Origin of the sequence: Flavobacterium anseongense (assembly GCF_021608185.1) — a bacterium.
Taxonomy (GTDB): Bacteria; Bacteroidota; Bacteroidia; order Flavobacteriales; family Flavobacteriaceae; genus Flavobacterium; species Flavobacterium anseongense.
In genome coordinates this window covers 57672-115342 of the sequence record NZ_JAKIHN010000008.1, presented here as the reverse complement: position 1 = coordinate 115342, position 57671 = coordinate 57672, and the positions used below count along the sequence as shown (strand labels likewise).

46 protein-coding genes (2 of these 46 cut by a window edge) are annotated in these 57671 nt (G+C 36.2%); 26 read left to right on the top strand and 20 right to left on the bottom strand.

Going from position 1 to position 57671, the window contains the following annotated elements:
* Positions 1 to 3689: the final stretch of a CUB domain-containing protein gene (locus L1S35_RS11420; protein ID WP_236400784.1), read on the top strand. 6001 nt of this gene lie to the left of the window's left edge; only the last 3689 of its 9690 coding nucleotides appear in the window; its start codon lies beyond the left edge, outside the window; it ends in the stop codon at positions 3687 to 3689.
* Positions 3690 to 3729: 40 nt separating this feature from the next.
* Here L1S35_RS11420 and L1S35_RS11415 read toward each other — a convergent pair whose 3' ends face one another.
* Both L1S35_RS11415 and L1S35_RS11410 read right to left on the bottom strand, forming a co-directional pair.
* Positions 3730 to 4080, bottom strand: a complete 351-nt coding sequence (locus L1S35_RS11415; RefSeq protein ID WP_236400783.1) for a DUF1801 domain-containing protein — start codon at positions 4078 to 4080, stop codon at positions 3730 to 3732.
* A gap of 2 nt (positions 4081 to 4082) precedes the next feature.
* Positions 4083 to 5453 carry a M28 family peptidase gene (locus L1S35_RS11410; protein WP_236400781.1) on the bottom strand — a complete coding sequence of 457 codons (1371 nt, stop codon included), beginning with the start codon at positions 5451 to 5453 and terminating at the stop codon, positions 4083 to 4085.
* A gap of 85 nt (positions 5454 to 5538) precedes the next feature.
* Here L1S35_RS11410 and L1S35_RS11405 point away from each other — a divergent pair, with 85 nt between their 5' ends.
* Genes L1S35_RS11405 through L1S35_RS11380 form a run of 6 tightly spaced genes read left to right on the top strand, consistent with a single transcriptional unit; the run spans position 5539 to position 9356 of the window.
* A complete protein-coding gene (locus L1S35_RS11405; protein ID WP_236400779.1) occupies positions 5539 to 6147 on the top strand; it encodes a hypothetical protein in 609 nt (202 codons plus the stop codon).
* Positions 6148 to 6149: 2 nt separating this feature from the next.
* Positions 6150 to 6446, top strand: a complete 297-nt coding sequence (locus L1S35_RS11400) for a winged helix-turn-helix domain-containing protein (RefSeq protein WP_236400777.1) — start codon at positions 6150 to 6152, stop codon at positions 6444 to 6446.
* Between the two features lie 57 nt (positions 6447 to 6503).
* Positions 6504 to 6803, top strand: coding sequence for a hypothetical protein (locus tag L1S35_RS11395; protein ID WP_236400775.1), 300 nt, complete (start codon positions 6504 to 6506; stop codon positions 6801 to 6803).
* Between the two features lie 18 nt (positions 6804 to 6821).
* Entirely contained in the window at positions 6822 to 8177 is a 1356-nt protein-coding gene (gene creD, locus L1S35_RS11390; RefSeq protein WP_236400773.1) for a cell envelope integrity protein CreD, read from the top strand.
* A gap of 26 nt (positions 8178 to 8203) precedes the next feature.
* The gene (locus L1S35_RS11385; protein ID WP_236400771.1) at positions 8204 to 8569 is read left to right on the top strand and encodes a hypothetical protein; all 366 of its coding nucleotides are present in this window, start codon (positions 8204 to 8206) and stop codon (positions 8567 to 8569) included.
* Positions 8562 to 9356: an oxygenase MpaB family protein gene (locus tag L1S35_RS11380; protein ID WP_236400769.1), complete on the top strand. Its 795-nt coding sequence runs from the start codon at positions 8562 to 8564 to the stop codon at positions 9354 to 9356. The genes L1S35_RS11385 and L1S35_RS11380 overlap by 8 nt, the downstream gene beginning before the upstream one ends.
* Positions 9357 to 9396: 40 nt before the next feature.
* Here L1S35_RS11380 and L1S35_RS11375 read toward each other — a convergent pair whose 3' ends face one another.
* The 4 genes from L1S35_RS11375 to L1S35_RS11360 are packed head-to-tail and all read right to left on the bottom strand — an operon-like array spanning position 9397 to position 12940.
* On the bottom strand, positions 9397 to 10431 hold the full coding sequence (locus L1S35_RS11375; protein ID WP_236400767.1) for an o-succinylbenzoate synthase: 1035 nt from the start codon (positions 10429 to 10431) through the stop codon (positions 9397 to 9399).
* Position 10432: 1 nt separating this feature from the next.
* Positions 10433 to 11110: a metal-dependent hydrolase gene (locus L1S35_RS11370; RefSeq protein ID WP_236400764.1), complete on the bottom strand. Its 678-nt coding sequence runs from the start codon at positions 11108 to 11110 to the stop codon at positions 10433 to 10435.
* A gap of 7 nt (positions 11111 to 11117) precedes the next feature.
* Positions 11118 to 12041, bottom strand: a complete 924-nt coding sequence (gene menA, locus L1S35_RS11365; protein ID WP_236400762.1) for a 1,4-dihydroxy-2-naphthoate octaprenyltransferase — start codon at positions 12039 to 12041, stop codon at positions 11118 to 11120.
* Between the two features lie 59 nt (positions 12042 to 12100).
* Positions 12101 to 12940, bottom strand: a complete 840-nt coding sequence (locus tag L1S35_RS11360) for a 1,4-dihydroxy-2-naphthoyl-CoA synthase (protein WP_236400759.1) — start codon at positions 12938 to 12940, stop codon at positions 12101 to 12103.
* 109 nt (positions 12941 to 13049) lie between these two features.
* Between L1S35_RS11360 and L1S35_RS11355 the strand changes: the two genes are divergently transcribed.
* Together L1S35_RS11355 and L1S35_RS11350 are read left to right on the top strand one after the other, a co-directional pair.
* On the top strand, positions 13050 to 14198 hold the full coding sequence (locus tag L1S35_RS11355; RefSeq protein ID WP_236400757.1) for a C1 family peptidase: 1149 nt from the start codon (positions 13050 to 13052) through the stop codon (positions 14196 to 14198).
* An 87-nt stretch (positions 14199 to 14285) separates the two neighbouring features.
* Positions 14286 to 15530 carry an MFS transporter gene (locus tag L1S35_RS11350; protein ID WP_236400755.1) on the top strand — a complete coding sequence of 415 codons (1245 nt, stop codon included), beginning with the start codon at positions 14286 to 14288 and terminating at the stop codon, positions 15528 to 15530.
* A 5-nt stretch (positions 15531 to 15535) separates the two neighbouring features.
* On the opposite strand, the gene L1S35_RS11345 is transcribed toward L1S35_RS11350, so the two are convergent.
* The 3 genes from L1S35_RS11345 to L1S35_RS11335 form a co-directional block, all read right to left on the bottom strand.
* On the bottom strand, positions 15536 to 16294 hold the full coding sequence (locus L1S35_RS11345) for a LytR/AlgR family response regulator transcription factor (RefSeq protein WP_236400753.1): 759 nt from the start codon (positions 16292 to 16294) through the stop codon (positions 15536 to 15538).
* A gap of 11 nt (positions 16295 to 16305) precedes the next feature.
* On the bottom strand, positions 16306 to 17964 hold the full coding sequence (locus L1S35_RS11340) for a sensor histidine kinase (RefSeq protein WP_236400750.1): 1659 nt from the start codon (positions 17962 to 17964) through the stop codon (positions 16306 to 16308).
* A 183-nt stretch (positions 17965 to 18147) separates the two neighbouring features.
* The gene (locus tag L1S35_RS11335) at positions 18148 to 19341 is read right to left on the bottom strand and encodes a histidine kinase (RefSeq protein WP_236400748.1); all 1194 of its coding nucleotides are present in this window, start codon (positions 19339 to 19341) and stop codon (positions 18148 to 18150) included.
* A 298-nt stretch (positions 19342 to 19639) separates the two neighbouring features.
* Between L1S35_RS11335 and L1S35_RS11330 the strand changes: the two genes are divergently transcribed.
* The 6 genes from L1S35_RS11330 to L1S35_RS11300 all read left to right on the top strand — a co-directional run bounded on the left by L1S35_RS11330 (position 19640) and on the right by L1S35_RS11300 (position 27831).
* Positions 19640 to 20116 (top strand): T9SS type A sorting domain-containing protein, encoded by a 477-nt coding sequence (locus tag L1S35_RS11330; protein ID WP_236400747.1) that lies wholly within the window; start codon positions 19640 to 19642, stop codon positions 20114 to 20116.
* A gap of 4 nt (positions 20117 to 20120) precedes the next feature.
* Complete coding sequence (locus tag L1S35_RS13325) at positions 20121 to 22637, top strand: tail fiber domain-containing protein (RefSeq protein ID WP_305070387.1); 2517 nt, start codon at positions 20121 to 20123, stop codon at positions 22635 to 22637.
* Positions 22638 to 22849: 212 nt separating this feature from the next.
* Complete coding sequence (locus L1S35_RS11315; protein ID WP_236400745.1) at positions 22850 to 23689, top strand: L,D-transpeptidase; 840 nt, start codon at positions 22850 to 22852, stop codon at positions 23687 to 23689.
* A gap of 69 nt (positions 23690 to 23758) precedes the next feature.
* A complete protein-coding gene (lipA, locus tag L1S35_RS11310; protein WP_236400743.1) occupies positions 23759 to 24628 on the top strand; it encodes a lipoyl synthase in 870 nt (289 codons plus the stop codon).
* Between the two features lie 3 nt (positions 24629 to 24631).
* Positions 24632 to 25621 (top strand): type I glyceraldehyde-3-phosphate dehydrogenase, encoded by a 990-nt coding sequence (gene gap / locus L1S35_RS11305; RefSeq protein WP_236400741.1) that lies wholly within the window; start codon positions 24632 to 24634, stop codon positions 25619 to 25621.
* 95 nt (positions 25622 to 25716) lie between these two features.
* A complete protein-coding gene (locus L1S35_RS11300) occupies positions 25717 to 27831 on the top strand; it encodes an ATP-binding protein (RefSeq protein WP_236400738.1) in 2115 nt (704 codons plus the stop codon).
* Here L1S35_RS11300 and L1S35_RS11295 read toward each other — a convergent pair.
* On the bottom strand, positions 27828 to 28643 hold the full coding sequence (locus L1S35_RS11295) for a purine-nucleoside phosphorylase (protein WP_236400737.1): 816 nt from the start codon (positions 28641 to 28643) through the stop codon (positions 27828 to 27830). The genes L1S35_RS11300 and L1S35_RS11295 overlap by 4 nt on opposite strands.
* Positions 28615 to 29637, bottom strand: a complete 1023-nt coding sequence (lpxK, locus tag L1S35_RS11290) for a tetraacyldisaccharide 4'-kinase (RefSeq protein ID WP_236400734.1) — start codon at positions 29635 to 29637, stop codon at positions 28615 to 28617. The genes L1S35_RS11295 and lpxK overlap by 29 nt, the downstream gene beginning before the upstream one ends.
* 59 nt (positions 29638 to 29696) lie before the next feature.
* Between lpxK and L1S35_RS11285 the strand changes: the two genes are divergently transcribed.
* The 7 genes from L1S35_RS11285 to L1S35_RS11255 all read left to right on the top strand — a co-directional run bounded on the left by L1S35_RS11285 (position 29697) and on the right by L1S35_RS11255 (position 37250).
* Positions 29697 to 30266, top strand: a complete 570-nt coding sequence (locus L1S35_RS11285) for a hypothetical protein (protein ID WP_236400732.1) — start codon at positions 29697 to 29699, stop codon at positions 30264 to 30266.
* Positions 30267 to 30400: 134 nt separating this feature from the next.
* Positions 30401 to 31498, top strand: coding sequence for a Nif3-like dinuclear metal center hexameric protein (locus L1S35_RS11280; protein WP_236400730.1), 1098 nt, complete (start codon positions 30401 to 30403; stop codon positions 31496 to 31498).
* Positions 31499 to 31501: 3 nt separating this feature from the next.
* Positions 31502 to 32281, top strand: a complete 780-nt coding sequence (locus tag L1S35_RS11275; protein ID WP_236400728.1) for a zinc ribbon domain-containing protein — start codon at positions 31502 to 31504, stop codon at positions 32279 to 32281.
* Between the two features lie 33 nt (positions 32282 to 32314).
* Positions 32315 to 33151, top strand: a complete 837-nt coding sequence (locus tag L1S35_RS11270) for an alpha/beta hydrolase (protein WP_236400726.1) — start codon at positions 32315 to 32317, stop codon at positions 33149 to 33151.
* A gap of 296 nt (positions 33152 to 33447) precedes the next feature.
* A complete protein-coding gene (gene cphA / locus L1S35_RS11265) occupies positions 33448 to 36072 on the top strand; it encodes a cyanophycin synthetase (RefSeq protein ID WP_236400724.1) in 2625 nt (874 codons plus the stop codon).
* A gap of 176 nt (positions 36073 to 36248) precedes the next feature.
* Positions 36249 to 36674: a hypothetical protein gene (locus L1S35_RS11260; RefSeq protein ID WP_236400722.1), complete on the top strand. Its 426-nt coding sequence runs from the start codon at positions 36249 to 36251 to the stop codon at positions 36672 to 36674.
* A gap of 117 nt (positions 36675 to 36791) precedes the next feature.
* A complete protein-coding gene (locus L1S35_RS11255; protein WP_236400720.1) occupies positions 36792 to 37250 on the top strand; it encodes a DinB family protein in 459 nt (152 codons plus the stop codon).
* Here L1S35_RS11255 and L1S35_RS11250 read toward each other — a convergent pair.
* The 7 genes from L1S35_RS11250 to L1S35_RS11220 form a co-directional block, all read right to left on the bottom strand.
* On the bottom strand, positions 37247 to 38506 hold the full coding sequence (locus L1S35_RS11250) for an asparagine synthetase B (protein ID WP_236400717.1): 1260 nt from the start codon (positions 38504 to 38506) through the stop codon (positions 37247 to 37249). The genes L1S35_RS11255 and L1S35_RS11250 overlap by 4 nt on opposite strands.
* 87 nt (positions 38507 to 38593) lie before the next feature.
* Positions 38594 to 40141, bottom strand: coding sequence for a replicative DNA helicase (gene dnaB, locus L1S35_RS11245; protein ID WP_236400715.1), 1548 nt, complete (start codon positions 40139 to 40141; stop codon positions 38594 to 38596).
* 140 nt (positions 40142 to 40281) lie between these two features.
* Positions 40282 to 41235 (bottom strand): acetyl-CoA carboxylase carboxyltransferase subunit alpha, encoded by a 954-nt coding sequence (locus tag L1S35_RS11240; RefSeq protein WP_236400713.1) that lies wholly within the window; start codon positions 41233 to 41235, stop codon positions 40282 to 40284.
* A 112-nt stretch (positions 41236 to 41347) separates the two neighbouring features.
* Positions 41348 to 42229, bottom strand: coding sequence for a DMT family transporter (locus tag L1S35_RS11235; RefSeq protein WP_236400712.1), 882 nt, complete (start codon positions 42227 to 42229; stop codon positions 41348 to 41350).
* Positions 42216 to 43301 (bottom strand): LptF/LptG family permease, encoded by a 1086-nt coding sequence (locus L1S35_RS11230; RefSeq protein ID WP_236400710.1) that lies wholly within the window; start codon positions 43299 to 43301, stop codon positions 42216 to 42218. The genes L1S35_RS11235 and L1S35_RS11230 overlap by 14 nt, the downstream gene beginning before the upstream one ends.
* Positions 43302 to 43373: 72 nt before the next feature.
* Positions 43374 to 44504 carry a tRNA guanosine(34) transglycosylase Tgt gene (gene tgt, locus L1S35_RS11225; protein ID WP_236400708.1) on the bottom strand — a complete coding sequence of 377 codons (1131 nt, stop codon included), beginning with the start codon at positions 44502 to 44504 and terminating at the stop codon, positions 43374 to 43376.
* A gap of 138 nt (positions 44505 to 44642) precedes the next feature.
* The gene (locus L1S35_RS11220; protein WP_236400706.1) at positions 44643 to 45038 is read right to left on the bottom strand and encodes a response regulator; all 396 of its coding nucleotides are present in this window, start codon (positions 45036 to 45038) and stop codon (positions 44643 to 44645) included.
* Positions 45039 to 45228: 190 nt separating this feature from the next.
* Between L1S35_RS11220 and L1S35_RS11215 the strand changes: the two genes are divergently transcribed.
* The 3 genes from L1S35_RS11215 to L1S35_RS11205 are packed head-to-tail and all read left to right on the top strand — an operon-like array spanning position 45229 to position 47738.
* Positions 45229 to 46074: a transketolase gene (locus L1S35_RS11215; protein WP_236400704.1), complete on the top strand. Its 846-nt coding sequence runs from the start codon at positions 45229 to 45231 to the stop codon at positions 46072 to 46074.
* A 2-nt stretch (positions 46075 to 46076) separates the two neighbouring features.
* Positions 46077 to 46763, top strand: a complete 687-nt coding sequence (locus L1S35_RS11210) for a hypothetical protein (RefSeq protein ID WP_236400703.1) — start codon at positions 46077 to 46079, stop codon at positions 46761 to 46763.
* Positions 46764 to 46784: 21 nt separating this feature from the next.
* The gene (locus L1S35_RS11205) at positions 46785 to 47738 is read left to right on the top strand and encodes a transketolase family protein (protein ID WP_236400701.1); all 954 of its coding nucleotides are present in this window, start codon (positions 46785 to 46787) and stop codon (positions 47736 to 47738) included.
* A 54-nt stretch (positions 47739 to 47792) separates the two neighbouring features.
* Here the strand turns inward: L1S35_RS11205 and bamM are convergent, their stop codons facing one another.
* Positions 47793 to 48983 (bottom strand): BamM family beta-barrel-assembly machinery protein, encoded by a 1191-nt coding sequence (gene bamM, locus L1S35_RS11200; protein ID WP_236400699.1) that lies wholly within the window; start codon positions 48981 to 48983, stop codon positions 47793 to 47795.
* Positions 48984 to 49062: 79 nt separating this feature from the next.
* Between bamM and L1S35_RS11195 the strand changes: the two genes are divergently transcribed.
* A complete protein-coding gene (locus L1S35_RS11195) occupies positions 49063 to 49446 on the top strand; it encodes an RNA-binding S4 domain-containing protein (protein ID WP_236400697.1) in 384 nt (127 codons plus the stop codon).
* Positions 49447 to 49515: 69 nt separating this feature from the next.
* On the opposite strand, the gene L1S35_RS11190 is transcribed toward L1S35_RS11195, so the two are convergent.
* On the bottom strand, positions 49516 to 57671 hold the 3' portion of the coding sequence (locus L1S35_RS11190) for an NIDO-like domain-containing protein (RefSeq protein WP_236400695.1). The gene runs 4429 nt beyond the window's last position; only the last 8156 of its 12585 coding nucleotides appear in the window; the start codon falls outside the window, past its right edge; the stop codon is at positions 49516 to 49518.

Here is a 57671-nt window from a genome sequence, read left to right as displayed (position 1 = left end):
CAACTAATGTGGCGGGGGTATATAGTGTTATTATTACTGACACTACTACAGGAGCGACTAGTACTAGCGCTTCCGGAACGGTTACTATAAATACACCTACAGTTCCTACATTCATATCTCCAGCACCTATTTGTACAGGAACCACAGCACCAACCTTACCTACAACTTCGTTGAATGGCATAACAGGAACTTGGTCGCCGAGTGTTGTTGACAATACACTAACCGGAACATACACCTTTACTCCGAATACCGGTCAATGTGCTGATATAGTAACTTTAACGGTAACGGTTTTACAAGATTGTTCTTTTGGAAGTTTTGCCAGTGCAGTTTGGTTAACAAATTGTGAGGATAACAATTTCTTTAATACTGTTGGTTCTGGAACTTCAATAATTGGTCCGGCTGAAAATGTTTTCCCTGATACTGATTTTGGAACTTACATTTCTAACTCGGGTACATTCAAATTAAGAGGTGGCGAGGTAAAAACATTCAAATCTGCTACTGCAAACGTTTGTAGTGCTCGATTGAATTATAGAATTTACCCACAAGGAGGGACTCCGGGTACGTTTACGGTATTAAATTTACCATTCTTTGAAGACTGTACATCTGGTTCCTTCCCTAGTGGCGGACCTTGTAGTCCCGGTGATCAAAAATGGCAAGAAGTTTTGAGTGATGTAGAATTACCAGCAGATTTAACAGCTTTCCCGGCAGGTGATTATGTATTGGAAGTATTTTATGATATAACCGGAGATGTAAATTCTACAACACAATGTGATGATACTATTCATATAAATAATGCCGGAAATAATTTTATAGCGACTTATACATTACAGGAAAATCCAACTTACACCTCAACAAATCCTACGATTTGTAATGGAAATGATGGATCTATTACTATTGATAATTTGGCTCCGGATACAACCTACACTATGACTTATACTCATAATAGTGCTGTTGTTGGCCCATTAACAATCACCTCTAATAGCGCAGGTCAGTACCTCTTGAGTGGATTAACAGTTGGAGTCTATGCTAACTTTAATTATGCTGTAAACAGTTGCACTTTTGCTTCAACTGACGTTATAACACTTACTGTTGAGTCGATAGTACCAATTACGAGTACTGATCCTTTGAATTGTAATGGTAATAACGGAACAATTACTATTAGTAATTTAGTTCCAAACCAATCTTATGCCGTAACATATACAGATGATACAGTTGTAGTTGGCCCAATTACTATAATAGCTGACACTAGTGGTCAAATTGTATTGACGGGATTGAATGCGGGAACATATACTAATTTCAGCCTAACAACTACATATTGTACTGCAACATCAACTCAAGTGGTGACTTTGGTTAATCCGGCACCTCCGGTTGTGACTGTTAACAGTTCAACTATCTGTTCCGGTCAATCAGCAACTATTACCGCCACACCTGCAGTGGCAGGCAGCTACAATTATGTTTGGACAGTTCCAGCTGGATTTACAAACCCAGGTAATGTGGCTAGCTTTAACACATCTGTTGCCGGAACTTATACTGTGGTAATTACACCAACCGGAACTTCTTTCTGCAATGGCAGTTTTGAAAGTCCGACAACAAGCGGTGCTTTCCCTAACATGATTAATGAAGCTGCGGTTCCTTGCTGGGATACTACTGCTCCGGATGGAATTATGGAAATTTGGCCAGCAGCAGGTTTCGAAGGTGTTTTTGCTTATCAAGGAAGTAATTTTATTGAAATGAACGGAAATTCAACGGATACAATTTTCCAGGATTTCACTACATATCCCGGAGCTCAATTACAAATTTCATTTGCTCATAGAGGTCGTCAAGGAAATGATGTTGTTGGAGTTGAAATTGGTCCAATTGGTGGTCCATACACAAGTCTAGGAAACTTTAACGATTCTAATGCTGCATGGGTTTATCGTACTTTAAATTATACTATTCCTACAACTTCAGGAAATAATTATACTATTCGATTTGTGTCTGTGTCAAGTACGGGTGGAGATCCAACTGTTGGTAATTTCATAGATGCCGTAAGCATTACTTCGGTTGAATGTAGCTCGCTTTCAGCATCAGGAACGGTATCTTTATTACCTACTGTAACGTTGAATTTAACTTCGGCGAATAACACTCAATCTGTTTGTATTAATACTGCAATTAATGCTATAACTTATACATCAGTAAACACTACAGATGTTACTGTGACTGGACTTCCAACTGGAGTAACTGGTAGTTTTGACTCTGGAACCGGGGTATTTACTATAAGCGGAACTCCAACGCAATCAGGAACATTCCCATACTCTGTAAGTACTGTAGGTGGTTGCAACACTGTCACTTTAAATGGAACTATAGTTGTAAATCCAACTGTTACAGCAACATTTACTCCAATAACAATTTGTAGAGGAGATGTTGTAACATTGCCATCAACTTCATTAGAAGGATTTACGGGTACTTGGAATCCAGCTACTGTAGACAACACTCAAACAGGAACGTATGTATTTACACCAAATTCAGGTCAATGTGCGGCAAACGGAAGTTTAACTATTACTGTTAACCAACCTACTCCAAGTACATTTGCGGCTATAGCTGCTATTTGTAATGGAGATACAGCACCTGTCCTGCCTGCAACTTCATTAGAAGGATTTACAGGAACTTGGTCACCAAGCGTAGTGAGTAATACACAATCGGGAACGTATACCTTTACTCCAACTGCCGGACAATGTGCGTCAAGCGGAACTGTTTCGGTAACTGTTAATCAACCTACACCAAGTACGTTTGCAGCAATACCAGCAATTTGTAATGGAGATACAGCACCTGTTTTACCTACAACTTCTTTAGAAGGATTTACCGGAACTTGGTCACCAAGTACGGTAAGTAACACATTATCGGGAACGTATACCTTTACTCCAACTGCTGGACAATGTGCGTCAAGCGGAACTGTTTCGGTAACAGTTAACCAAAAAGTAACTGCTACATTTAATACTGTTGCTCCGTTATGTATTGGCGAAACTGCTCCTGCACTTCCTGCTACATCTATACAAGGATATACAGGAACCTGGACACCAGCGGTTATTGACAATACAGCTTCGGGAACTTACACATTTGTTCCTGATGCCGGACAATGTGCCAATAACGGAAGTCTTTCAGTAACTGTTCAAAGTGCGTTTGATTTTGAACTATCCGGAAATTGTGTTGGTAACGATTTTATTTTAGAAGTTACCAGTTTAAATAATACTATCGATCTCAATACAGCTAGTTTTGTTTGGAGTAACAGCAATGGTCAGACAGTTGGCAATAACTCAAGTACATTTAATGTTACTGAATATTTAAATTCAACCACAGTAGTCGAAGAAATGCCAATCACTTTCTCTGTGACTGTTACCAATGCAGATGGATGTTATAAATCGGAACCGATTACTTTGGATAGAATTTTCTGTGGTATCCAAAAAGGAATTTCTGTAAATAATGATGGGGATAACGAGTTCTTTGATTTAACCCAATTAAATGTAAAACACCTGAGTATTTTCAATAGATACGGAATGAAAGTCTATAGCAAAGCTGGCTATACCAATGAATGGAAAGGTCAATCTGACAAAGGTGACGAGTTACCTGATGGAACTTATTACTATGTTATTGATTTCAATGATAATCTACCGGCGAAAACGGGTTGGATTTATATCAACAGAGAATATTAATTTAAATAAAAAAACGTCCCGTATATCGGGACGTTTTTTTTTAATATAAAGTTTTGGCTTCTTCGAGAACTGAAATTAAAATGGAATTGTCTATTTGTTCCAAAGAGAAATAGCGAAGTGATTTAACCGTATTCCTTCCATTATCGGCAATCAAATAATCGAGATTACTTTTTAATTGAAATCCTTTAGCAAAACCAACATCTACAAAGCCATGTTTATGACTGGCATTCAAATAACATAGCGGTTTCTTTTTATAATAGAAATAAGGAACTGTCCATTTATACTCTAAAGTAGTTTCCGGGATTGTATTTTGAACTACGGCTATAATGTGAAATAAAATATTCCTATAGTTTTCGGGTTGATTTAGTATGTATAAATCTGCGGGTTTCACAATTAATCAATTCCGTTTTGATCGAACAGATACGTTAACGAAGCCATTGCTGCGGTACCAAGTTCCAGTTCCCGTTTATTCACAGCATCAAATTTATCATTCGCGGCATGATGATAATCAAAATAACGTTGTGAATCGGGGCGCAAACCTGCTTTAACGATTTTTGCTGAAGTAAGATGTTCAATATCAGAACCTGTGTGATCTATTGTAAAACTGTGTATTAAATAAGGTTCAAATAAATATTTCCAGTTAGTTACTTTTTCGAAATTAACTCCATCACATTCAAATGAAAAACCTCTTGGTGAAAAACCACCGGCATCGCTTTCGAGGGCAAAGATGTGATTTTCTTTATTCAATTTTGACAATTCTTCATATTTTCTTCCGCCTCTTCCACCAAACTCTTCATTCATAAAAAGTACAGCTCTAATTGTATTCTTTGGCTTGTAATTTAATTTTTTAAATAACTCCAATACTCCCATGCTCTGCACAACACCCGCGCCATCATCATGCGAACCATCAGCCAAATCCCAGGAATCAAGATGTCCACCAACGACCATAATTTTTTCCGGATGTTCCGAACCTGTGATTTCACCAATTACATTATACGAAAGCACATCATCAAATGTTTGGCAGGAAAGCTTCATAAAGAATTTTAAACCCTTATTCTCTTTAAGTTTTTTGCTCAATAATTCAGCTGCATTCGTACTAATCGCAGCCGTTGGAATATATTGGTCTTTTGGCAAATCACCATAGCTTTGTGCGCCGGTATGCGGAAAATCATCCAATCTAAAACCCATTGAACGGACAATGGTTGCAACAGCACCCATTTTTGCAGCTTTTCCAGCTCCGGAATATCTTTGGTCAACACATCCACCATACGATTTAAAAGCATCAATATTTGCAGCTTCAAATGGTCGGTTGTAAAAAACTATTTTGCCTTTTATTTTATCTGCTCCGAGAGTTTCCAATTCTTTTAAACTATGTACTTCTATAACTTCGGCAGTCAATCCATTTTTTGATGTCGCTACCGAACCACCAAGTGCACAAATCGGAATACTTACTTTGGCTTTATTATCCAAAATAAACGCTGTTTCTTTTTCGCCTCTCACCCATTTTGGCACCATTACTTCCTGAAGATAGACTTTATCTAAACCCAAAGTTTCGAGTTGTGCTTTTACATAAGCCACAGCTTTTTCAGCTCCAACCGAGCCCGACATTCGGGAACCAATTTTATTTGACAAATCATCCAACCAGGAATAGCATTTTGAATTTGTCAATGTAAAAGCATAAATATTCTTGAGCATCTGTTGGTCGTTGCTTTGCGAATAAATAATGGATGTGAATAGTAAAGCGGAAAAAGCAATTTTGTTCATGGTTATTTTTTTATCAAAAATAATTGAAAAAACATTTGGTCACTGAAAAATTATTCATTTACTTTGCAATTCAAAGTACTTTAAAATGGAAAACGAAAAATATCTTAAGGACATACAAGACATCAAGGACATGATGTCAAAATCAACACAATTTATTTCATTAAGTGGCTTATCCGGAATTTTGGCTGGGATTTATGCATTAATTGGTGCTTATATAGTCAATACTCTTTTAGAGAAAAACAAATATGATGTTGTAATTATCGAAGGATTAACCTTTAAACTAATTGTCCTAACTGCTTTTGTTGTTTTAGTACTTTCATTAGTTACGGCTTTCATTATGACAAAGCAAAAAGCAAAAAAATTAGGAGAAAATGTCTGGAATGCTTCATCCAAAAGACTGCTGATAAACTTTTCAATTCCTTTGTTTACAGGTGGAATTTTTGCTTTACTCCTATTGCGTCACGGCGTTTATGGTCTGATTGCTCCAATAACTTTAATTTTTTATGGATTGGCTTGTCTGAATGCTAGTAAATACACTTTAAAAGACGTTCGTTATTTAGGCATAACTGAAATTATTTTAGGTTTAATTGCCGTTGAGTTTTCAGGATATGGTTTGTACTTTTGGGTTATAGGATTTGGTATTTGCCATATAGTTTATGGAGCTGTAATGTATTTTAAATACGATAGAAATTAATTTTGAAAGCTATCATCCAAAATATAAACAAAGCTTTTGATCACCGAATTCGTCTCGGGATTATGTCGGTGCTCATGGTTAATGAAAGTGTCGATTTTAATATGCTGAAAGAACTGCTAGGCGTGACCGATGGCAATCTGGCCAGTCATACCAAAGCATTGGAAACCGAAAATTATATCATGATTGAAAAACAATTTATCGGAAAGAAACCTAACACGAGGTATATTGCCACGACAGCAGGAAAAAAAGCATTTAGGGAACACATCGAAGCACTTGAAAAATTAATATCGAAATCTTAATCTATTTTTTTATTACTAAACTTTGAATTTCAAAGTACTTTCAAATAAATTAAAACTATGAAAACAGCAACAGGAAAATTTTCAACTTATTTGGCCATTACGTCATTTGGCATTGGAACACTTTTATTACTAATTCACTTTAGCTTTCAGGATAACTTAGAAATTATGATTACCGGCTTTTTTTATGTTCTTGTAGCTATCCTTTTGAATGGTATAACATTAATCCACTTACTATATCATTTTATTATCAATCGCTTAGAAAGAGAAATCATCGCTATTCGCATGCTTATTCTTTTGGCAAACATCCCAATTACATTACTGTATATAAACATCGTATTTCACAATAATTTATTCTAACTAAAAACAATTAAAATCATGGAAAATTCAGAAAATCAAATTACCGAAGTTAAATCATTCTTTCAATCGAATACCGCCAAAATGATTATGGTCGGATTCCTAACCTTAGTCTTATTAATTCCGCTATTCTTTGTACAGGATTTAATCCGCGAACGTTCACAGCGAAAAATGGAAATGGTTGATGAAGTCACCAATTTATGGGGAAAAGACGTTTTATTTTATGGCCCGGTTTTAAGAATTCCGTACACCAGCTACGAAGCCTACAATGTCACTAATCCAAAAACTGGTGTAACTACAATCGAAAGAAAATTGGTAAACAATTATGCCTATTTCTTTCCAAATGAATTGAAAAACACTTCTAATATCAAGAAGAATGAATCGCTCAAACGCGGTATTTTTAATCATGTGGTTTTCACGGCAGATATGAATTTCAGTGGAAATTTTACAAGTCCAAATTTTACAAAACTCGGAGTTGCGGAAGAAAATATTCAGTGGAACAAAGCTTCGATAATTGTAAAAACGACCAATTTAAAAAGTATCAAAAGCGAGCTTAAAATTAAGCTGAATAATGATGCCTATTCTTTCGAACCACAAAACAATGACAAAAGCGATTACAGCGTTTTGGCTACTAACAATTTCGACTATAAAGCATTAGTAAATAAAGACAAAATCAATTTCAATTTCGGAATAACCTATAACGGAAGTAATAGTGTGAAATTTATTCCGGTTGGAAAAATAACTACGGTAAGCGTCGATTCTGATTGGAAATCACCAAGTTTCGAAGGTTCATTTGCGGCAAGCGATACTACTAAAACTATCAATAATAATGGATTTCATGCCGATTGGAAAATTCTCGATATCAACAGAACTTTTACACAGCAATATGCAAATGTTTTGCCTGATTTGGATGATTATTTATTTGGTGTGAAACTTATCCAAACTGTAGATGAATACCAACAAAATGAACGCGCTTCTAAATATGGCTTTCTGGTTATTGGTTTGACATTCCTGATTTTCTTCTTAATCCAATCGGTTAGCAAAATCAACATTCATATTTTTCAGTATTCGATGATTGGCTTGGCTTTAATCATGTTTTATACTTTGCTGATTTCGATTACAGAACACAGTACGTTTAGCTTTGCTTATACCGTTGCCGGAACTTCGGTTGTTGCTATGATTACGATGTATTCGATTTCGATTTTGAAGAACAGGAAATTCCCAATGTTTATTGGAGCCTCACTTTCCGTTTTATACACCTTCATTTATGTAATTATCCAAATGGAAGATTACGCTTTACTTGTTGGCAGCATTGGATTATTCCTGATACTTGGAGCTGTGATGTACTTCTCGAGAAAAATCGATTGGAGTAAGTAAATTTGTAACTGATAATAATCCTAATTATGCAAAAGATAATTTTTTTATTGGTCCTTTCATTGCCTTGTTTGGCTTGCAAAAACAGTGATGAAAATAATTCTGAAGCTCAAACTGAAATAACATTTGAGAAAGAAAAATGGAAAATACAGGAAGGTGAAGATTATCCATATCGAAACAGTATGCTCAACGATTTGGTTTCAAGTGGCAGAATAAAAACCTTAACTAAGGTCGAAATTTTGGATTTACTGGGTAAGCCAAACCGAATTGACAATAATCATTTCTTCTATATGATTGCTCAGGAACGTATACAATCCTGGCCTTTACACACCAAAACATTAGTCATCAAGCTCAAAGATGATGAAAGTGTTGAATGGGTTAAAATTCATGAATAAATCATCAAACGAATTAGATATTATGGAACTATTTGTTAAAAAAGATTCAATAGTTAGAGAAATCTGGGGAAAGAGCGATACGGTACTATTTATTTTTGCCGGAGCTTCTGCTGAATTTGCGCTAAACAAAGCGGTAGATTGGATTTATTATACCGGAAAACTGCCATCAGATCCTTTGGGAAGATTATTTTCTACAGTGAAATACGCAAAGTCGATTGTATTTGCTCCTATGGATAAAGCCAACGCTTCGATTGATATGTTAAGTGATATACACAGTGCAATAGAGCAAAATCGAGGTGCGAGAATTCCGGATTGGGCTTACCGCGATGTTTTATTTATGCTTATTCATTATTCGATTGCGTCTTATGAACTTCTCGAAAGAAAACTGACTGCTGATGAAAAGGAAGAAGTCTATAATGTTTTTTATCGTGTTGGAACCAGAATGGGATTAGTTGAGTTGCCTTCAACACATAAAGAATGGTTACCAATAAGAGAATCGCATTTGATTGAAAATTTAAAACCGAGTAAATATACTTTTGATCTTTTTAAGCAATACAAAAAACATCTTGGTTTGCTTAGATATAAAGTGCTTATCGAAAGTCAGAAGTTAGTTGTCCCAAAACGGGTGAAACAACTTTTGTATTTGAGTGATTTCTCATTGCTGACGATAGTCATTCCGATATACAAATTCAGTCGAAATATGAAGCTTGGAAAAATTTTCAAAAACATGTTACTTCCATCAGAATATAAAATTCAGATTAACGAATTGGATATTCAAACCAGATAAATTTTAAAGAAAAAATCCCGTTCTATTGAACGGGATTTTTTTATAAATTGAAATTCCAATTTTTGTTTTTATCATACCAAAGTTGTCCTCTTGAAACCGTCAAGGGACAATCAAAATTATTGGTAAATAAACTTCCGGTTCCTAAACCCTGAGGCATTAAATTATTTTGCAAAAAAGTAAATTGCGCAATTGCATTCAAACCGATATTACTTTCCAAAGCCGAAGTAATCCACCAGCCGATATTTAATTTTTCGGCCAACGAAATCCATTCTAAAGTGCCTCGAAATCCACCTATAAAACTTGGCTTCAAAACGATGTATTGTGGCTTGATTCTTTGAAGCAATTTCTGTTTATCTTCCTTTGTAAACACACCAATAAGCTCTTCATCCAAAGCTATAGGAATTTGGCTATTTTTACACAAAACTGACATCGTGTCAGTTTGATTTTTTTTGATAGGCTGTTCTATGCTATGAAGTTTAAAACCAGTAATTTGATTTATTTTATTTAAAGCATCATTTTCAGAAAAAGCACCGTTAGCATCGACCCGAATTTCAATCATATTTTCATCAAAATTAGTTCTAATAAACCGCAATAAATCGATTTCTTTGTCAAAATCTATGGCTCCGATTTTCAATTTTATACAGCTAAAACCTTGTTCGATTTTGTCCTCAATTTGGGTTTTCATAAACGCCTCATCGCCCATCCAAACTAATCCGTTTATGGAAATACTTTTAGTGGAATTTGTAAAATCAGAAGGAAATAAATCGAATGGATTTTCACTTTTCAGAGACAAAAAAGCCATCTCAATTCCGAATTGAATGGATGGAAATTCGATTAATTCATCCCAAAGTTTTTGTTCTCCGAGATGAATATTTTGACAAGCCCAATGTATTTTTTCTTCATAATCAGATCGATCATCTGCGGATAATCCACGAAGAATTCCGCACTCGCCTATTCCTTTTTTACCATCTCTTTCCAAGACAATAAACCAGGTTTCTTTATCGGTTAAAATGCCTCGTGAAGTTCCTGAAGGATTTTTAAAATGTAGTATGTATTTGAAGTAAGAAGCTTTCATTTTAAAGCAAAATGCTTTCACCAATATCCAAAAGCATTAAATCTTTTCCGGCATCAAAGAATTTCTTTTTGGCTTCATCATGATTGATAATTATAAAACCAAACGTATCATAATGGCAACCCAAAATCTTATCACATTTCACAAAATCAGCAGCTATGATAGCATCTTCGACATCCATAGTGAAGTTATTGCCTATTGGAAAAATTGCCAAATCTAATTTTGTTCGCAGTGGTATTAGCTTCATATCCATAGTAAGTGCAGTATCACCAGAGATATAAATATTCTTGTGCTCGCCTTCGATTACAAATCCGCCTGGATTTCCTCCATAAGTACCATCAGCAAAAGAACTCGAATGTACTGCAGCAACATATTTCACTTTACCAAAATCAAACTGCCAGCTTCCGCCATGATTCATTGGATGATATTGAAATCCTTTGTTACCGTAATAAGTAGCAATTTCCCAATTAGAAACTACCACTGCATTGGTATTTTTTGCAATAGCTTCAACATCTAAAGTATGATCCTGATGTGCATGAGTAAGCAATATATAATCAGCCTTCAACGTCTTAATATCAATATGAGCCGCTTTTTCATTAGCCGAAATAAATGGATCAACAATAATATGCTTTCCACTAATTTCAATTCCGATGCAAGAATGTCCGTAGAATGTAATTTTCATAGTAATGTTAAATATAATTAACCAACAAATCTGAGATGAAATAAATCAAACCTAAAGCCAATAAAATAGAAAGAAAGAACGTACTCAACGCCAATTTTTTTAACTCAGGATCTAATAGTTTCGGGTTTCTATTTTTACGCACACGTATAAGATGCCCAGCCAATGGGAAATAAGCGGCAACAAATATGTATTGGTCAAAATGAAAATCATTTAAAAAAGCAAAAGCTACAACCAAAACCATAGCCGAAATGACTAAGAAATAATGGTATTGTTTTGCCCATTCACCACCTTTTTGAACAACGATTGTATTCTTTCCTGCTTTTCTATCGCTTTCTTCATCACGCATGTTGTTTAAGTTTAAAACTCCAACGCTCAGAAAGCCAATAGCTGTTGCCGGCAATAATAATAACCAATCTATTTCTTTTGAAAACATAAAATACACCCCAAACGTACTTACCAATCCAAAGAAAACAAAGACAAATACATCGCCATAACCGCGATATCCATAAGCGCTGTTTCCAACTGTGTAACGAATAGCAGAAGCTATAGCTAAAATTCCCAAAAATAAAAAGATAAAAGAGTAAAGCAGGTAACTTTCCTTAAAGGCAAAATAGATTAATGAAATCGCAAAAAACAACGTGATAACCGACATGACTATCATGGCATTTTTCATTGCACCTGGCGTAATTATTCCTTTTTGAATAGCTCGTTTTGGACCAACTCTGTCATCATTATCCGTGCCTTTTATTCCATCTCCATAATCATTGGCAAAATTGGAAAGTATTTGCAGTCCCAAAGTTGTGAGCAAAGCAAAGACTACAATTTTCCAATTGAACATTGCTTGCGACATGGCGTAAAAACTACCTACAATAATTCCGGATACGGAAAGCGGTAATGTTCTTAATCTTGCGGCTTCAACCCAGTGTTTCATTTGATATAATATTAAATCTAATTATTTTCTGCCAATTGCTACTGCTTACTGAACACTTTTTACGGCAGCCATTTCTTGTCAAAATTTGGTTTTCTTTTTTCTAAGAAAGCATCTCTTCCTTCTTTGGCTTCGTCAGTCATATAGGCTAATCTTGTTGCTTCACCAGCAAAAACCTGTTGACCAACCATGCCATCATCGGTTAAATTCATGGCAAACTTCAGCATTTTTATAGATGTTGGTGATTTCGCCAAAATTTCCTGCGCCCATTGATATGCTGTATCTTCAAGTTCAGCATGTGGGATAACCGCATTAACCATTCCCATATCCATAGCTTCCTGTGCTGAATAGTTTCTTCCCAAAAAGAATATTTCTCTGGCTTTCTTTTGTCCAACCATTTTAGCCAAATAAGCTGAACCATAACCACCGTCAAAACTCGTTACATCAGCATCAGTTTGTTTAAAGATAGCGTGTTCTTTGCTGGCTAAAGTCAAATCGCAAACCACATGCAAACTATGTCCGCCACCAACAGCCCAACCCGGAACAACACAAATAACAGCTTTGGGCATAAAGCGAATCAGACGCTGCACATCCAAAATATTTAAACGATGATAACCATCATCTCCAACATAACCCTGATGACCACGTGCTTTTTGGTCTCCGCCTGAACAAAATGACCAAACACCATCTTTAGAACTTGGACCTTCAGCCGAAAGCAAAACCACACCGATAGAAGTATCTTCCTGAGCATCGTGAAAAGCTTGTAATAATTCACTGGTAGTTTTCGGACGGAATGCATTTCGAACATCGGGACGATTGAAAGCTATTCTCGCAACGCCATTGCATTTTTTATAGGTGATGTCTTCAAAATCTTTAACTGTTTTCCAATTAATTGAATTCATGTAAATGCTAAAATTTGTTAAAATAAAATGTCAAAAAATAAATTCTATTATTTTAGCGTAAAAATAACGCATTTTTTACTCTTATCTACAAAAACAAAAGTAAATCCGTATGATTAAATCGATATTTTCCGTTGCTTTCTTATTATTCAGCTGCATCGGATTTTCACAAACTTATGAATTCCACACCATTAAAGATATTGAAGCAACGCCTGTAATCTCTCAAGACAAAACAGGAACATGCTGGAGTTTTTCTACTACGTCATTTTTAGAAGCCGAAATCATTCGTTTAACCGGAAAGAAAATCGACCTGTCTGAAATGTACAATGTACGCAACACCTATCTTGACAAAGCCGAAAATTATGTTATGCGTCAGGGAAAAACACAGTTTGGAGAAGGCGGATTAAGTCACGATGTTATCAACAGTGCCCGAAAATATGGCGTTGTTCCCGAAAGCAATTATATCGGAAAAACAAATCCAAAATCAAAATTCAACCACGAGAAAATGGTTGCCGAATTAGAAGCAATTGTAAAAAAAGCAGTAGCTGAAACTCCAAAAAATTATCCAAATTGGAAGTCAGATTATACAACAGTTTTAGATACATACATGGGTAAATTCAACGAAAGTGATAAATTAATTTCTTCTCAACAACTTATCGATAACAACAAAATTAATTACGAAGGAAAATCGCTAACGCCAAAACAATTTTTAGCCACGACCAAGCTGAATTTAGACGATTATGTAACCATTTCTTCATTTACAAATGCGCCTTTTTATTCAAACTTTATTTTAAATATTCCCGATAATTTTGCTAATGGCAGTTATTACAATCTGCCTTTAGATGAGTTTATTCAAAATATAGATAATGCGCTCGATAAAGGATATACATTAGCTTTAGACACCGATAATAGCGAAAGAACTTTTTCGGGCGAAGAAGGCATTGCCGTTATTCCGGAAAACGAAGATGACTCGAATGCTATTCTGACACAAATAAAACCCGAAAAAAAAATCAGTCAGGAATACCGTCAGGCCGAGTTTGAAAATTTCAATACTGTGGATGACCATTTGATGCACATTGTTGGGAAAGTTGCCGACCAAAAAGGCAACCAATATTACAAAGTAAAAAACTCTTGGGGAGCAAAATCCGGAAGAGATGGTTTCGTTTATATGAGCGTTCCCTATGTTCGATTAAAAGCGATCTCGGTGATGGTACACAAAGACGGTCTCATCAAAAAAACAAAATCATCATTGGGAGTATAAACCGGAATGATAAACAATACAAACGAACCTGAAGGAATTAAATTTTTTCAGGTTTTTTGTTATATTTATCCAACCAAAACCAACTTTATGAAAACCTTTTCCGCCAAAGAAAAATTCCGTATTCTATTTAGTTTTCCCGTAATCATTGCCGCACTTGGCTATTTTGTTGACATTTATGATTTATTGCTTTTTGGCATTGTACGAATTCCAAGTCTAAACGACATGAATTTGGACGCTGATAAAGTAGGAACCATGATTATCAATTACCAAATGATTGGATTAGTGTTGGGCGGAATCATCTGGGGTGTTTTTGGTGATAAGAAAGGAAGGCTTTCTGTCTTGTTTGGTTCTATCCTTGTGTATTCGCTAGCCAATATTGCCTGTGGATTTTTACCTGAAATGAATTTTGCCGACAAAGGAACTATTTATGCTGTGTTGCGCTTTATTGCCGGAATTGGTTTGGCAGGTGAATTAGGTGCCGGAATAACCTTAGTTTCTGAAACCTTACCCAAAGAATTACGCGCCATCGGAACTTCGATTGTTGCAGGATTTGGTGTGCTTGGCGCTGTGGTTGCTCAATTTACTGTTGAATTGGCAGGAAGCTGGACAACAGCCTATATTATTGGTGGATGCATGGGTTTAGTGTTATTAGTATTGCGAATTAGCGTGGCTGAAAGCGGTATGTTTAAAACCGTAAAGGAAAATGCAGCTATAAAACGTGGTGATTTCTTTTCGTTTTTTACCAATAAAGTACTTTTTCTAAAATATATGCGTTGCGTTTTTATTGGGATTCCAATTTGGTATGGCATAGGAATTTTAGTTTTTATGGCAAACCAATTTGCACCTGAAATGGGCATCGCTTCCATAAATCCTGGAAAGGCAATCATGTGGGCTTATATTGCAACTTCTATAAGTGATTTCACCAGCGGTTGGTTTTCTCAAGTTTTAAAATCGAGAAAGAAAGCAATCTTGTATATGCTGCTGTTTACGTTGCTCGGAGTAGTATTGCTTCTTTTTAGCGGCAAGAAAACCGAAAACATGTATTATTTCTATTGTGCCTGGATTGGATTTGGCTCCGGTTTCTGGGCATTATTTGTTACCGTCGCAGCAGAGCAATTTGGTACTAACCTGCGAAGCACGGCAACTACAAGTGTGCCCAATATGGTAAGAGGTACAGTACCGATAATGCTTATTGGTTTTGATTATCTGAAGCAAACTAACAGCGTTATATATTCGGCTGCTTTTGTAGGTTTGATTGCATTCGGCTTAGCATTTTATGCCACACTTACAATAAGTGAAACCCATAATACAGATTTAGATTATGTAGATTGATTTTTCTAATGCATTAAATTATTCATAAGTTCCAAAAATTCATCTTTTTTAGATCTGGAGATACTTACCACATCGTTATTGTTCATTATAATGTAGCCTCCATCTGATTTTACAAATTTTTTAACTTCATTTAAATTGATTAAAAAACTATTGTGGACACGCATAAACTGTTGCTCCAGCAAAAGTGATTCATATTCTTTTAAATGTTTACTAACTAAGAGTTTTGAATTATTATTTAAAATGAAAGTTGTGTAAGAACCCTCAGCTTTGCAATAAAGAATATCAGCGGTATTTATAAATTCAAAACCATCAGCGGTTGAAAGACATATTTTGTTGAGTTTTGGATGTTGTTGCTTTAAATTAAGCATTAATGTCTCCAATTGTTTTTTATAGACATCTTGATTTTTCTTCTTTTTCGCTTTTTCAATTGATTTTTGTAATTCCTCTAAATCAATAGGTTTTAAAAGATAGTCGAGAGAACTGAATTTAACTGCTTTAATTGCGTATTGCTCAAAAGCGGTTGTGAATATAACCTCAAAATTGATATCTCTTAACTGCGACAGCACGTCAAATCCAGTTCCTGTTTGCAGCTCAATGTCTAAAAAGACAACATCAGGATGTAATGCAGCAATTTTTGTAACTGCCTCATCAACGTTAGCTGCAGTTTCTATAACTTTTACGTCTACACAAAACTCTTCAAGCAGGTTTTTCAAAGTTTCTCTGCTATGTTTTTCATCTTCTACAATTATGGCTTTTAAACTCATAGCTTAAAAATTTAGTTAATTGGAATTTTAATAATTACTTTGGTTCCCAAGGATTGGCCTTGCTCATCATATTTATCGATAATCTCTATATTTTTTTCTTGAGGATTTTTAGTATTGAGAAGTTGCAACCTATTTTCAGTGACTTCCATACCACGCGATTTTTTGTGTTTATTGATCCTATTGTCATCATTTGCAGCAGCATTTCTACCGACACCATTATCATCTATTTCGCAACTGATATAGTTTTCAAACATTCTGAAATTGATGATTAATGTTTTAGGACCTAGTTTTTTATTCAATAAACCGTGTAAAATAGCATTTTCAACAAAAGGTTGTATGATGAGCATTGGAACCTCAACAGCATCAGTATCTATGGCTTGATCAATTTCTATGGAAAAATTAAAGACATTATCAAAACGTAAGGATTCCAATTCTAAATAATCTTTCAAAATCTTTATTTCGTCAGCTAATAATGAAGTTGCTTCAATAGAATTTTCCATAATATTTCTCATTAACCGACTAAATTTCGTAAGGTATTTTAGGGCAGATTCTTTATGGTTAGTGGCAATTAAATGCTGGATAGAACTTAAGGAATTAAATATAAAATGTGGGTTAATTTGAGCTTTTAATGCTTTTGTTTTATTTATATGAGAATCTTCTTGAAATCGTAGTTTTTCTCTATGTGTTTGTTGCATTTTGTAAGTCAGACCAAAGGCAAAAACAATAATTTCAAGTGAAACACCCGTAAGCATAATATAATAATCGTTGTAAAATATATGAGCTATAGCTCCTACCATATAACAAAATGAACCAATGACAATAAATAGTGCCAACTTGTTTTTTTTATTTTTCAGGAGATAAATCATTCCACAGATTCCAAATAGGATCATTATAAACCGATGAAAAGACATTACATATACATGTCCTGTGAAAAGGTTTAAAAAAATAAAAGCTGTATCTAAAACCACTAGAATAATCAGTATCGATACAAGAATTTTTATAGCGATGTGTAGTTTAGGATAGTCTATGACCGTTTTTAAGTAATGGGAAATAAAACTCAAATACCATATGTTTATCACCATTTGTAAATTGTTATAGAACCAAAAACTATAAAACAAGTTTTTGTCAAAAAGGAAATCATATATTTTTAGATTATTGCCACACAAGTAAAGAAAAAAACTTAAAACATAAAGCGAATAAAATAAATACTCTTTTTGTCTAAAGTACAGATAAAAGGAGAATGTTAGTAAGCACATGATGATACAAACACCGGCAAATAAAAAAGAGGGAACTAATTTTTTGATGTTAGTCCAGGTTAATCCTCTATTTATCGCATTCTCCTCGCTTTGTGAATGATATGTGAACTTCCATTGTGAAATAGTTTCAAAAGATTTAACCCTTTTAACTTTAAGATATAAATACCTATTGTCTATCAGATTGTGTTTGTTGAAGTATGTTCCATGACTATAAATCATCAGTTCTGAGTTTTTAATTCCATCAAATCTTCCAATGTAGCGTTGGTCTATCGTTGCATTATTTTGATAATAAAAAGTGGCATATTCGAAATCCTTAAATTTTAAAGTATAGGTAGTATCCTTTTCTAATTGGTGTGCCATGTTTCTAAAATCCAATTGAATCCAAAAAGTTTGAGAAGGATTTGTTTTTTTCATGAATGTCTTTGGGTTTCTGAATAGTTTTTTAGATTGTATTACCTCTTGAAATGAAATAGAATCATGTTCTGAAAGATATACTGAAAAGGGAATCGAGTTATTACTTTTTTGAGCAAAACCTCCAAAGACTGTGAAGCAAAACAACCAGCAAAACACTATTATCCTTTTGTCATTTACCATGGTTTATTGCAAATTAGGTAGTAGTAAGTTAATATTTCCGCCCGTTAATTTACTATTTTTATGGAAAGTAATCTTATTTTCTATCTTATAGTTTTTAAAAGTATTGAGTAATTGTATTTGATTTTGCCATTCCACAATTCGATCTCGATACTCTGGTAAATAGTTACTGATTTTCGCCGACTTAGGATCATAACTATAAGACAAGTCGACAATTACATTTTTTTGGGTTACTTTAAATAGCGCTTCAATCTTTTGATTAGTATGTTGGCAATAGATACCATGCTCAATAATATTTTCGAATAGCGTTTGAAGAATAAAAGAAGGTATCAAAGCATCTGTATTTTCAGCACTTTTATCAAGAGTAATTTCAAATTGAAATTGATCATCATATCGCAATTGCTGCAATTTTAAATACCAATTGAGCATGGCCATTTCTTCCTCGAGTGTAACGGTGTCTTTTTCAATATGCTTTAAATAAAAACGTATCAGTTTACTAAAGACTGATAGATATTCTAAAGCTGATTTTTTGTTTTCAGAAGTAATAAAATACTGTATGGCATTGAGGGCATTAAATACAAAATGTGGATTCATTTGAGTATTTAAGGCTTTTAATTTTAGTTCGACAACCTCTTGTTTTATTTTGAGCAGCTTGTCTTGTTTTTCCTGAATTAATTTGGATGCTCTAACATTTTCAATTTTAATAGCACAGATAGACGCTATCGTGGATAACATTTTTAAATGTTGTTGTGTGAAAAATCCTTTACTTGGATGTTCACAGTCTAAAACACCATATATCACACTTTCTGTAGCAATAGGTACTGTAATTTCAGATAGCCGAAGCTCGTCATCAACGATGTATCTTTCATCTTTTGAGGTATCATTAATAATTTCGGCCTTACCTGTAACAGCAACTGTACCGGTAATTCCATGTCCTAAACTAATCGTGACGGGATTATAGAGATTTTTATCTTTTGGGCTTTTGGGTCCATAAGCCGCTTTTTGTTCTAACACATTTTGTTGCGTGTTGATGATATAAATAACGCAATCCACAAAGCCTAATTTGGCAATACAGTTTTTAGCTAAATCCCATAGCAAATCTTCTTCATTTTCTTTTCCTAAAATGGATTTAGAAAAATAAATCAATACATCTTCAAATTGTTCATTATTGAATATTCTAGACTTTACTAAATCGGTCATACAATTAAATTTAAATAAACAAACTTATAAAGTTTAGAAATTAAACTTTTTCTCAATTGATGAATGGCTCATCTCAATTGACGCATTGTTTTTTGTGGATTAATAAACAATGAATTACACACCCTTTGATCTGATTTAATGAAAAATTACCATTCATCAATTCAGAAGCTAAATCCGTCAATTAGGTGGGTTTTAAAATAAGAACAACAAATACTTTTGGTTCAGAATCACAAAGAAGACACAATCAGAAAAACATAATTATAAAAGTAAACGAAAATTAACCTTTAAAAAAAACAACATGAAACACAAAAAACTAAAGTTAGGTGTTTTGCTATTAGGATTTAGTCTTTCAGCACATGCACAACAAGCCGCTACAGCTTCCGGCGGAAATGCTTCCGGTAGCGGAGGAACCGTTGCTTACAGCGTAGGCCAGATAGTTTACACCACCATAACAGGCTCTAATGGGTCGGTAGCTCAAGGCGTACAACAAGCCTACGAAATTTCAATAGTATTAGGATTGGAAAACCATGAAGTAAATCTTATACAGGCATACCCCAACCCAACTATTGATTATTTAACACTAAATGTTGGCAACAGCGATCTTTCTTCTTTGAACTTTCAACTGTACGACATAACCGGTAAATTAATTGAAAACAAAAAAATCACAAGTTCCATAGAAACTATCCGTATGGAAAATTTACCGAGTGCGATATATTTTTTAAAAGTAACAAACAACTATAAAGACATAAAAACATTTAAAATCATTAAAAAATAAAAAGATGAAAAAAATTTATACAATCATAGCTGGGCTTTTTATAACTGCAAGCGCATTTGCGCAAGCCCCACAAAAAATGAGTTACCAAGCCGTAATCCGTAACAATGGTAATACACTAATAACATCAACAGCGGTTGGAATGAAAATAAGTGTATTGCAAGGTACATCAAATGGTACTGTAGTATATAGCGAAACGCAGACCCCAAATACCAATGCCAACGGTTTAGTAAGTTTAGAAATTGGTAGTGGCACACCACTAACCGGAACATTTGCAGGGATTAATTGGGCAGATGGACCCTATTTTATTAAAACAGAGACCGACCCAACTGGAGGGTCGAACTATACTATCTCAGGCACTAACGAACTTTTAAGCGTACCTTATGCATTATTTTCTGTAAATGGAACTCCAGGACCTGCCGGCCCAGCAGGTGCAACAGGTCCTCAGGGACCAATGGGCCCAACTGGTGCAACCGGTCTTACAGGAGCTACTGGTCCGCAAGGACCAATAGGATTAACAGGTGCAACAGGACCACAAGGGCCAACAGGCTTAACGGGTGCAACAGGTCCTCAGGGACCAATAGGTGAAACTGGCCCTGCCGGAGCAACTGGTGCTCAAGGGCCTCAGGGCAACCCAGGAATACTTTTAAACGGTACTGTTGCTGGAAATACGCCTTATTGGGATGGTACTTCGTGGTTAGTAAACAGCAACAATATTTTCAATAATGGTGCTAATGTTGGTATAGGTACCACAACTCCTACTTCAAAACTGCATGTGAAAAGTACCACTGGTAACGCGATGAGAGTGGAAGGAACCACCAATATGTTTATGGGTCTGTACGAAGACGGGGCTTACAGAGGTTACTTGGGTTCTTATTCAGGTAGTACTACCGATGTTGACTTAGGTACCGGAGCCGGAAATTCGACCGGCTCACTACATCTAACAGTTCAGGCAAGTCCAGCACTTAGTATAGATCCCAACATGAATGTAGGAATTGGTACAACAACACCTGACAGCAATAGGCTTAAAATAAATATAGCCGATTCAACCACACCTACAGGTTTATTTATACAGAATAATTACACAGGTGCATCTAACAAATACGGAATCAATTTGAACGTAAATGAAGTGGGTGCCGGAACTAAATATGGCGTATATTCTTTGATGGAAGGCACCGCTGGAGATGCAAGTTCTGTTTATGGTTCTTATCTAAACGCTATACCAAATGGCACCGGAAGTGTATTCGGAAATTATAACTACTTGGCACCTCTTGGTACCGGTTCAAGATATGGCACTTATAACTGGGTAGATGCAGCCGCAGCGAGTACATCTACCATTTACGGCAGCCACCAGTTGGTTAACCATAACGGATCCGGAACCACTTACGGATATGCTGCCGATGTGAACAAAGCAGCAGGGCAAGCAGGCAATTTGTATGGTCTAAATATTACTGCTGATAATGACGGTACCGGTAATTCATACCTTCTTTATGGTAATTCGGTTGGTAGCACCACCGGCAACGAATATGGAGTATATGTAACTGGTGAAGATATAAATTACTTTAGTAACAAAGTGGGAATTGGAACCAATGCACCGTCAACCAAACTAGAAGTACTAAGCAACACTACTGCCGCATCACAAGGAGTCATACGAGGAGAGTTTACAGGCACCAATACAGAAGCTTATGGTGTACACGGTGTAAATAACAATAGTGCAGATTATGGTACTGGTGTTTGGGGAGACGGTGGAAGTCTTGGCGTTGGTGGACAATCGATTATTGCAGGTTCAGGCGACAGGTATGGCATGTTTGCTTTCGGTAAAAATGGTGCCTCTAGAAATTACGGAATTTACGCAAGTGGTCAGTTTGGAGCCACCACATACGGAGTTGAGGCAAATGGAATGTATGGCACTTCTACCAATTATGGAGTTCATGCTACCGCAAGGTTAGGCAACAATTCTTATGGGGTTTATTCAACTGCAGACAATGCTAGTATTTCCAATTATGGTTTTTATGGTCTTGCAACTGGTGGTGAAATTGCTTACGGTGTGTATGGTTCCGGAAGTGGAGGTTCGACTACCAGTTTTGGTGGTTATTTTAATGGAACTGTTTATACAACTGGTTTATTTATCGCAAGCGATAGAAAACTGAAAACCGACATAGCGCCTTTGAATGAAGCTTTATCGTTAATCAACCGTCTACAACCTTCGGTATACAATTATAACACCAGTACTTATAAACACATGAACCTGCCAGAGGGTTTACAATATGGTTTAATTGCCGATGAACTGCAACAAGTACTACCTAGTGCGATAAAAAAAACGGTGCAGCCTGCCGAATATGAAAATAATGATTCACAAAACGGTAAAAAGTTAAGCGACGAAGTAGAGTTTAACGCCGTTAATTACACAGCAATTGTTCCTATTCTTATTGCTGCTGTAAAAGAACAGCAACAAGAGATCGAAGGAATGCAACAACAAATTGACGAACTAAAAAGACTTATTGGAGAGCTGAACAAAAAGTAAAGGTTAATTAATGAGCAGCTGCCGCAAATGATGGTCTAACCAGATTGTTGTTTGCGGCAGTTGCTTTTTGCTTATTTTGGAAAGAATGAACAAAGGCTATTGTTCCGCTTAGAGTGAAAACGATGGATATTTTTATTTACTTACTCAAAAGTCATAACAAATAGCAAAAATTATGTAACACTTTTCGCCCTGAGAATAAGGAATTTTATACCATGAAAAAGTATATCCTAATCCTTAGTATTTTTATGGTTCTGACTTCGTGTAAAAACGAAAAACCTGTGATGCGTAAAAAAGTCATCCCAACTCGGGTGAAACCGAAAGCCATTAGCTATCATTTTGAAAAAACCAAAAGTTGGTTGACTACTACAAAAGACAGTTCCAAAATCTGGATAGTTCTTGCTGCAAACAGAACCGACAGAGCCAATATAGTGAAAATGGATTCCATCATAGTTCCAACAGATTTGACCGGCGATTTAGCTTATTATTTGCCATTCCCACTAGAAGTCGCCTCACTAAGCGATGTTAGCAAAATAATATTCTTTTCGTATGCCACACAAACATTTGCAACTTATGAATATGGCGATTTGATTCGGACTGGTCCAACCAATATGGGACGAAAATCAGATAAAACACCAACCGGATTGTTTTTTACCAATTGGAAAGCCGAAAAAACTACCAGCACGTTTAACGACGAATGGGATTTAAAATGGAACTTTAATGTCGCCAACAAACTAGGTGTCGGATGGCATCAGTATGAACTGCCGGGTTATCCTGCGTCGCATTCCTGCCTTCGACTTCAGGAAAGAGATGCCAAATATCTTTATGATTGGGCAGATGAATGGGTATTGATAAACGATGAAACCATTAAGCTTAAAGGCACTCCTGTTGTCATTTTCGGTAGCTATGATTTTGACGGAACAAAACCTTGGTATCAATTAGTGGATAATCCAAAAGCATTAGACTTATCAGAAGCTTTGATTGAAAAAGAAGTACAGCCCCTTCTGTCCAAAATACTAGCTGAACAGGAAAAAAGAGCCAATTCCAAACAATAAAAAATCCAAACTTTCTTAACGCCATTCTAACATTTACATTTGTATCTTTGTATCGCTAAAAAATGAAGAATGGAATCAGTTATTGATACTAATTTACCTGTGGGTAAGCCTAAATGGCTAAAGGTAAAACTACCTATCGGTCAAAAATACTCGGAACTTCGTGGTCTGGTTGACAAATACAAACTCAACACTATTTGTGCTTCGGGCAGTTGCCCAAATATGGGTGAATGTTGGGGAGAAGGCACCGCTACCTTTATGATTTTAGGAAACATCTGCACACGTTCGTGTGGTTTTTGTGGCGTAAAAACCGGTCGTCCCGAAACGGTAGATTGGGATGAACCCGAAAAAGTAGCGCGTTCTATCAAAATCATGAAAATAAAACACGCCGTAATTACAAGCGTCGACCGTGACGATTTAAAAGATATGGGTTCTATTATTTGGTTAGAAACCGTTCAGGCGATTCGCCGAATGAATCCTGAAACAACATTGGAAACCTTAATTCCCGATTTTCAAGGTGTAGAAAGAATTATTGACCGAATTGTAGAAGCCAATCCCGAAGTGGTATCGCACAATGTGGAAACCGTTCGTCGTTTAACGCGTGAAGTTCGTATTCAGGCGAAATATGACAGAAGTTTAGCTGTTCTAAAATACCTGAAAGACCAAGGAATTCGCAGAACTAAATCGGGCATCATGCTTGGTCTTGGCGAAACCGAAGAAGAAGTGATACAAACCATGCGCGATTTGCGTGACCAAAATGTTGATATCGTTACCATTGGTCAATACTTACAACCAAGTAAAAAACATTTGCCTGTAAAAGAATTCATTACTCCGGAACAATTCGAGAAATACGAAAAACTGGGTAAAGAAATGGGATTCCGTCATGTTGAAAGTGGCCCGTTAGTGCGTTCGTCTTATCACGCAGAAAAACATATCCTTTAAAACTTGAAAACAAAAATTGCCATCAACGGTTTTGGACGCATTGGGAGAAATCTTTTCCGGTTGTTGCTCAATCATCCTTCAATTGAAGTAGTTGCCATCAATGATATTGCTGACAACAAAACGATGGCACATTTAATAAAATACGACAGTATTCACGGTGTTTTGCCTTATGACGTTTCTTTTGATGACAAATCGATAATTGTTGACGGAAAACATTTTTCGTTTTTTCATGAAAGAGAAATCAGCAATCTCAATTGGGACAAAATCGACTTTGTCATCGAAAGCACCGGGAAATACAATAAGTTTGAAGACATCAACAAACACATTCTGGCCGGAGCCAAAAAAGTAATTCTCTCTGCTCCTTCCGAAGTTCCTGAAATTAAAACCGTTGTTCTTGGTGTAAACGAAAACATATTAGATGGAACCGAAAACATAGTTTCCAATGCGAGTTGCACAACTAATAATGCCGCTCCAATGATTAAAATCATTGACGAACTTTGTGGCATCGAACAAGCATACATAACAACTGTACATTCCTACACTACCGACCAAAGTTTACACGATCAACCACACAAAGATTTGCGTCGTGCTCGTGGTGCAAGTCAGTCTATTGTTCCGACAACAACCGGTGCAGCCAAAGCACTAACCAAAATTTTCCCGGAAATGGAAGGAAAAATTGGCGGAAGCGGAATTCGTGTTCCTGTTCCAGACGGTTCTTTGACTGATATTACTTGTTATGTAAAAAAAGAAGTTACTATTGCCGAAATCAATGCTGCCTTTAAAAATGCTTCACAAACTTCACTAAAAGGAATTCTTGATTATACCGAAGACCCTATCGTTTCGGTAGATATTATTGGCAATAAAAACTCCTGCCTTTTTGATGCGCAACTAACTTCGGTTATCGGTAAAATGGTCAAAGTCGTTGGCTGGTATGATAACGAAATTGGCTATTCTTCCCGAATAATTGATTTAATACTTTTATTGAAAAAATAATTTCCCTATTTTTAACAATATAATTTATTTAGCCACACAAAATGAAATGGATTTGGATTTTCCTGTTTATTCCTATTGTCTGTTTTGGGCAAAAAATGTCAATAAAAAAAGTTGACAGCACCGCCTATTATATACAGTTGGCTAACTTCAATAAAAAAACGAACAACTACAAATCTTCGCTTGCTTTTTCCCAGAAAGCTTTTAATTATGCTAAACTTAACAATAACACCAAAGGAAAGGCTGATGCCTTATTCTCGCTAGGATCAACCTACTCTGAATTAAAAAAATGGAGTGACGCTTTAGAATCTTTTACCAATAGCGCCGATTTATACAACCAGCTTATACCTTCAACTGATTACGCCTTTTGCTATTACAACATTGGACTTTGTTATATGGGTTTGGAAGAGTTTGACAAAGCCGAAGATAGCTTTGATAAAGCAGAATCCATATACAAAGCACTAAAAATTGACGCTTCACCTTTTATGAATCTGCAGAAAGGGATTTTATATAAGAATAACGGAAAAACAGAATTGGCTGCCAAACTATTTACTGAAATTATTGCCAAAGATGACTCAAAAGATATTTTCAAAACCAAAGCCGAAGCTCTGTACCAACTTGGGACAATCGAACAAAAATTAAATCACAGCAATTTAAGTGTAAACTATCTCAACAGAGCTTTAGCACTAAGCACAAAAGAAAAAAACTTAGACCAAAAAGCAAAAATTTTATTGGATTTGAGTAAGTCGTATGAAAAGCTGCTTGATTTAAAAAATTCATATGCTTATCTCAAAGCGCATTTGGAATTAAAAGACAGCCTTTCGCATCTATACAATAAAAAATTAAACACCAATGATTATGTAAATTTCAAGGAAAGTGAGCGAATGAAAGCCATTGCTCAAATGACTAAAGAAAATGAAACACAGCAAAAAACCAACAAATTCGCCAAGCTTATAAGCATTTTGGCCATTGCACTGATTACGATTTTATCACTTTTGAGCTTGTCTTTGTATAAAAATAATATCATACGAACACAATCCAACAATATTTTAAAAGAGAAAAATTTCGAACTGCAAATTGCAAAAGACAATGCTGAAAAAGCCTCGAAAGCCAGAGCTGAATTTTTATCAACTGTAAGTCACGAGCTTCGAACGCCTCTTAATGCCATCAACGGAATAACCCATTTATTGATTGAAGATAATCCAAAACAAAATCAAATACATTACTTAAATTCCTTGAAGTTTTCGGGAAATTATCTGCTGACATTCATCAATGAAATTTTGGAGATTAACCGAATCGAATCGAACAATATCGAAATCGAATACATCAATTTTAGTATAAAACAATTACTGCTCGACATTCAAAACTCGATGCTTGAAATTGCAACCAAAAACAATAATAAATTCCTGCTTGAAATAGATTCGAACGTTCCCGAATTTTTGCTTAGCGACCCAACAAAGTTGTCTCAAATATTTATCAACTTAATTAACAACGCGCTGAAGTTTACCAAAAATGGCGAAGTAAAAGTAGTTGCTAAAGTAATTGAAACCGGTGAAGATTACTCCAGAATAAATTTTGCTATAAGCGATACAGGAATTGGCATTCCCATAGACAAACAAGACACGATTTTTGAAAGTTTTTCTCAAGGTTCTATCGAAATCAACCGGAAATATGGAGGAACCGGTTTGGGCTTAACCATTGTAAAAAAACTGGTTGATTTATTAGGCGGAGACATTAACTTAACCAGCGAAGTTGGCGTTGGAACTACTTTTGATTTCGAGTTAAATCTGCAACACGGAACTCAGGAAATAGAAGTTGAAAAAGGAAGAATATATTCAGATGACCTACTTATTGGTAAAAGAATTTTGGTGGTAGAAGACAACAAAATCAACCAGATGGTAACCAAAAAAATGCTCGAGAAAAAAGGGATTGTATGCCAAATAATAGATAGTGGCGAAGAAGCGGTTGAAATGCTCAGCAAAGAAAATGATTTTGATTTAGTGTTGATGGATGTTCATTTACCCGGCATAAACGGCACCATTGCCACACAGAAAATTCGGGAGTTTGATACCAAAAAACCAATCATCGCTTTAACAGCAATTTCGCTGAATGAAAACAGAGAAATGCTAATGTCATTTGGCATGACCGATGTAATCACCAAACCTTTTGAACCCGAAAATTTCTATAAAATTATTGCGGCGAATTTGAGTTAGAACTGTAAAATTAATTCTTTAATTAATTTTCTAACATGTGGTTCTGCTTTGGCAGCCGCTTTTAAAACTTCATCATGGCTTACTTCTTCCATGGCTGTTTCAACATCACCCATATCAGTAATTACTGATAATCCAAAACATTCGATTCCCATGTGACGGGCAACAATTACTTCAGGAACTGTCGACATTCCAACACAATCGGCACCAAGAATTTTTACCATTTTATATTCGGCAAACGTTTCAAATGTTGGGCCTTGCAAACCAAGATAAACACCATCATGAACGGTAATATTATTTTCTGTTGCTATTGATTTTGCCTTAGCAATCATCGACTTGTTGTAAGCTTCATTCATATTCAAAAAACGTGGTCCAAAACGGTCGTCATTTTTTCCTCGTAAAGGATGCTCTGGAAAAAAATTGATATGGTCTTTGATAACAACAACCGAACCTACCTCATAAGCCGAATTTACGCCACCTGAAGCATTAGAAACTACCAGTTTGGTAACACCAAGATACTTCATCACACGCACAGGAAAAGTTACCTGCTTCATGTCATAGCCTTCATAAAAATGAAAACGCCCCTGCATTGCCATAACTTTTTTATCGCCAATAGTTCCAAAAACCAAAGCGCCTTTATGTCCTTGAACAGTCGATACCGGAAAATTCGGAATTTCATTATAAGGTAATGTAAACTCGATGTTGATATCATCAGTAAAGCTTCCTAATCCGGAACCTAAAATAACACCATACTCAGGTGTGAAATTGGTTTTATTCTTAATATAATCAACGGTTTCCTGTACAAGTTCCCACATAGTTTAAAATGATTTGGTCAAAAGTTTCCTGATTACTCACAAATTTACTTTTGATTGGTAAATAATATAATTGCGTTTTAAAAATTTTAGCTTCCAAACGTACAAAATCTTTTTCAGTTGTGATGATGATTTTGGTCTTGGCCTTGTTTTTTAACGTTAAAATTTCGCTTTCGCTAAAATGATGATGATCCGGAAATACCATAATTTCATCAGTATCAGCTTGTAAAAAATCGAAAAACGGTTTTGGTTTGGCAATTCCGGCAAGTAAAATTTTTTGTGTTGATTTTATTTCATTAACAGCTAAACTCATGGCATCGTCGTTATACACTTTATCATCATAATCAATGCTGCTGAAATAGATTGGTAAGTCAACTCCAAGTTTCTTTTTGATACTTTCCTGCTCCGATTCAGTAATGTTCGGCGGACATTTGGTTACTATAATTATGTTGGCTCTTTTGGCTCCGTTTCTGCTTTCGCGAAGGTTTCCTGTTGGCAGTATAAAGTCATCGCTAAACAAATCGCCATAAGCGGTCAAAAGAATATAAAATCCTGCTTTCACTTTGCGATGCTGAAACGCATCATCCAATAAAATAACTTCTGGCTTTTCTTTTTGATTTACTAATTGCTCGATTCCGTTTCGTCTGTCAGCATCAACTGCAACCTGAATGTTTGGAAATTTTTTAAAATACTGAAACGGTTCATCGCCCAGAATTTCGGCATTCGAATTAGCATCAGCCAAAACAAAACCTTCTGACTTTCGTTTGTAACCCCGACTCAAAGTCGCTACTTTATAATTTGGCGAAAGCAACCGAATTAAATACTCAATTTGAGGTGTTTTTCCGGTGCCACCAACACTTAGATTTCCAACAACAATTACCGGAATATCGAAAGAATAAGATTTTAGTATACCTTTATCGTAAAGATAATTTCTTAAAGAAGTTATAAAACCATACAATATGGCAAAAGGAAAGAGTAATTTTCGCAGCAAAATCATACTACGAAAGTAACGATTTTTTATATTTGAATGAAAATTATTCCAGTTGCAGTAAACAAATGAAACATTATTACTTAAAAATACTCTTGGCATTTCTGTTGATTTCTCCTGTAGCTTTAGCGCAGGAAACCGACAATGCCGCTATTCTGAAAATAATTTTTTCCAAATATTATAAAGAAGAAAAAGTAATTGCGAAAGGCAGGCTACAATTGCTGAGTTTTTATTGCAAAAAAGCACCAAATAACGAAGAAGTTCTCGAAGTAATTTCAAAAAGCGATTTCCTAAAAAAGAATGCTGCCGAAATCAAAAAACAAATCATCATCGGTATTGACGAAGATTGGTCTGCTGCTTACAATATTTTGTTTGACAATCAAAATCAGTACCTGAAAAGTAAAGTAAATAACTGCTTATCTTTGGAAGAATTCCAATCCGCCTATGCCCAACACGGTGAAAACAACCAGCGCTTGATGATTATCAGTAAACCGATATATTTTGGTGGCGGAAATAATGCTTTAGTAAAAGTCGCATTCTACCGAAGTATTGAACACAACAACGGCAGCTATTTATTACTCGAAAAAGTAAATGGCATTTGGACGATTAAAGATTACCTAAACAAATGGGCGACTTGATTAGTATTCAGTCGGCAGTTGCAGTTGGCAGAAATAATAGATACTGACACGAGCAAAGCGAACTGACGCAGTAAATAAATTCAGCATAAATGAAATCGAAGATTCACGAATTCCTTAAAAGACAATATTAAAGCATGAGTAAAATAAAAGAAATACTCTCAGTCCTTGAAGAAATGGCGCCTTTGGCTTATGCTGAAGATTTTGACAATGTTGGCTTACTTGTCGGAAATCAGGAAAATGAAGTCACCGGAATATTAGTTTGTCACGATGCGTTAGAAAGTGTGATTGATGAAGCCATAGCAAAAAAATGCAACTTGGTGGTTTGCTTCCATCCTATTATATTTTCAGGGTTGAAGAAAATTACCGGGAAGAATTATGTGGAGCGTTCGGTGCTGAAAGCCATCAAAAATGATATTGCCATTTATGCGGTTCACACGGCTTTAGACAATCATAAAAACGGTGTCAACAAAATTTTCTCTGATGCCTTAGGTTTGATTAATACCAAAATTTTGGTTCCGAAACAAAACTTCATTCAAAAACTTGTTACTTACACCATACCCGAAAATGTTGAAGAACTTCGCAACGCCTTGTTTGAAGCCGGTGCGGGAAAGATTGGCAACTATGAAGACTGTAGTTTCAATTCAAAAGGAATTGGAACGTATATGGGCAACGAAGACAGCAATCCCGAAATTGGCCAACGCTTCGAATTTGTAGAAAACGAAGAAATCAAAATCGAAATCACTTTCGAAAAACACCTGCAATCCAAAATCCTAAAAGCACTTTTCACAAATCATGTTTACGAAGAAGTCGCTTACGAGATTTACGACTTACAAAACAAGCATCAAAACATTGGTTTGGGAATGATTGGCGAACTCCAAAAACCAATGAGCGAAACCGAATTTTTAAACTTAGTAAAAGACAAAATGCAGTGCGGCGGAATTCGTCACAGTGTTTTACTCGGAAAACCAATTCAGAAGGTTGCTGTGCTTGGCGGTTCGGGAAGCTTTGCTATTAGTAACGCCAAACAAGCCGGAGCTGATATTTTCCTGACTGCCGATTTGAAGTATCACAACTTCTACGAAGCTGAAAATCAATTGGTTTTAGCTGACATCGGACACTTCGAAAGTGAAAGATTTACAAAAAATTATATTGTTGATTTTCTTAAGAAAAAAATCCTTAATTTTGCAATCATTTTTTCGGAAGAAAATACAAATCCAGTTAAGTACTTATAAAATATGGCGACTACAAAAGAACTAAATGTTGAAGACAAATTAAGAGCTATTTATGACCTGCAAATCATAGATTCAAGAATTGATGAAATCAGAAATGTAAGAGGTGAACTGCCTTTAGAAGTGGAAGATTTAGAAGATGAAGTTACTGGTTTAAGCACGCGTTTAGATAAATTAAAATCTGATTTGGTTACTATCGAAGAGCAAATCAAAAACAAAAAAAATGCTATCGACGATCATCAGGCAGCTATAAAAAAATATACCGCTCAACAAAAAGAAGTTCGTAATAACAGAGAATTCAACTCCTTAACCAAAGAAGTAGAATTCCAGGAATTAGAAATTCAATTGGCCGAAAAACAAATCAAAGAATTAAAAGCTTCTATCGAACACAAAAAAGAAGTAATCGCAAATTCTAAAGAAAAATTAGATCAAAAAACTACGCATCTAAAACATAAAAAAGCAGAATTGAACGATATCATGGCCGAAACTCAAAAAGAGGAAGCCTTCTTAATCGAAAAATCTGCCGAGTATGAAGCATTAATCGAAGAAAGATTATTGGCCGCTTACAAAAGAATCCGTTCAAGCGTTCGTAACGGTTTAGCAGTTGTATCTATTGAGCGTGGCGCTTCTGCCGGTTCATTCTTTACCATTCCACCACAAACTCAAGTGGAAATCGCTGCGAGAAAGAAAATCATCACTGATGAGCATTCAGGAAGAATCTTAGTCGATGCTTCTTTAGCAGAAGAAGAAAGAGAAAAAATGCAAAAACTATTTGCTCACTTATAATATATTAATCCCGATTTATTCGGGATTTTTTTTATGAAAAAAATTCAATATTTCATCCTCACAAAATCCATTGGACTATACCTCAATACGTTGAGCTATATCAATTTGGAAGCAGCTAAAGCCAAAGCCTACCAACTTTTCAGTCAACCCCGAAAAGGCAGAATCAAAAAGGAAAAATTGCCCAAAACGTTGCAAAACGTAACCTTCGAAACCTTCGAATACCAAACCGAAAAATTCCAAACTTATATTTGGCACGGCAACGAAGAGATAATTCTCTTGGTTCATGGATGGGAAAGCAATGCTTCGCGCTGGAAAAAACTATTGAATCACCTAAAACCATTAGGTAAAACCATTATCGCGATTGATGGGCCGGCACACGGATTAAGTGATGGCACCGAATTCAACGCACCAAAATATGCTGAATATATCAATGTGCTTACTCAAAAATACCAACCCAAAATAGTCATTGGACATTCCGTTGGTGGCGCAGCGATTTCTTTTTATCTGAACAAATACAAAAATCCCACAATCGAAAAAGTAATACTGCTTGGTGCTCCTTCCGATTTTAAAATTTTGAGCGATAATTTTGTTAAGCTTCTGAGTTTAAACGATAAAATAAAAGCCAAATTAGAGGATTATTATTTTCAAAAATTCAACATTCCTCTCGATGATTTTGCCGGACATAAGTTTGCCGAAAACTTTACCCAAAAAGCTTTCATCGCTCATGATACCGAAGATAAAGTCGTGCTTATCGACGAAGGCCGCAAATATGCAAACGCCTGGAAAGACGCCATCTATGTCGAAACAAGCGGTTTGGGACACAGCATGCACGACGCCGATTTATATCAAAAAATAATCGATTTTATTTAGTAATAGGAGCACAACTTCTCTGCATTCTTACAACAGTCGTCCCGCTATCCGCGCTACATGCCTGCCTGCCGGCAGGCAGGGTAGCCAGCTCCTATCGGGGCTAAAGAGGCGTTTTTCACCTTTCCCCTTATCCCTTTTCCCTTATCTCTTTCAAACATAAAAATCTGAAAATCAACACAACGTAAAAGGGAACTATACTTTTTTGCCATTTCTCCAAAAAAATTACATTCCAACAATAAAAATTTCCTATTTTTAACAAAATCATTACTAATTACTTTTACTAATTATTCCTAATCATGAAAATAGATAAGATTCAGGCACTTCGTGGTCCTAATATTTGGAGTGTTCAGCGTAAAAAATTAATCCAAATGCGTCTTGATTTGGAAGAAATGGAACAATTTCCAACCAATAAAATTGAAGGTTTTCGTGAAAGAATAGAAGCTATGTTTCCAACAATGATAGAGCATCGCTGCTCCGAAGGAGTTCGCGGTGGATTCTTTTCCCGCATTGAGCGCGGAACCTGGATGGGACATGTAATTGAACATATTGCTTTAGAAATCCAAACCCTTGCCGGAATGGAAACCGGTTTCGGAAGAACCCGCGAAACCAAAACACCCGGAGTATATAATGTAGTTTTTAGTTATACCGAAGAAAATGTCGGAATGTTTGCTGCCGAGAGTGCCGTTGCCATTGCCGAAGCTCTAATCGCAGGAACACCTTATGACCTTGAAGCCGATATTCAGAAAATGCGTGAAATCAGAGAGCGCGTTCGTCTTGGTCCATCAACGGGAAGTATCGTTGAAGAAGCAGTTTCAAGAGATATTCCGTGGATTCGATTAGGAACAAATTCATTGGTACAATTAGGTTATGGTATCAATCAAATGAGATTTCAAGCTACGATTACTTGTAAAACAAGCAGCATCGCTGTTGATATTGCATGCAACAAAGAACAAACTAAAAAAATGTTAGAAGCTGCATCAATTCCGGTTGCCAGTGGTGGCATTTGTGTAGATGAAGAAGATTTAGACGATGTTATCAAAAAAATTGGGTATCCAATCGTTATAAAACCACTCGATGGAAATCACGGAAAAGGTGCTTCTATCAATGTAAAAACAAGAGAAGATGCTGTCGACGGTTTGGCTTACGCTAAAAAATACAGCCATCGCGTTATCGTTGAAAAATTCATAACAGGTTATGATTTTAGAGTTTTAATCATTGATAATAAATTAGTAGCTGCTGCCAAACGCGAACCAGCTCATGTTAAAGGTGACGGAAAGCAAACCATCCAGCAATTAATCGACGAAACCAATAAAGATCCGCGTCGCGGTTACGGACACGAAAATGTCTTAACTCAAATTGATGTCGATAGAGATACAACCGATTTGTTAGAAAAATTAAATTATACTTTAGAAACCGTTCCGAAAAAAGATGAAGTAGTTTATCTAAAATCAACCGCGAATTTGAGTACCGGCGGAACTTCTATTGATGTGACTGATATGATGCACCCTGAAAATATTTTCCTTTGCGAAAGAATTTCACGTGTCATCGGATTAGATATTTGCGGTGTTGATATCATGGCAGAAAACCTAACCCAACCTTTAAAAGAAAACGGCGGTTGTATTTTAGAAGTGAATGCAGCACCGGGTTTCCGTATGCACTTGGCGCCATCAGAAGGTTTGCCTAGAAACGTTGCTGCTCCGGTTATAGACATGCTTTATCCTCCGGGAAAACCAAGTCGTATTCCAATTATAGCGGTTACAGGAACAAACGGAAAGACAACTACAACTAGACTTCTGGCTCATATTGTAAAAAACAATGGGTACAAAGTTGGTTTCACCACATCGGATGGAATTTATGTTCAAAACCACATGATGGAAAAAGGTGATACTACAGGACCTCTTTCTGCTGAATATATTTTAAAAGATCCAACTGTTGAATTTGCTGTTCTTGAAACGGCTCGTGGCGGAATTCTACGTTCCGGACTTGGCTTTAGCCGTTGTGATATTGCAATTATTACCAACATTCAGGAAGATCATTTAGGATTGAGTGACATTCACACTTTAGATGATTTGGCTCGTGTAAAAAGTACAGTCGTAAAAAGCGTTAAGAAAGATGGTTGGGCAATTTTAAATGCTGAAGACGAGCAATGCTTGAAGATTGCCAACGAATTAAGTTGCAATATCGCTTACTTTAGTATGGATGAAAATAATCCAACAGTAAAACAGTTTTCTAAAGAAGGTAAAATTGTAGCCGTTTATGAAAACGGATTTATTACCATCAAAAAAGGAGAATGGAAAATCAGAGTCGAAAGAGCAACTCACGTTCCATTAACTATGGGTGGAAAAGCCAAATTTATGATTGCTAATGTATTGGCAGCAACTTTAGCAAGTTATTTACAAGGATTTAAAACAGACGACATTAGTTTATCATTACAAACATTTATTCCAAGTGCAGCACAAACACCTGGAAGAATGAATATTTTCGAATTTAAAAAATTCAAGGTTTTAATTGATTTTGCTCACAATCCTGCTGGATATAAAGGAATTGAAGACTTTTTACAAACTGTTGAAGCAACCAAAAAGATTGGAATTATTGCTGGTGTTGGCGATCGTCGGGATGAAGATATTAAAGAATGTGCCAATATTGCTGCGCGTATGTTTGATCACATCATTATTCGACAAGAAAAACATTTGCGTGGTAGGACAGAAGAAGAAATCATCGCACTCATTATGGAAGGTATTGCCGAATCAGGTAAAATAGTTACTACTGAAATAATTAAAAAAGAAGTAGAAGCCATTAAACATGCCATTGATAACGCCGAAGAAGGAAGCTTCATTACAGCATTAAGTGATGTTGTGACCAATGCTATCGAAATTGTCCAGGAATATTTGGATAAGGAAAGTGAAGACGGAAATATTTGAAAAATGATTCATTAAAAATAATTTAAACACCTGATTCGTTAAAACGGTTCGGGTGTTTTTTTTACATAATTTCTTGTAAAACTTACAGGATTACCATTTATAAAGCGCTTTGGCATATTTCTTGAAAATTGGTTTCATAAACATGTAAACTGAGTATAAACTTAAATTTTACAATCATGAAAACTATAGTAAAAATAACGTCCATTGCTGTTTTTATATTTCTGATAATTCCCGAAGTAACTTCAGCTCAAGGTCCGCCACCATGGGCTCCGGCTCATGGATACCGCGCCAAAACACGACACGTCTATTTTCCGCAATACAATATGTATTATGATATGAATCGTGGTTCATACATATATCTTAATGATGGTCGTTGGTCGGTAAGCGCAACATTACCAAATATTTATGTAGGTGTCAATCTTGGAAGAACTGCACAAATTCAGTTAAACTATATGGGATATGATCCATATCGTTATAACGATGTTCATGTCGTAGAATACAGACGATACTGCAATGAAAGGCACTATTACGATAACGATGATTATCGACATAATCACAAGCATTGGAAAAAACATAAAAAGAATAAAAAATACCGTGATTAAAAAACAAAACCCTTTCAGTACTATGAAAGGGTTTTCTATTTATTGAATATTTTAAATCGATAAACGAAATGGACCAAAACTTTTTTCATACTTTAGTTTACCGAAACACTATAAACTATGACCCAACTACAAAAACTTATTGACCGGCTTGAATCCCATATTCCGGATTTTGAAAAAACAAATCCTGTCGTTTCTCAATCTACTATTGGCTGGCAAATTGACCATAGTTTATTGGTGATTAATAATGTTGTTGACCAACTTAAAGATTCCGATCCTGCGTCCTATAAATGGAAAATCAAATGGATACGAATCTATATTCAAATCACGAATAAAATTCCGAGAGGAAAAGTCAGAGTGCCAAAATCAGTGAAACCTGTTGATGTGGCAACAATTGAAGAATTAAAAACCAAACTTGAACTTGCCAGAAAGAACATTGCCGACATTCCGACACTTCCTGCAAACAGTTACTTTACACATCCGTTTTTTGGCGATTTGAATGTAAAGCCTGCAATTTGGTTTTTAAAATTGCATACGAAACATCATTTGAAGATAGTTGAGGATATTCTAAAAAATTAGGTTTTCTGCGGTTTCTTTCTCGCCGCAGGAAATAACACGTTGTTCAAAATCAATCTAAAACCCGGAGAGTTTGGATGCAAATCTAAAACTGTTGGCTCATCTCCTACTCGATGTTGGTAATCTTCGGGATCATGACCTCCATAAAAGGTAAAAAACCCTTTCCCTTTTTGTCCGTGAATATAACGCGCTTCATCATTCAATTCATTTTTTCCTAAAGTCAACACGCTCGACTTTATCAATTCGTTGTCAAAAGCCGTGGTTTGTCCCATAAAACCTTTTACCAGTTGCGTGTGGTTTTGGCACAGCATACTCGGAATAACATCCCATTTTGCTGAGAATTCCATCAAGGTGAAATAATCTTTTTCAAAAGGAATTCGACGTTTTTCGGTCATATCAATATCCGAAAACTCATAATGATCGGGCTTTCTATCCAAGATAAAATTTTTGAAGGCGAAGGTTTTGTTATAATCAATTTTCGATTGGTAATTGGATTCGCTGTCATCACCGTCAAACATTGGTTCGCAAATATCTACTCCATCAGCAGCCAAGGCAATATCAAAACTATCCGTTGCCGAACACATGGCAAACATGAATCCACCACCAATGACAAAATCGCGAATCTTTTTGGCTACAGCCAATTTATCCTGAGATACTTTAGCAAAACCTAATTTGGTTGCCAAAGCTTCAGCATCTTTTTTTTGTTCAATATACCATGGTGCATTGCGATAAGCTCCGTAAAACTTACCATATTGGCCCGTAAAATCCTCGTGGTGCAAATGCAGCCAATCGTATAATAACAATTGATCGCTCAATACTTCTTCATCGTAAACGACTTTAAACGGAATTTCAGCATAAGTCAAAACCATAGTTACTGCATCATCCCAAGGCTGTTTTCCCGGAGGCGAATAAACTGCGATTTTTGGAGCTTTTTCCAAAACCACCGTTTCCATATTTTGTGACGGACTTGAAATATCAGCTAATATTGAAGTTGCTTCTGCATCTGATAAAACCTCAAAACTCACACCTCTGATTTGACATTCTTTTTTGATTTCGGGAGCATCCGGTAACAAAAACGAACCGCCGCGATAGTTTAACAACCAACTGGCTTTGTATTGTTTGTCTAATGCCCAATAAGTTATTCCGTAGGCTTTGAGATGATTTTTCTGTGTAGTATCATCCATTGGCAGCAAAATAAAATTTGCCTTAGCGGAAAAGGAAATCAGTATTACGAAAATATAGAGTGACTTTTTAAACATCTTTAGTGAAATAACAGAACCAAAGATAATAGATTTACTGTGAAGTAAATCATAAAAAAATCCCGAGTATTAGTCGGGATTACTTTTTTAGAATGGAACATCACTGTCGTCATCATTGGAATTGAGATTGCTTCCAAAAGCTTCGTTTGGTGACGGCAGATTTTTAGTCATAAACGGATTATCATCGTGATTCATTTTCGAAGGTAAATCATCAAAAGCACTTCCGTATTCTTCGAGGTTATCAAACTTACCTAGGTTTCCTATGAATTTCAATCGGATGTTTTCCAAAGAACCATTACGATGTTTTGCGATGATAAATTCGGCCTGACCAGCAGTTGGCGTTTGCTCTTCGTCATCCCATTCATCAATTTTGTAATATTCCGGACGATAAATAAATGAAACGATATCAGCATCCTGTTCAATCGCACCCGATTCACGCAAGTCAGAAAGCAATGGTCTTTTGCTTGAACCACGCGTTTCAACAGCACGCGATAACTGTGATAAGGCAATTACAGGAACTTCTAATTCTTTGGCTAAAGCTTTTAAATTTCTGGAAATGGTTGAGATTTCCTGCTCACGGTTTCCTCCTCCTTTTCCGTTGCTTCCGCCGGCAGTCATCAATTGAAGGTAATCGACAATGATTAATTTGATACCGTGTTGCGATGATAAACGACGTGCTTTTGCTCTTAAATCAAAGATGGAAAGCGATGGCGAATCATCGATATACAATGGTGCTTTTTCTAAATCTTTCACTTTCGTGGAAAGTTGCTCCCATTCGTGTTTTTCTAATTTTCCGGTTCTTAATTTCTCTGAAGATAAGCCTGTTTCTGAAGAAATCAAACGGGTAATTAATTGTACCGATGACATCTCTAATGAAAATAGTGCTACTGGCTGACCAAAATCGATAGCAATATTTCTTGCCATTGAAAGTACGAATGCGGTTTTTCCCATACCCGGACGAGCGGCAATAATAATCAAATCAGATGGTTGCCAACCCGAAGTTATTTTATCTAATTTCTCAAATCCGGTTGCAATTCCGCTTAGCCCTTCTTTGTTTGCAATTTCCTCGATACGCTTTTTAGCTTGAATTACCAAACTCTGTGCTGTTTCAGAACTTCGTTTGATATTTCCCTGTGTTACTTCGTAGAGTTTTGATTCGGCTTTGTCTAATAAATCAAAAACGTCTGTAGTTTCATCATAGGATTCTTCGATGATTTCGGAAGAGATTTTTATTAAGCTTCGTTGAATGTATTTCTGTAAAATGATTCTCGAATGAAACTCAATGTGAGCCGAAGAAGATATCTTTTGTGTAAGCTGAATCAGGAAAAAATCACCACCGGCCAAATCTAATTTGCCGTTCTTTTTTAGCTGAGCTGATACTGTTAATAAGTCAATAGGCTGAGAATCTGTGAATAACTGAAAAATAGCTTCAAAAATATGCTTGTGTGCTTCCTTGTAAAAAGCATCAGGTTGCAGAATATCAATTACTTCATCAACCCCTTTTTTATCAATCATCATTGCGCCAAGCACAGCTTCCTCTAGGTCGAGTACTTGTGGTGGCAGCTTACCTTTTTCTAAATTTATTATAGTAGTTTTATCTACTTTTAAAGGGCTTATATTTCTGAGATTTTCCATTAAGCGAAAGTAACTATTTTGATGAATTTATTCGTATTGAGTTATTCAACAGCACTGTTTATAAGTTTCTTTTTTTTGTTAACAACCAAAAAAAAATCCGAAACTGTAGGGCTTCGGATTTTAATATAATTTATAAGAATTTACTCCTTGTATTCGCCCATCTTGCTGTATTTATCCATCCTTTGAGCTACTAACTCATCTGTTGATAAATCTTTTAATTCGTTAAACGCTTTCATGATATATTGTTCAACAGTTTTGAAAGCTGTTTCTTTATCATAATGTGCTCCGCCAAGTGGTTCCGGAATTACATCATCAACCAATTTCATTTTTTTCATATCGGTTGAAGTCAGTTTCAAAGCTTCGGCGGCTTGTTCTTTATATTCCCAGCTTTTCCATAAGATTGATGAACAAGACTCAGGAGAAATAACAGAATACCAAGTATTTTCCATCATTAAAACACGGTCTCCAACGCCAATTCCTAATGCTCCACCTGAAGCACCCTCACCAATGATTACACAGATAATTGGTACTTTCAAACGAACCATTTCTAAAATGTTTCTGGCAATTGCTTCACCTTGTCCGCGTTCTTCAGCTTCTAATCCCGGATAAGCTCCCGGAGTATCGATTAAAGTTACTACAGGAATGTTGAATTTCTCAGCCATTTTCATCAAACGCAAAGCTTTTCTATAGCCTTCAGGACTTGCCATACCAAAATTACGTAACTGACGCATTTTGGTATTGATTCCTTTTTGTTGACCGATAAGCATAAACGACTGTCCGTCAATTCGACCTAAACCACCAATCATGGCTTTATCATCTTTGAAATTTCTGTCGCCAAAAAGTTCTAAAAATGTTCCTTTAGTTAAGTTGGTAATATGCTCTAAAGTGTAAGGTCTGTTGGGATGACGTGATAATTGTACACGTTGCCAAGCGGTTAGGTTTTTATAGATTTGTCTTTTGGTTTCCTCTAATTTCTTTTCAATCTGCTTGCAGGTTGCGGTAACATCTACGTTTGATTCGGCACCAATAATCTGGCATTTATCGAGTTGGTCTTCTAGTTCTTTTATAGGAAGTTCAAAATCTAAATATTCCATAGGGTTTGTCCGTTTTGATTTAATCGAATAGCAAATATAAAATTTTAAATTGTGATAAAAAGTACTTTTTACAGATTATTGTAAACAAAATTAATCGTATTGGAATGCCGATTTAGTTTCTTTTTTTATAACTTTTTATGACTGAGTTTAGTAAGACAGTAAGCAGAATAATTATGGCTCCGATATAAAACTCAAAGCTCATTTTTTCTTTTTCTTTGAATATTAAAACCGCCAAAACGATTCCATAAATAGGTTCCAAATTAATGGTAAGCATTACTGTATATGGACTCAAAAATTTCATTATCGAAGTAGAGGCTATAAACGCATAAGCTGTACAGACCGAACTTAAAATCAGTAAGTACACCAAATCTTTAGTCGAAAGTGAAAAGAAAGTCGGTGTAAAACTATGGGTAAACAATAATAGAAAAGTGAAGAAAACAACGCCGCCGCTGAGCTCGTAAAAAGAGATTACGGTAGCATCGTGGGATTTAACCAATTTACTATTAATAACGGCAAACAAAGCCGATAGAAAGGCAGATGTCAAAGCAGTCAACATTCCCCAGAAATAGCTCCCTTCTACATTGAAAATAATGTAAAGCCCAAAAACAACAAGCAATCCGAAGAACACTTCATACCAGACAATCTTTTTACCATATAGAATTGGCTCCAATAACGAAGTAAAAAAAGCTCCGGTAGCAAGGCAGGCAAGAGTTACTGAAATATTAGAAATCTTGATTGCATGAAAAAAAGTAAACCAATGCAATGCGATAATAAATCCTGAAAAAATAAACTGCAGCAAGACTTTTGTTGAAACCCTTAGTGGCAGTTTCTTGAAATAGATATAAATCCAAATAAATCCTACAGCTAAAAGCATTCGGAACCAAACTAATGGCAAAGCATCTAGTGAAATCAACGCACCTAAAATGGCGGTAAATCCCCAAATAAAGACAATCAAATGGAGATGCAAATAACTTTTGAGGTTATCGCTTAGCATTTCGCAAAAGATAAATGGCAAGAATTCCAAAAACGATGTTTGGCGTCCAAACCGCTAGTAATGGTGGTGCTGTTGATTTTTCGGCTAAGACACCAAAAACCTTATCCAGAAAGACAAAAGCAAAGGCCAGAATAATTCCTATAGCCAGGTTGGTTCCCATTCCGCCACGACGTTTCATAGATGAAACTGCAACTGCAATGATTGTTAGAATAAAAGCAGATACAGGAATACTGTATTTTTTATAAAGTACAACCAAATATACATTAATATTAGAAGAACCACGCGCTTTTTCTTTATCGATAAATTTGTTGAGTTCGTTTAACGGTAAGGTTTCGGCAATGTAAACTACGGGGGTTAAATCTTCTAAATCAAATTTAAAAACAGTGTCTTTGACTTCACCTGACTCTATAATATCGCCAAACTGACCTACTTTTCTTTTGGTGTAATTATATAAAGTATAATTCTTCTGCTTTTGGTTCCATTTTATTCTGCTGGCCACCAATTTGTATTTTAACTTGTCTCCTTCAAATTTTTCCATCGAAAAATTAAAAGCCATTTTAGAAACTTCATTAAAGTTACTCACAAAAATATATTCGTCTTTGCTGGTTTGACGAAACACGTTAGTATCATCACGCATATTATCTGCTCCACCATGAGAAAGATAAGTATATCTAAAACTTTTAAAACCTGCACTTGCATTGGGTACTAAATAAATTGTCATAACCAAAGCAAAAAGTGATACAATTGTTGCTCCAATAATATAAGGTCTAAGAAATCTTGAAAAAGAAATACCCGAACTCAAAATGGCAATAATCTCGGTGTTATTAGCAAGTTTTGAAGTAAACCAAATCACCGAAAGAAATAAAAATATCGGAAATAAAAGATTAGCAAAATAGATGGTAAAGTCAAGATAATATTTGGCAACAGCTGAGAAAGCAACGTGATTCTCAATCATTTTATTGACTTTTTCCGAAACATCGATTACTATTCCAATTGGAATAAACATCAACAACATTACAATGAATGTTCCTAAGTAACGTTTGAGAATGTATTTGTCAATTATTTTTAACATTGTTGTTTATTTGGTTATCCGGTTATTTGGTTATCCGGCTCAAATAACCGAATCCACAAATAACCAAATCAACTATAATCGCTGGCTCATATTTTTTACCATCATGTCTTTCCAAGTTCTGAAATCTCCTGCTAAGATATGTTTTCTTGCTTCACGAACCAACCACATATAGAAACCTAAATTGTGAATTGTAGCAATTTGTTTTCCTAAATATTCGTTGGCAGCAAACAAGTGACGCAGATAGGCTTTGGTGTATTCGGTATCTACAAACGTATGTCCCATTTCATCAAGCGGCGAAAAATCGGCTTCCCATTTTTTATTTTTGATGTTGATTGTTCCGTTGGCTGTAAATAACATTCCGTTTCGTGCATTTCGTGTAGGCATTACGCAATCGAACATATCGATTCCAAGTGCTATATTTTCTAGAATGTTTATCGGTGTTCCAACGCCCATCAAATAACGTGGTTTGTCTTTCGGAAGAATTTCACAAACAACTTCGGTCATAGCGTACATTTCTTCGGCTGGTTCACCTACTGAAAGTCCACCGATAGCATTTCCCTGTTGTCCTGCGTTGGCAATATATTCGGCAGATTGCTGACGTAAATCTTTATAGGTACTTCCTTGAACTATTGGAAAAAAAGTTTGGTCATAACCATATTTTGTTGGCACTTTTTCAAGATGACTGATGCATCTATCCAACCAACGATGTGTCATCTTCATCGATTTTTGTGCGTAGCGGTAATCACATGGATAAGGTGTACACTCATCGAACGCCATGATGATATCGGCACCAATGGTACGCTGGATTTCCATTACATTCTCCGGAGTAAAAACATGGTAAGAGCCGTCGATATGTGATTTGAATTTTACGCCTTCTTCTTTAATTTTTCGGTTAGCCGAAAGCGAATACACTTGATAGCCGCCGGAATCTGTTAGGATATTTCTATCCCAATTCATGAATTTATGTAGGCCACCAGCTTGTTCTAAAATGGCTGTTTGTGGACGCAGGTATAAATGATAGGTATTTCCAAGAATAATATCGGGATTGATTTCTTCTTTTAGTTCACGCTGATGAACCCCTTTTACAGAGGCTACAGTACCAACAGGCATAAATATTGGGGTTTCAATTACACCGTGATCAGTGGTAATACTTCCGGCACGTGCTTTTGAATTAGGGTCATTCGCTAGTAAGTCAAATTTCATTTTCTTCTTTTATTCAGTGGGCAAAGATAAAAGAATTAGCTCTTCGTCTGCGCCCAGGGTCACAAAAAAAAGGATTTATTTAACATAAAGATTTGACTGAAAGCATTCAGTGTTATGTATAAAATGCTGATTTGAAAATTACTTATTTGTAAGTTCAAATTCTTTTAACACTTCGGCTATATTCTGTTTGAATTCCTGAAAATTGTGTCTTTTGATAAGACATGAAACACCTAAATCGGAACAATATTGAAGTAATTTTTTTGGATAAGCTCCTGAAACCATAACAATTGGAATGTCTTTCAAATCTTCCGATTTTTTTATTATCTCCAAAATTTCCTCTCCGTTAAGCACTGGCATGTGAATATCCAGAAAAATAAAATCGGGCTTTTCAGCCTGAATTTCCAAAGTCAACAGCATTTTTCGTCCATCGGAAAACACTTTTACATTATGCCCCAATTCTTCAGCAATTTCTCTAAAGATGCCTAAATCATCGTAATCATCGTCTAAATAATAAATAGTTTTTACCTTTTTCATATCATAGATTTTATGGCAACAAGTTACTTGTCTTTTCGCCAAAATAAATTATAAGATATTAGCCTATTCTTATATAATTTTAATCCAAATTTTATATTATTGATAACCGTTTAATAACTAATTTATAAAACTTTTGCCATTGGTAAAAATTAGAATTACTTTTGTCGACATTAAATTTTAACTACAAAAAATGTCTAATACACAACAACTTCAAGATTTTTCAACACAAGTTAGAAGAGACATTCTTCGCATGGTTCATGCCGTAAATTCAGGTCATCCGGGAGGTTCTCTAGGCTGTACTGAATTTTTTACTGCATTGTACCAACAGCTTTTAGAAAGAAAGCCCGGCTTCAATATGGATGGCATTGGCGAGGATTTATTTTTCTTGTCTAATGGCCATATTTCGCCGGTATTCTACAGCGTTTTAGCTCGTAGTGGTTATTTCCCTGTAGCAGAATTAGCAACGTTTAGAAAACTTAATTCGCGTTTGCAAGGTCATCCAACTACACATGATGGATTGCCTGGAGTTCGTATGGCTTCGGGTTCTTTGGGACAAGGGATGTCGGTTGCTATTGGTGCTGCACAAGCTAAAAAGCTAAACGGTGACAAGCATTTAATTTATTCACTTCATGGTGATGGTGAATTACAGGAAGGTCAAAACTGGGAAGCTATTATGTATGCTTCAGCAAAAAAAATTGATAATTTGATTGCAACCATCGACTTAAATGGACAACAAATTGACGGTTCAACTGATGATGTTTTGAATTTAGGAAATTTGAAAACCAAGTTCGAAGCCTTTGATTGGGATGTTTTAGAAATCAAAGAAGGAAACAACATTGATGCTATCATCAAAGGAATGACCGAAGCAAAAAGCAGAACCGGAAAAGGAAAACCGGTTTGTGTATTGTTACATACCGTAATGGGCAATGGTGTTGATTTTATGATGCACACACATGCATGGCACGGAAAAGCTCCAAACAATGAGCAATTAGCTGTTGGATTAGCACAAAATGCTGAGACTTTAGGAGATTATTAAAAATGAAGTTATCGTATCTCTTTATTTTTTTTTTAATATCTAACATTAGTTCTTCTCAAGATAAATTCAGTTATTATTTTGACAGTATGACTGTTCAGCAAATAAGTGATTACAAAAATAATTTTGATGATGAATTTATCTTCTTAAGAAATTCAAAGGACTCTACTTATAGTTTGACTGTCAGAATTGGAAAAATAAAAAAAGAAGCCTCACTAATTGATGACAAAAAGAAATGGTTAGTACGATTTGATATAGATTTTGACTATCAACAGCTTGAAGATTTAAACAAATTAACCAATAATATGCTTTACACTAATTTTCGACCCCGCAGAAGAGGTAAAGTATATAAAAACTTTGTAGAAGACTTTAAATTTGAAAAGGATACGATTAACAACGAAACTATAGTTCACCTAAAGCGTTTTAAAAATAAAAAGAAAAAAAAAATAATCTGGGACCATTACTATTTTTTCGGGAAAAGAAATAACGTTTATGACACCAAAAAGAATTCGATTAAAAACTATTTGAATGCTAAATATAATCTTGATTTAAATACGTTTAACCTTGAAAAGGTATATCATTTGGAAGATGGTAAACTAGCCATAAAAACAGAAGAAATAAAACAAGAGTCAATAGATTTTAATTTTAGCTTTAAAACTGATGCAGTTTTCCCCCAAATAATATTTCGCTAACATAATTTTGAATTAACAATAATGAAAAAATATACAAATACAGGAAGTAAAGATACCCGTTCAGGTTTTGGTGCAGGAATGACCGAATTGGGACAAAAAAATGAAAATGTTGTAGCACTTTGTGCCGACTTAATTGGTTCGTTAAAATTTGACGAATTCAAGAAAAACCATCCGGAGCGTTTTTTCCAGGTTGGAATTGCAGAAGCAAACATGATTGGAATTGCAGCCGGTTTAACTATTGGTGGCAAAATTCCATTTACAGGAACATTTGCAAATTTTTCTACCGGAAGAGTTTATGACCAAATTCGTCAATCGGTTGCCTATTCAGATAAGAATGTAAAAATTTGTGCTTCGCATGCCGGATTAACTTTAGGAGAAGATGGAGCAACGCACCAAATTTTGGAAGATATTGGCTTGATGAAAATGTTACCCGGAATGACCGTAATCAATACTTGCGATTACAATCAGACCAAAGCAGCAACCCTTGCCTTAGCAGATCATCACGGTCCGGCTTATTTGCGCTTTGGCCGTCCGGTTGTGCCTAACTTTACTCCAGCTGATGAACCTTTTGTAATCGGAAAAGCGATTATGCTTAACGAAGGAACAGATGTAACGATTATTGCCACTGGACATTTGGTTTGGGAAGCATTACTTGCAGCTGAAGCATTGGAAGCTAAAGGAATTTCGGCAGAAGTTATCAATATCCATACTATTAAACCTTTGGATGATACTGCGATTTTGAAATCGGTAGCAAAAACAGGTTGTGTAGTTACAGCTGAAGAGCATAATTTCCTTGGTGGTTTAGGTGAAAGCGTGGCTAGAGTTTTAGCTTTGAATAATCCAAAACCACAAGAATTTGTGGCGGTAAACGATAGCTTTGGCGAAAGCGGCACACCTGAACAATTGATGGAAAAATACAAGTTAAACAATCAAGCAATTGTGGAAGCTGTAGAAAGAGTAATTAAAAGAAAATAATTCTCTGACACATATAAAAAAATCCCGTTCAAATTGAGCGGGATTTTTTGTATTCTATTGGTCAGAAAACTTGGGCTTGGCTGTAGCGTCAAGATATCTTCTTACTCTTGTTGGGTCAGTAAAATCGGCAGGATTGTCTGAAGTTGGGTATCCTAAAGCATTGTTTGGCCCGGTAAACTTTCTTGGAACCCCTTTCCTTTCATCTACATAAGGTGTTGAAGGATCGTCCACAGCTGCCCCTTCATAAGGATAATAACGAACCCTTAGCTGAGGATCGCTTGGATTCACATACTTGATTTCGCTTATGGTAGTATAGAAATCACCATCATCATCTGTATCCAGAAAATCAGGAATAAAGTCACCATCTGTATCATCCGGATTTACTACATCTTCTCCCATATTATAAACATATCCATCAGGAACTCCATTAATTACTGTAACTGTTCCATCACTATTTACAATTGAAGTTGCTAAATCTTCCTGATACGAATAAATCCCATCAGCATCCTGATCCATTCTTTGAACTTCATACAATTTGAAACTAAATATAAGTGGAGAATAGGCAGGAATTCCTCCTGTTGAAGTACCAAAATAGCCTAATCCTGAAGGAATAAACATAACTCCGGCTCCAAAATCAAAATAAGATGTTGTTCCATCAGGATTTCCTAAATAGCTTCCGGTTTTGAACAATGGAAAAATTTCGCTCCAACCTCTAATAACACCCGTTAAACTAAAATAGGTTTGTGGATTGATTGATTCTTCAAACTCACTAGATTTTATTGTTGTAGTTGTGACTGGTGGAGTTCCTTCGGTTACAGTATTACTATAAATATATTCTCCTCTATAAGAGGTTAATACTCTATCTACATTGCAAGGTGATTTACTGGTTGGACCGGAACCTTGTCTTAATTGGATATAATAAATTTTATAAGTAACATCGTCATCGTTTTGTTTAACAGTTATGTATCGTGTTAGTATTGGATATGTTGTCTGATCCCAAATTGAGGTTTGTGTCCCTCCTTCCGGAATTAATGTAAAAGTAACATCCTGATCGTTTGTCGCTCCCGGATTATTAACAACTTCCATATAATGGGTATGCATAAAGGTTTCGATACTGGTTATATCTTTTTCATATTGCTCTGTAAAATCGCGAAGAGGTTCTGCTGAATTATTATCGTTTTTAGAGCATGACACTACAGTTAAACCTAAAGTAAAAAGAAATATAATTTTGAAAAAATTATTCATTATTGTTTGAATTTTAAGCCCGCAAGATACAATATTGATTTATTTTTGTGAACAATTTAACGTTGATTTTGGAAAAAAAATGAGAGTAGATAAATATTTATGGTGTGTACGTTATTATAAAACCAGAAACATGGTTACAGAAGCTTGCCGTAAAAATCAGATCACAGTTAATGGTCAAGTGGCAAAGCCGTCAAAAGAGGTTTTCCCTATGGACAAAATTACATTTAGAAAAGACCAGATTACCTATATAATAAGTGTTTTAGACATTCCACAAAATCGTGTTGGAGCTAAGCTGGTTGATATCTATCGGAAAGATGAAACGCCACCAGAAACTTTTGCTCATCTCGAATTACTTAAACTTTCCAAAGAACATTATCGCAAAACAGGAACAGGAAGACCAACAAAAAAAGACAGGAGAGATTTAGATGATCTCGAGTTTGAAACAGATTCAACAGACTTATAAAAGTTTTTTACTTACAAAAAAAAAGACCTTCGATTTCTCGAAGGTCTTTTACATTTATTAATTAGTTAATTATCTTTTAACTACTCTTACCGTTTGTACGCTATCATCTTGTGATACAACCACGTTGTAAACACCGCTTGGGTAACGCTCTCCGATAGTTGCAGTTTCTAAATCAGACACTCTAACATCACGTTGCTCAACCAATCTACCAATCATATCGTAAACTTTCAAGTTTACTGATGATTGACTTGACGATTTAACATCAATCATGAAGTTATTTGCAAATGGATTAGGATATGCAACCGCTTTAAATGTATCTGCCAATGCTGTTTTTAATGCAAGAGGCGTTGTTACACTACATGTTTTTCCATACGGAGTATAGTTTCCAAATAGATTAATAGATACTTCTACATTATAAGTTGTATCCGGAGTTAATCCAGTAAACTGACTTAAAGTGAAAGTAGTTGAAGCCGTATCAATGAATTGTGAATAGTTAACATCTCCATAAATATCATATCCAGTTAATAATACTCTATACGAAGTAGCTCCTGGGTAAGGAATTATATGGATTGCCTGAGAACTACTTGTAGCTACCAATTCACAATCAGCTAAAGTAAGCGATGTTGTTGGTGCTGCTGGTGTAAATATAGAACAAACTTGTCCATATTGTGACCAAGCTTCAAATCCTGCTAATTTCACACGTATTTGTACATCAACTTTGTACTCTGTCTCATAAAGTAATGGCAAACCAGGAACCATAGACAAGTTAAAGTTAGGCACTGAACGCTCTAATAAGTAATATGTAGTAGGCGCACTTGCAAGAGCCACTCTGAAACGATACAAGTTAGTAGAACTTACCGAATTCGCATTGATATTAGAGTTTAAGGCTGCTAACGTAGCACCACACTGAGCAGTTACAACTTTAGTAGTTTGAACACTTGCAGTTGTAAGTGAACAAGTATTTCCGAAGAATCCTTGAACGTTACCATTCAAGATAACTGCCACTCTGATAGTGAATGTAGTACCATAAGAATAGATGCTCGTATCGGTCAATTTAAACATAGATTGAACAGTGTCAACATAAGCAACTTCACCTGTAGCCGTATTAGTAACTTCAAAACGGTAACCGGTTGTAGTATATCCTGGTACACTTACGTTTCCAGCCTGAATTTGATTATTCAAACCATGATTAACAGTACCACACTGAGTTGCGGTTATATTCGCAATAACAGGTATATAAGCAATTTGGAACGATTTAGGAATACCAATACATCCGTTAGCTACCGGAGTAACTGTTACTGTAGCTGGTACAGTGGTTGGGATAAATGATGGGATTGCAGAAACTCCATAAACATCAGCCAATCCTGCAGCAGCTCCTCCTGTAATATTGAAGGTTACACCACTTGGCGTTCCGGCCAATGGTATAGTAGCAGTAGCAAAACCGCTATATAAAGCCATATTGTTTAATGTTGTAGTTACTGTAGGTGTTGGATGAACAATAACAGTAGCAACTCCTCCTTGTGCTTGAGAACAAGTAGTTGAACTAGAATCCTGAACACTCACCAAAGTATATTCGAATGTTCCAGCTGTACCGGTAGGTACAGCAATTGTTGCTGTTGCACCTGAACCTGACGATACTATTGTCTGATTAAGACCTCCATTTAATTTATACGTAAAAGTATATGGTGCCAATCCAACAGCACCTGTAAAGGTAATTGAAGGAGATGCATCATTTTGACATACTTGCGTAGTACCTGCTATTGTAGCAGTTGGTAATGGATTTACAGTAATCGTTGCCGATACAACGCCACCTGAAACTCCACCATAAACCGGAGTAACATAAATAGTAGCAGAACCTGGTTGTGTAACAAATGCCGGGATTGCAGTCAATCCTGTTCCATTAGACAATCCGATATTATCTCCAACTACCTGTAAGTCAAACGTTACCCCAGTAAGCGATATTGGAGTGTATGTTAATGGTATCTCACTTGTTGTAATACCTTGACAATACGTTTGATTAGCAACCTGATCAGCAGTTACTGCTAAAACAGTAATGTTATACGTTACAGAAGGTCCTGTACATCCATTCGCTTTTGGTGTAACAGTTACTGTTGCAGTTCCTGTTAATGGAGTAAATGATGGAATTTCTGTAGAAACTGTTTGGTTAATTAATCCAACGCTTGCACCACCACTAATATCAAAGGTTACACCTGATGGTGTTCCACTTAAAGGAATACTCGCTGTTGCAAGACCGTTATAATATAATTGGTTTGCAATTGCCGCAACAGTTGGGGTTGGGTGAATAGTATACGTAACAGGAGTTCTACAAGTTGTGCTTCCTGAGCAAGCAGCATAAAAAGTAGTAGTTCCAGGAGTACTTGTATTTGCCAAACCAGAGTTTAATACTCCAACCGGATTAAACGACGAACCTGTTCCAATAGATGTGCCACCGGAAGCAGCGGTAAACCATACAATATTACCAGTTGATAAAACTGACACACCTCCGCCAACCGGTGGGGTTACTGCCCAAGTGTAAGCAATATCACTAGTTAATTCACTAAAAGTTGTTGAATATAAAGTATAAACTACACCAGCCGTTAAATTAGCTACAAGTTGTGGATTAAGGTCAGGACCAGCATCGTCGTCAGCTACTATAAAAGTACCTGTAGCACAACTACCCGGTGTAAACGCACCAGTTGTTATATAAGCCATTGTATCAAATGTACTTGACATTGCAAAAGTATAAGTACCTGTTACTTGCACAGTAAATGTTTTAGCTTGATAACCTCTTGAAGTAGTACTAAAACTACATGTAGTACCAGTAATTGGTCTAGGTGCTTGCGGATCACTTGTTGTGAAAGTACCATTAAGAGCAGCAGCACCACCCGTAAAATCAATACAGTTTGCAGCTGTAGCCGCTAAAGCAGTACCTGCTTCATTTTGGCATGAATTGGCAGGAGTAACAGTAATTCCTGCAAGTGGCTGTATAACCACAGCAACACTTCCTTCTGGTCCCCAACATCCTGCAGCAGATTGGGCTCTGAAATAATAGGTTCCAGAAGATGTAATTGACTCTGAAGTACTAGCAATTGTAGTAGAAGTTCCTCCGGAAGTTGTTCCTTGGAAATAAATTGTACCATCACCACCATTACTGGCAGTTATCGAAGTAACACTACAGAAAGTTCCTGCACCTGATGCTGTAACAGCTGCTGGTGCAGGGTTAACTGTTAATGCATAGGAAGTACTTGATACAGTTGTACAACCGATAACATCTACAGTATAACTTCCGCTATCTGATGGAGTTGTATTAGTTAATGTTAAAGTATCAGTTCCTGCACTAGCATTTGTTAAAGGAATAAGCACACCATCTTTACGCCATCTGTAAGTTATAGGCGTTGAACTAGTAGCAATTACATTAAATGATACACTATCACCATTACAAATCGTTTGTGGTGCCGGTACCGTAAGAATAGTTGGTGGAGTAGAATCCACATTTACTTGAACTGTTGTAGTAGCCGAGCAACCAGAAGCTGAAGTAGCCGTTAAAGTATACTCTGTAGTAACTGTTGGATTAACATTGACAATGGCTGTGTTAGCGCTAAATCCACCAGCACTGCTCCAAACATATGTTGCGGTTGGTATTGAAGGTGAGTACAAAAAGGTTTGACCTGTAGCTGGCACTATTGAACCTCCAAAAGTGACGCTACTGGTATTAGACACACCCGCTGTAGTTGCTGCCCATGATGTTGTACTTGTTCTATTCACGTAATTAGCATTAGTAACACCACGCAATCCAACTTGAACTGTAGATGTAGTTGTACCTGATGTAATTGCATTACCATAAACAAAAGCAACACTATTAGAAGTCTCATTTAATACAATCTGAAAATCTAAAGTTCTTAGAGTTACATTGTAAGGACGCATTTTGGTATATTGAATAACCAACTTTCTATTAGGACTAGAACCCAATACTTCATAACTTATTTTTCCGGAAGCTACTTGATAAGTTCTTCCTGTCCCAGTAGAAGTACAGTTGGCTGATAAAGTCACAGTTGTAGGTGTAGTAGAAACTACAGTAGCACCAGTAGGTACACCTGTTCCTGAAACTATAGCACCAACAACAAAACCTGATGTATTTCCAGTTGTGATGGTCAAAACAGGAGAACCATTTGTACCACTTCCAGTCGCTGCGTATCCACCATTTAAATCATTTCCAAATGCAGATAATGCCGCATCATATACATTTGTACTTCCTATAGGTCCATAAGTACCAGTAGAAGGAGGATTTGCACCAAAAGATACAAAACCATTAGTATTTACATATAAATTAGATCCTGAATTATAAGTTGTTCCTCCAAATTTAAACCCAAATGGCAAAGCCAAAGTATAATTTACATCGTCTAAAGCACCAGCTGGAGTACCTGAAGTCACAGTTTGTGTGGCTAAAACAGTAGCTGCTGCTGTTAATGGTGTATAAGTACCACTACTTGCACTAAAAGTATATTGTGTTGGAAGAGTAGTATTTGGAACAGCTAAATCAACCGATCCTGCTAATGTAACCTGTGTTGATGGACAAACAATTCCACTATTTGTTGAAGCGATGGCAACAATAGAATCTCCTTTAGTAACCGTCGCAGTTGCTACATTTGTACAACCATGAGAATCTGTTCCTGAAACAGTGTAAATCGTCGTAGCCGCAGGACTAACAGTAATTGACGTACCAGTTGTGGTAGTAAATCCTGGGGCTGTCCATGAATAGCTTCCAATATCACTTCCGCTTGCAGTTAAGATTACTGGTGAACCACTAGGTGTACAATAACTTGTTGCAGAAGGCGAAACGGAAATTGTTGGTCTAATTACAGAAATAACACCTTCACTTGATGAAATTCCTGAACAAGGACTAACTGACGTTATAAATGCTTTATAATAATAATTACCTATAGGTGTAGCTGATGTAGTAGCAACACTCAATTGATATTGTCCAGCTAAAGGATTTGAACTTGAATAAGTCGCTCCGGCTGGCACACCATTAGTTACAGGACTGTAACTAGCATCTGAAGCACCTGCCGTTGTAGCATATTTCCAAACAATACTTTGAACAACTCCAGAGGTAGTAATCGATAATACTGTTGGTGATGCAGGAGCCGGTACTTGACAAACCGGTGGTATTGCAACAGCTGACAAGTTAGTTATAATCTCAACCGGACTGTTTATATTTAATGAAGCCGATTGACTAATTATAGGCAAAATATTAACAGCACTAACACCAAATCTAACTCTAAATCTATAGTTATTTGCTGTACTGGCATTTATACCCGATATCATAAGGGTTTTATAATCTCTCACACTTCCCACTAATGGAAACTCAAATGTTAAGCCTGGTACAGCTGTCGTATTCGGACCGGTGTATCCACTAGATATAAGATTACCATTGGTTAAGTATAAAGGAATAACCGTGGTAGTTGCAAAATTGTTTGTACTTACCTCCCACTGCACTCTCAATATTGTTCCCGTACCATTAGTAACCACATTAAATTGTGGAAGTGGACTAGTAGGAGCTGGTAAACAAAGTACCAAGTCCTGAGGATTAGTCTCAATACCAACAGGTGAAACAGTTAATGTTGCAGAACTGGAAACCAATGGAGCACAAGGTGACAACGGTGTTAAGATGCATCTATAAACAGTGTTGTTTAGTGCAGAGCTTGCATTAGAAACCGTTAACGTATTTGTAGTAACTCCACTATAATTAGAAGAATTTAATACATTACTCCATGTACCCGTAGGATCAAAATCAGGTGCGGATGGTGTCGTAGAAGTTCTTATTTGCCATTGATATGTATATGGAACCGGAACTGGTAATAGTGTTCCTGCTACTGTGAAAGTAGCGCCAAAAGTAGTAGCGGTAATTTGATTCGTAGGCTGTTGTGTAATACTTCCTTGGTTATTTACAGTAACAAGTACTGAAACTGGAGCTGAAGAACATGCAGGAGTAGTAGTGTTACTTGTAGCCACAACTTGATAAGTGGTATCAACTGTAGGATTAACCGAAACAGATTGTCCCGATAACCCTCCTGTCCAACTATACGAATTGTCTTCTGCAGTTACTGCACTTAGTATTCCCGAAGAACCATTACAAATAGTAATTGGAGCTACTGTAAATGTTGGTAAAGGCGTTACTCCAAGGGTAGTTTCTCCCGGAGTTGTACATCCTAAAGAAGTTACCGAAGCTCTGTAAGTTGTAGAAAGAGTTGATGTTGCATAAACAACGCTTGCAAAATCACCAGGATTATAAAGCGTATTTAAACCAGAATCTATATACAATGAAGATGCAGGTACAGTTGTCCATACATAATTTGTGGTAGTATTACCTCCAGTAGCTTCTAATCTAACTGTTGAACCGTAGCAAACAGATCCATTTTGAAGTAATGAACCAGATGCCGGAGTTGATGGAGTAACTACTACTGCACTAGGATAAGGATTAACTGTTACAGTAACCGGAACAGCAACTGTTTGACAATTATTACTATCAGTCCCGAAAACACTATAGGTAGTTGTTGAGGTTGGTGAAGCGGTAACACTAGATCCTGATGTAGCTGACAAACCATCTACAGGTGACCATGTATAACTGTTGATTGTTCCTGTTAAAGCAGATGCTGTTAATACTGTAGAACCACCTGTACATATTGCAACATTAGGAGATACACTTATAGTACCCGGAATGTTAACACCTACAGCTACCGGAGTTGAAGGTACAGCAGTACCTGAACAAGAAGTAACGTTACATAAGTACAGTGAGGGAACTGTTGGTGAAACAGTAAGTGTTGCCGAAGTTGCTGAAGCAACATCAGTATAGTTTGCACCACCATCTGTAGACACTTGCCATTGATATGTTAATCCGGTAGTACTACCAATACTGTTTACAGCACCAGTTAAACTCAAATCAACACTAGAACCTAAACAAACCGCTGGAACACTAGCAACAGCTACAGTTGAAGGTGCAGTAGTACTAAGTACATTAATTGTTATCTGAGTAGAACCTAATGGATTTGTACAACCAGTTGTTGTATTTGTATAAGACAAGTTGTAATCTGTCGTTTGAGTTGGATTAACATTTTGAGTAAACAAGTTAGTACCTGTTCTTGGAGGAGCAAATGCTACAAAGTTACCACCTGTAGTACTATCTCTATAAGTCCAAGTCGTAGTATAATCATTAGGTGGTGTAAAGCGATACGCAAAAGGGTTTATGATTGGATTATTTGCAGTAGCAGCAGTACCCGATTGATATGCCAATGTTCCTATGGTTCCTGTACTATTATTAACTCCTACTAATTTATTAGTAGTTTGATTTGATGAAGAGGTAACATGAACCTCAATAACTCCAGTAGTTTCATAGAAAATAGCCTGAGCAGTAGATACATTAGGAGATGAAAACTGTCTTACAGCTTCGTAGCTCACAACGAATTTTCTGTTTGGAGAAGTTCCTTCTGTCCAGTATCTAACTGTTCCACCATCTTCAATATCATTATCCATTGCTAAAACAGCGACCATGTTAAGTGGTTCAGTTGTGCTTGGAAGAGTTGAAAAACTAAAATCTCCTAAACCAGTAGAACCAGAGTTAAAAGCTCCAAATTGAAGCGTAGCGTTGGTTCCTATATTTATAGTACTATAATTAGTCCCAAAAAAGTTAAAATCAAACCCAAAAGGAATTGCAGGCCATCCACCATCATCTAAAGGAGGGAAAGAAGTAGTAGTTTGTGCAGGTACTAATGCCACTCCACCTGTTGCCAAAACTACTGATGAAGGTGGTGGTGTTAATGCAGCAAAAGGAATAGAACTACTTTGGAAAGATCCTGAAGATAAATTCGATGTAATAGTTGCAGTACCACCCGGACAAATGCCATCAGGAGCGGTTAAAGTAGTAGTTGGTAATGGAAATACACTAATTGTGTAATCTACTGTAATTGGTGCACAAGCACCATTAGTAACTGGCGTACCTATAACTCTAAAGATTGAAGTAGCAGTAACTGAATAATTTAATATGCCGCCAACAGCAGAAACAATAGTTCCGGTAAGTGGATTTAAACTTGACCAAGAATATGTCATCAATGGATCGTTTGAAGATGCTGTTATAACACCACTTCCTCCTGTTCCACAATAAGTTGAATCTCCTGTAGGAGTAACAACAAGTGTAGGTGGTGCATCTACAGTAACTGTGACAGCTGTTC

Coding starts and splice junctions, on each gene's coding strand:
- L1S35_RS11270 (WP_236400726.1), top strand. CDS start 32,315: ATGAAAAAAATTCAATATTTCATCCTCACAAAATCCATTGGACTATAC.
- L1S35_RS11375 (WP_236400767.1), bottom strand. CDS start 10,431: ATGAAAGCTTCTTACTTCAAATACATACTACATTTTAAAAATCCTTCA.
- L1S35_RS11295 (WP_236400737.1), bottom strand. CDS start 28,643: ATGTGGGAACTTGTACAGGAAACCGTTGATTATATTAAGAATAAAACC.
- L1S35_RS11235 (WP_236400712.1), bottom strand. CDS start 42,229: ATGCTAAGCGATAACCTCAAAAGTTATTTGCATCTCCATTTGATTGTC.
- L1S35_RS11315 (WP_236400745.1), top strand. CDS start 22,850: ATGAAAAAGTATATCCTAATCCTTAGTATTTTTATGGTTCTGACTTCG.
- lpxK (WP_236400734.1), bottom strand. CDS start 29,637: ATGATTTTGCTGCGAAAATTACTCTTTCCTTTTGCCATATTGTATGGT.
- L1S35_RS11210 (WP_236400703.1), top strand. CDS start 46,077: ATGAAGTTATCGTATCTCTTTATTTTTTTTTTAATATCTAACATTAGT.
- L1S35_RS11300 (WP_236400738.1), top strand. CDS start 25,717: ATGTCAATAAAAAAAGTTGACAGCACCGCCTATTATATACAGTTGGCT.
- L1S35_RS11345 (WP_236400753.1), bottom strand. CDS start 16,294: ATGAGTTTAAAAGCCATAATTGTAGAAGATGAAAAACATAGCAGAGAA.
- L1S35_RS11215 (WP_236400704.1), top strand. CDS start 45,229: ATGTCTAATACACAACAACTTCAAGATTTTTCAACACAAGTTAGAAGA.
- tgt (WP_236400708.1), bottom strand. CDS start 44,504: ATGAAATTTGACTTACTAGCGAATGACCCTAATTCAAAAGCACGTGCC.
- L1S35_RS11250 (WP_236400717.1), bottom strand. CDS start 38,506: ATGTTTAAAAAGTCACTCTATATTTTCGTAATACTGATTTCCTTTTCC.
- L1S35_RS11385 (WP_236400771.1), top strand. CDS start 8,204: ATGCAAAAGATAATTTTTTTATTGGTCCTTTCATTGCCTTGTTTGGCT.
- L1S35_RS13325 (WP_305070387.1), top strand. CDS start 20,121: ATGAAAAAAATTTATACAATCATAGCTGGGCTTTTTATAACTGCAAGC.
- L1S35_RS11355 (WP_236400757.1), top strand. CDS start 13,050: ATGATTAAATCGATATTTTCCGTTGCTTTCTTATTATTCAGCTGCATC.
- L1S35_RS11255 (WP_236400720.1), top strand. CDS start 36,792: ATGACCCAACTACAAAAACTTATTGACCGGCTTGAATCCCATATTCCG.
- L1S35_RS11340 (WP_236400750.1), bottom strand. CDS start 17,964: ATGAAAAAAACAAATCCTTCTCAAACTTTTTGGATTCAATTGGATTTT.
- L1S35_RS11405 (WP_236400779.1), top strand. CDS start 5,539: ATGGAAAACGAAAAATATCTTAAGGACATACAAGACATCAAGGACATG.
- dnaB (WP_236400715.1), bottom strand. CDS start 40,141: ATGGAAAATCTCAGAAATATAAGCCCTTTAAAAGTAGATAAAACTACT.
- L1S35_RS11335 (WP_236400748.1), bottom strand. CDS start 19,341: ATGACCGATTTAGTAAAGTCTAGAATATTCAATAATGAACAATTTGAA.
- cphA (WP_236400724.1), top strand. CDS start 33,448: ATGAAAATAGATAAGATTCAGGCACTTCGTGGTCCTAATATTTGGAGT.
- L1S35_RS11205 (WP_236400701.1), top strand. CDS start 46,785: ATGAAAAAATATACAAATACAGGAAGTAAAGATACCCGTTCAGGTTTT.
- L1S35_RS11370 (WP_236400764.1), bottom strand. CDS start 11,110: ATGAAAATTACATTCTACGGACATTCTTGCATCGGAATTGAAATTAGT.
- menA (WP_236400762.1), bottom strand. CDS start 12,041: ATGAAACACTGGGTTGAAGCCGCAAGATTAAGAACATTACCGCTTTCC.
- L1S35_RS11360 (WP_236400759.1), bottom strand. CDS start 12,940: ATGAATTCAATTAATTGGAAAACAGTTAAAGATTTTGAAGACATCACC.
- L1S35_RS11240 (WP_236400713.1), bottom strand. CDS start 41,235: ATGGAATATTTAGATTTTGAACTTCCTATAAAAGAACTAGAAGACCAA.
- L1S35_RS11220 (WP_236400706.1), bottom strand. CDS start 45,038: ATGAAAAAGGTAAAAACTATTTATTATTTAGACGATGATTACGATGAT.
- L1S35_RS11410 (WP_236400781.1), bottom strand. CDS start 5,453: ATGAACAAAATTGCTTTTTCCGCTTTACTATTCACATCCATTATTTAT.
- creD (WP_236400773.1), top strand. CDS start 6,822: ATGGAAAATTCAGAAAATCAAATTACCGAAGTTAAATCATTCTTTCAA.
- L1S35_RS11285 (WP_236400732.1), top strand. CDS start 29,697: ATGAAACATTATTACTTAAAAATACTCTTGGCATTTCTGTTGATTTCT.
- L1S35_RS11260 (WP_236400722.1), top strand. CDS start 36,249: ATGAAAACTATAGTAAAAATAACGTCCATTGCTGTTTTTATATTTCTG.
- L1S35_RS11380 (WP_236400769.1), top strand. CDS start 8,562: ATGAATAAATCATCAAACGAATTAGATATTATGGAACTATTTGTTAAA.
- L1S35_RS11280 (WP_236400730.1), top strand. CDS start 30,401: ATGAGTAAAATAAAAGAAATACTCTCAGTCCTTGAAGAAATGGCGCCT.
- L1S35_RS11350 (WP_236400755.1), top strand. CDS start 14,286: ATGAAAACCTTTTCCGCCAAAGAAAAATTCCGTATTCTATTTAGTTTT.
- lipA (WP_236400743.1), top strand. CDS start 23,759: ATGGAATCAGTTATTGATACTAATTTACCTGTGGGTAAGCCTAAATGG.
- L1S35_RS11395 (WP_236400775.1), top strand. CDS start 6,504: ATGAAAACAGCAACAGGAAAATTTTCAACTTATTTGGCCATTACGTCA.
- bamM (WP_236400699.1), bottom strand. CDS start 48,983: ATGAATAATTTTTTCAAAATTATATTTCTTTTTACTTTAGGTTTAACT.
- L1S35_RS11330 (WP_236400747.1), top strand. CDS start 19,640: ATGAAACACAAAAAACTAAAGTTAGGTGTTTTGCTATTAGGATTTAGT.
- L1S35_RS11230 (WP_236400710.1), bottom strand. CDS start 43,301: ATGTTAAAAATAATTGACAAATACATTCTCAAACGTTACTTAGGAACA.
- L1S35_RS11275 (WP_236400728.1), top strand. CDS start 31,502: ATGGCGACTACAAAAGAACTAAATGTTGAAGACAAATTAAGAGCTATT.
- L1S35_RS11195 (WP_236400697.1), top strand. CDS start 49,063: ATGAGAGTAGATAAATATTTATGGTGTGTACGTTATTATAAAACCAGA.